The sequence below is a fragment of the Variovorax sp. GW821-FHT10B04 genome (assembly GCF_059415645.1).
On sequence record NZ_JBWKNQ010000002.1, the window covers coordinates 1 to 56,576 of the forward strand.

Sequence of the window (56,576 nt, forward strand, 5' to 3'; positions counted from 1 at the left end):
TTCCCTTCTGCGCCGCTGAGGAGCGCAGCTTCAGGCGGATCAGGGCCGCAGCTGTTTGAGTGGAACGCAGTGGAGCGAGTTCTGCGGACCCCGCCTGAAGCGAGCACCGCAAGGGAGCCCGAAGGGCCGGCGCAGCGGGTCGCCTGGCCCACACCGCGTACCGGGCGCGTCCCACCAACGTCAACGTCAACGTCAACGTCAACGTCAACGCCAACGCCAACGAACAACGTCAACCAACGCAAAGCCCCGTACCAGTCAAGCACCCACAGGAAAGTCAGTAGAAGCAGCCACGCTTTCCCATGCCGCAGTCTCCGCCGCCAACGAAGCCATCGAATCGCGGATCACCTGCAACGTATCCGTGCCCAACGGCAGGCGCATCGGCGGCTTCGGTGATTCGACCATTGCGATCACTGCCTGCGCCAGCTTCTCGGGGTCACCCGGCTGGTTGAGGCTGATCCGCTTCGCGGCGATGCGCACCTGACCCGACGTGCCCTCGTAGTCGTCGATGAGGCGCGGCGACACGGTGAGCGAGGTGTTCTCGAGGAAGTCGGTGCGGAAGTAGCCCGGCTCGACCGCCGTCACATGGATGCCCAGCGGCGCCAACTCGTTGTGCAAGGCCTGGTTCAAGCCTTCCACCGCGAACTTGGTCGAGCAGTACACGCCGAAGCCCGGTCCCGACTGGTGGCCGCCCAGCGACGACAGGTTCAGCACATGGCCGCTGCGCCGCGCACGCATCGACGGCAACACCGCACGCGTCACGTTCAGCAGGCCGAAGACATTGGTCTCGTACAGCTTGCGCACCTCGTCGGCCGTGGCTTCTTCCACCGCGCCGAGCAGGCCGAAGCCCGCGTTGTTGACCAGCACGTCGATGCGGCCGAAACGCGCGATCGCGGCTTCCACGGCCTGCGCCGCCTGGGCCTCGTCCGTCACGTCGAGCGACACCGCGAGCAGCGCCGGATGGTCGCCGAAGCGCGCCACCAGCGACGCCGCGTTGCGCGCCGTGGCGACCACCGCGTCGCCATGCGCCAGCACGGCCTCGGCCATGCGGGCGCCCAGCCCGCGCGATGCGCCGGTGATCAGCCAGACGCGCTTGAATTCAGTGTTTGCAGTCATGTCGGTTCCTTCGAAACAGGTGGATGAAAAGTGGCGATAGGGGGCAATGTAGGTTTTGCAACGAACATCGAATAGCCCACATTTGCTCGCTTCATTCACAAGGCAATCGTGATAATCCGCGCATGGCCTTCAACGAACTCCGCGCCATCTCCACCTTCATCCAGGCGGCCGAACTCGGCAGCCTGCGGCAGGCCGCCGCGGCCCAGGCGATCACACCGCAGGCTGCAAGCCTGGCGCTCGCGCAACTCGAGGCGCACCTGGGCGTCCGCCTGTTCCACCGCACCACGCGACGGCTCAGCCTGACCGAAGAAGGCAGCCAGTTCCTCGAAGCTGCGCAGCCCGGCCTGGCCACGCTGCACCGCGCGCTCCAGGGCGCGCGGCGCGGCCGCGAAGAGATCGCCGGCCCGCTGCGCATCGTGGCGCCACGCGCGACCATGCTGCAGGTGCTGTGGCCGGTGCTCGAAGCCTTCTGCCAGGCGCATCCGCTGATCGAGCCCGACGTGCAGCTCGACGACCGCATCGGCAACTGGGTGGAGGAACGGGTCGATCTCGGCTTTCGCGTCGGCCGCGCGCCGCAAGACGGGCTGATTGCGCGGCTGCTGATGCCGGTGCAGCTGGTGGTCTGCGCCGCGCCTTCCTACATCGCGCGATTCGGCGCGCCGGCGAGCATCGACGAACTCGCCCATCACCGCTGCAGCTGCTTCCGGCATCCAACGACCGGCAAGGTCATGCCCTGGGAATTCAAGGTCGGCCAGGAGATCGTGGCGCGGGACATCGCACCCGCCTTCTGCACCAACGACGTCGATCTCGAAGCCCGTGCCGTGGTGGCCGGGCAGGCCATCGGCCAACTGGTCGGTGCGACCGCCGCGCCGTTCGTGCGGTCCGGCCAGCTGGTGCCGCTGCTGACCGCGCACGTGACCGACCACCTCGGCCTGTACGTGTACTACGGCAGCCGCATCGCACAGCCCGCACGGGTGCGGGCCTTCATCGACCTGGCTGCGCAGATGCTGGCCGACGGTGGGTCGTTCGTGCTGCAGCCGGCTGAACTCACACCGCCGGCACGACGACGCACGCCCCAGGCCCGCAAGGCCCGCCGCTGAGCCCTGTCACGGGCAGCAGCGGGGCTTGAGGCGTGTGGATCAGGCGCGGCCGTCGGCCGGACGCAGCACCTTGCCGTCGACCGTGACGGCCTTGCCGATGGGCGGTGCGCTCGCCGTCTCGAAGGTGCGCAGCGAGCCGTCGTCCATGCGCACATGCACTTCATAGGCAGTCACCGTGCGGGTGCGCTTCTCGACCGTGTTGCCGAGGTAGCCGCCGCCGACGGCACCGAGCACCGTGGCCGCGGCGCGTCCGGTGCCACCGCCGACCTGGTTGCCCAGCACGCCGCCAAGGACGCCACCCGCCACGGCGCCGACGCCCGTGGGTGCCGCGGCGCGCTGCACCGTGTGAACGGACTCGACGCGACCGCAGGTCGCGCAGATCGGCCGCGGTGCCGGGCGCGGAGCAGGCGCCGCAGCCACAACGGGCGCGGGCGCTGGTGCACGGCCCGGTGCCGTCCATGCCGCCTGCGGCGCGACAGGCGCCGGTGCCGGAACGTTCACCGCGGCCTGTGGCGCAAGCGGCGCCGGCGCATCGCCGGCCTTGAAGTCATCGGGGCCTTGCAGGGGCAGGTTGCTCGATGCCGATGCCAGGGCCGGCGGCGGTGGCGAATCGCTGCGTTGATGCAGCAGCACGCCGCCAAGTGCCGCAACGGCCACCACGAGTCCGCCGATCACGGCCCAGAGGGCCTTCGGCGTGGAGGACGCGTTTGGCGATGTCGAACCCGGCGGCCGGAAATCGGGCCGGTCGGAAGAGGGAAGCGAACTGGAGTCCATGGCGTTGTCCTTTCTTGAGACTTGCGGGGCGGGTGCGGACACCCGAAAGGACAGCTTAGACACGCGGACACCGCTTGTGGCGCCCCCGGCCTGTAAGAGGCGTAAACGCGCCGCAGGCCTACAGGTTGGGCGCCAACAGGCGCTCAAGCTCGCTCTCGCTTGTCCTGCGCCGCGCCGCCTGATCGACCAGTTGGTCATGCCCGATCTTGCCGACGTTGAAGTACACGGCGTCCGGATGGCTCAGCTGGAAGCCGCTCACGCTGGCGGCCGGCGTCATCGCCAGGCTCTCGGTCAGCGTCATGCCGATGTCCGCGCACTGCATGACCTCGAACATCTCGCGCTTCACGCTGTGGTCCGGGCAGGCCGGATAACCGGGCGCGGGGCGGATGCCGCGGTACTTCTCGGCAATCATGTCCTCGTTGCTCAGCCCCTCGTCGGCCGCATAGCCCCAGAGGTCGGTGCGCACGCGGTGATGCAGCGACTCGGCGAAGGCCTCGGCCAGCCGGTCGGCCAGCGCCTTGAGCATGATGGCCGAGTAGTCGTCGAGGTCGTCGACGAAGGCCTTCTCCTTCTTCTCGACGCCCAGGCCGGCCGTGACGGCGAACATGCCCACGTAGTCCTTGATGCCGCTGTCGCGCGGTGCCACGAAGTCGGCCAGGCAGCGGCTCGGGCGCATCACGCCTTCGATCATCTGCTTCTCGGTCTGCTGGCGCATGCCGTACCAGGTCATCGCGACATGGCTGCGCGTCTCGTCGGTGTAGAGCTCGATGTCGTCGTCGTTCACGGTGTTCGCAGGCCAGAAGCCGACGATGCCGCTCGCGCTGAGCCAGCGGCCTTCGATCAGGCGCTTGAGCATGCGCTGGCCGTCCGCATACACGCGCACGGCCTCGGTGCCGACGATCTCGTCTTTCAGGATCGCGGGGAACGGCCCGGCCAGGTCCCAGGTCTGGAAGAACGGCCCCCAGTCGATGTACTTCGCGAGCTCGGTGAGATCGAAGTTCTTGAACACGCGGCGGCCGATGAACTTGGGCACCGGCGGCGTGTAGTTCGTCCAGTCGATCGGCGTCTTGTTGGCACGCGCCTTGGCCAGCGGCCACAGCGGCACCTGCTTCTTGTTCGCGTGCTGGTGGCGCACCTTGTCGTAGTCGGCGTTGAGCTCGTCGATGTACTTCGCGGCCTGGTCCGAAAGCAGCGACTGCGCCACGCTCACGCTGCGCGAGGCGTCCGGCACGTAGACCACCGGGCCTTCGTAGTTGGGCGCGATCTTCACGGCGGTGTGCACGCGGCTGGTGGTCGCGCCGCCGATCATCAGCGGGATCTTCTTGATGCGGAAATGGTCGTCGCGCTGCATCTCGCCGGCCACGTACTGCATCTCTTCCAGGCTCGGCGTGATCAGGCCGCTCAGGCCCACGATGTCGGCACCCTCGACCTTGGCGCGCGCCAGGATCTCGTGGCACGGCACCATCACGCCCATGTTCACGACCTCGAAGTTGTTGCACTGCAGGACCACCGTGACGATGTTCTTGCCGATGTCGTGCACGTCGCCCTTCACGGTCGCGATGATGATCTTGCCCTTGGTGCGCACGTCGCGGCCGGCGGCCTCGTCGCGCAGCTTCTCTTCCTCGATGTAGGGCAGCAGATGCGCCACCGCCTGCTTCATCACGCGGGCCGACTTCACCACCTGCGGCAGGAACATCTTGCCCGCGCCGAACAGGTCGCCGACCACGTTCATGCCGTCCATCAGCGGGCCTTCGATGACGTGCAGCGGCCGGCCGCCCTTGGCGAGGATCGCGCGGTAGGCCTCCTCGGTGTCCTCGACGATGAACTCGGTGATGCCGTGCACCAGCGCATGGCTGAGCCGGTCGCCGACGCTCACCGGTGCCTCGGGCGTGCCGCGCCAGTCGTTGCGCTTGCTCTCGTCCTTGGCGCCGCTCTTGGCCGTCTCGGCAACTTCGACCAGGCGCTCGCCGGCATCGGGCCGGCGGTTCAGGATCACGTCTTCCACGCGCTCGCGCAGCACCGGCTCCAGGTCGTCGTACACGCCGACCATGCCGGCGTTGACGATGCCCATGTCCATGCCGGCCTGGATCGCGTGGTACAGGAACACGGTGTGGATGGCTTCGCGCACCGGGTCGTTGCCGCGGAAGCTGAAGCTCACGTTCGACACGCCGCCCGACACCTTGGCGCCGGCCAGGTTCTGCTTGATCCAGCGCGTCGCCTCGATGAAGTCGACCGCGTAGTTGTTGTGTTCCTCGATGCCCGTCGCCACCGCGAAGATGTTCGGGTCGAAGATGATGTCCTCGGGCGGAAAGCCGACCTCGTCGACCAGGATGCGGTAGGCGCGCTCGCAGATCTCGGTCTTGCGCGCGAAGGTGTCGGCCTGGCCGACCTCGTCGAAGGCCATCACGACCGCCGCCGCGCCGTAGCGCCGCACCAGCCGCGCCTCGTGCTTGAACTTCTCGACGCCCTCCTTCATGGAGATCGAGTTGACGATGCCCTTGCCCTGGATGCAGCGCAGCCCGGCCTCGATCACATCCCACTTGGAACTGTCGACCATGATCGGCACGCGCGCGATGTCGGGCTCCGACGCGATCAGGTTCAGGAAGCGGACCATCGCGGCCTTGCTGTCGAGCATGGCCTCGTCCATGTTGATGTCGATCACCTGCGCGCCGTTCTCGACCTGCTGGCGCGCGACGGCCAGCGCCTCTTCGAACTGCCCGTTCAGGATCATCCGCGCGAAGGCCTTGGACCCGGTGACGTTGGTGCGCTCGCCGATGTTGACGAACAGCGTGCCTTCGCCGATCTGCACGGGCTCGAGGCCCGACAGCTTCATGGCCGGCACGGCAGTGCCAGCGGTGTCGACGGAATTGACGGAGGACGAAGCGGAAGAAGACATGGGCTCACCTGGATGCACGGGGGTTCAGGTGAGCGTCGTTGCGAAGAAGACCCGAGCCTGGCGGAGGCTGAAAGCCTGCCGCTGCAACGCTCCTCGGGAGCGCGGATTTTAGTTGGCTTTCACGGGCCGACGCAGGGGTCGGAATTGGAGCGGAACGAAGCGCGGGGGCATTGGGTGCGGCGCGGGGGAAACCGGGCAAGGCGTCAAACGAGCAACGCACCTCAGGAAACCGCCGACAACTCCCCCGCCCGCACCGTCGTCAGCGCGAACGGCGGCAACCCCTGCAACAGCCGCTGCCCGTAGGATGTTCGCACCAGCCGCCGGTCGTAGCAATGCACGCTCGCCCGGTCGTCCTCGGTGCGGATCGCGCGCCCCACCCACTGCGCGAGCCGGATCGCCGTCGCCGGCACGACCAGCTCGACGAACGGGTCGCGCCCCACGCTGCGCAGCCACTCGGCGCGCGCCTCGCCCACCGGATCGTCCGGCGGCGCGAAGGGCAGCTTGGTGATGAAGACGGATTCGCAGAGCCGGCCCGGCAGGTCCAGTCCTTCGCCGAAGGATTGCATGCCGAAGATGATCGACGGCACGCCATCGGCAACGCGCGCGCGGTGCGTCGCCATCAGTTGCTGGCGCGGCAATGCGGTCTGCACCAGCACGCGCGGGCGCAGCGCATCGGGCAGCGCGAGCACCGCCAGCCGCAATTGCTCGCGCGACGTGAACAGCACCAGCGCGCCATGCCGCACACCGGCCAGGTCGCGCACCAGCGCCTGCACCATCTCCGCCACGTAGGCCGCGGCATCGCGCGGATCGGCACGGGTCTCGTTGGCCAGCAGGCGACCCTGCGTGGCGTAGTCGAACGGGCTCGGCACCTCCAGCGTGGTGGCGGCGCCGGCCTCGTGCAGCGCCTGCAGGCCGGACTCGCGCAGGAAGAAATCGAAACGGCCGCAACTCGTCAGCGTGGCCGACGTCAGCACCGCGCCGCGCACCTTGTTCCAGAGGTTGTGCCGCAACGTCGCACCGGGCAACAGCGGGCTCGCATGGGCCTGCAGCGACGGCGTGTCGCCCTCCATGTCCAGCGTGAACCACTTGGCGGCGGGCACGGCTTCGGGGTCGGCGTCGGCGTCGCGCAGCATCAGCTGGGCGGTGTCGAGCATCTGCTCGAGCCGCGGCGCCAGCGCACCGAGCTGCGCGTACATCGACGACAGCCGGCGCGCCTGGCCCGGGTTGTCGCGCAGCTCCGCGCGCAGGGCCTTGGCGATGGTGCGCAGCGCCTCCAGAAAGCCGTTGGCATGGTGCGCGATCTGGCCGATCGGCCCGTCCAGCGCCTCCGGCAGCACGCCGCGCGGCAGCCGTGCCCGCGCCGGCCCGCGGCCCGGTGGGCCGCCGGAATCCGCACGCAGCGTGTCGCCATACAGGTCCATCACCAGGCGCTCGGTGTCCTGCAGCGCCTGGCGCATCCGCGCGGCATGCGTCGGGATGTCGGCCACCTCGGTGACTTCCAGCCGCACGCCGACGCGCACCGCGCGCTGCGCCAGCCGCTCGACCCAGCCATGCCGGCCCAGGTCCATGCGGCAGGCGAACTGCGCCAGCGACGTCGCCGGCAGGTGATGCGCCTCGTCGAGCACCAGCAGGCAGTTGTCCAGTTCGGGCAGGAGCCTGTTGCCGAGCGAGGACAGCAGCAGGTCGTGGTTGACCACGATGACCTGCGCGCCGACCAGCGTCTTGCGGCGTTCGTAATACGTGCATCCGTTGAACGACGGGCAATGCTTGCCGGTGCACGAGGCCGCATCGGCCGCCATCGACGACCAGACTTCCGGCGCCGGCGGGTTGTCCAGCGTGTCGCGATCGCCGTCCCAGGCACCGCGTGCCAGCGCCTGCGCGATGCCCGTGTAGAACTGGAGGCGCGCGGCCACCTCGTGCTGCGGCCGCGCGGCACGCGCCGCGGATTCCTCCTCGGCGAACAGATCGCCCTCGAAGTCCTCGTCGTCTTCCGCCTCGTCGGCCATGCCGGTCAACCGGCCGAGCTTCAGCTGGCAGACGTAGCGCCCGCGGCCCTTGGCCAGTGCGAAACGGAAGGGTTGCGGCATCAGCGCGGCGAGTGCGGGAAGGTCCTTGTCGACCAGTTGCTCCTGCAGCGCCACGGTGGCGGTGGAGATCACGACGCGCGTGTTGCGTGCCAGCGCCAGCGCGATGGCCGGCGCGCAATACGCCAGCGACTTGCCGACGCCGGTGCCGGCCTGGATCACCGCGATGGACCGTGCCGGCTCGTCGGCGTCGTCCTCGGTCTTGCCGAGCGTGGCGGCGGCGAGCGTGCCGGCCACCTGTTCGGCCATGCGGCGCTGCCCGTCGCGGCTGCGGAAACCCGCGCTGGCCTGGACCACCTCATCGAACGCCTGCAGGGCGGACGCGGCCCATTCCAAAGAAGACATTCCCGAGTGTTGCATGCGCGGCCGACGCCGCCGCGCCGCACGGGAATCAGGCTGGCTGCGGCGCCTGCGCCGCGGAGGCCGGCAGGCCGAAGATTGCGTCGAACGCCCAGTTGAAGACGAAGGTGTAGACCAGGAAGAACACCACCAGCCCGAGGTCCATCACCAGTGCGTGCCACAGGCTCATGTCGAACCACCAGGCGATGGTCGGCACCAGCAGCGCGACCAGGCCGCCCTCGAAACCGACCGCGTGCGCGATGCGGCGCAGCACGCTGCGGCCCCGCACGGCCTGGCGCGCCTCCCAGCGCTCGAAGACAGCGTTGAACGCCAGGTTCCAGACCACCGCGATCGCCGAAGTGATCATCGCGAGCACGCCCGAATGCGCGAGACCCTGGCCCGACATCGCCGACAGACCGGCACTCGCCCCGAAGATGGCGATGCCTTCGTAGAGCGTGATGTACACGACGCGGCGCTTGATCCCTTGCATGGCTTCTTCCTGAAAACGATGGAACAGGTTGGACTTTATGTGCCACCGGCTGATATAAGAAGTCAGCTTCTTTCAGATTTATTGATGGATCGGATCCGGGCGCCATGAGTTTTTCGAGCGACAACGTCCAAGTCTTCCTCGCCGTGCTCGACCACGGCTCCTTTTCAGCGGCTGCACGCTCGCTCGGCCGCGTGCCGTCGGCCGTCAGCATGGCGATCGCAGGGCTGGAGGCCGAACTCGACCTCGCGCTGTTCGAACGCGTGGGGCGCGAGCCGCGCCCGACCGCCGCGGCGCGGTCGCTGGAGCCGCAGGCGCGGCTGCTGGCGGCGCAGCTCAAGCAGCTGCAGGTGCAGGCGCTGTCGCTCACGCAGGGGCTGGAGAACCGGCTCACGCTGGCGATCGCACCCGAGCTGCTGGCTGCGCCCTGGAGCGGCGCCCTGGCGGCGCTGGCGCAGGAACACCCGCTGCTCGAAGTCGAGGTGCTGGCCGCACCGCAGGCCGACGCGCTGGCCCTGCTGCACAGCGGGCGCGCTCAGCTGGCGCTGGTGTTCGAGCGCCCGAGCCTGGAAACCCGCGAGGGGTTTCAGGAGGTCGCCAACGACACGATGGTGGCCGTGCTCGCGCCGGGCCATCCGGTGCTGGCGCAGGCCGGCGGCCGGCTGCGCGAGGAGCATCTGCACACGACGCGGCAGATCGTGGTCGCGGGCCGCGACCTGGCCAGCCGCGATCCGCGCTTCGTGTTCGCGCGGCACGTCTGGCGCACCGACAACGCGCTGGCGGCGCTGAGCCTGATCACCGCCGGCCTCGGCTGGGGCTGGCTGCCGCGCAACTTCGTGAAGCCGCACGTGGCGGCCGGAGAACTCATCGAGATTCCGTTCGAGAACCTCAGCAACGGCATCGACCTCTGGGTCGACGTGGTGTGGTCGCGCGAACGGCCACTCGGCCTCGGCGCGCAGCGCTTCGTGGCGCTGATCGCGCGCGACAAGGGCTGAGCGCCGCCGTCCATCCAAGAACACCGTCCCGCGCGCCGGCCGGATTCCGGCGCGTCAGGCCAGGCGGCGCGACGCTCAACGATCCGGGTTGCCCGGCGTTCCTGGCTGGTCTGGCAGGGCGCCGCGCGGACGGATGCCGTCCCCCCGCTCCTGCCGCTGCGGCCGCATGCCGCCTTCGCGGCCCGGACGCATGCCGGGATCGCGCTGCGGCCGCATCTCGTTGCCATTCGGGCGCTGAAAGTGCTGCCCCTGCTCGCGTCCTGGCGGCGCCTGGAATTCAGGCCTCGGACGAGGCCGCGAGTCGACCACCGGGCGCGGTCCCTGCCACGGATTGGGCCGCCACTGCGCCGCTGCGGGCGGCGGGCGTTGCCAGCCCTCGCGCGGCGGCGGCGGGCGGCCACCCCAGTAGCGGTTGTCGCCGTACCAGGGGCGGTCGCGGTAGTTGTTGCCCCAGTAGCTGCCGAGCGCGAAGGTCACGATCGGGATGCCGATGGCCGCGCCGTAGTTCGCCAGCGGCACGCGGCGGTCTTCATACGCATAGTCGATCGCGGCGGAATAGACCCAGCCGCGCAGGCCGTCCGGCATGACCACGTCGCACCAGCCGTAGCCCGACGTGCAGCCCGCCACGCTGAAAGGCTGGCCGTTGCCCAGGGACGCGACCACCGGATAGTCGGTGCCGGGCCCGGCCCGCAGATTGACGGCCATCCGCGCATAGGCCTGCTGCGCGGACGCAGCCACCGGCAGAACCAGCGCCAGCGACACGAAGGCGCCGGCACGGGCCCAGCGGGCAATGGAAGACGGCGTGCCGGCACGCGGCGCGGGCATCGGCGACCGGGATGACGGCGATGAGTCGGACTTGTTCATGATCGATCTCCAAGTGAGTCGACTCAGACTAGGCCGGCGGGCGGCGCCGTGTCAATCGGCGTTGCCCGTCTTCGACGAAGGACACCGCCGCGGATTCAAGCGGCTTTCAGGCGCTTTCAGGCCGCTTCGCGGTAGAACACGCTGCGCTGCGGCAAGGCCCGGCCGCCGACCGGCGCCACCGCACGGCCGATCGCCGCGATGTGGTCCGGCGTGGTGCCGCAGCAGCCGCCCACGATGTTCACCAGCCCGTCGGCCGCGAACTCGTGCAGCAGGCGCGACGTGACGTCGGGCGTCTCGTCGAAGCCGGTGTCGCTCATCGGGTTGGGCAGGCCGGCGTTCGGGTAGCAGCTGATGAAGGTGTCGCCGGCCACGCGTGCCAGCTCCTGGATGTAGGGGCGCATCAGCGCGGCGCCGAGCGCGCAATTCAGGCCGATGGCCAGCGGCTGCGAATGGCGCACGCTGTGCCAGAAGGCCGTCACGGTCTGGCCGCTCAGGATGCGGCCGGAGGCGTCGGTCACGGTACCGCTGATGATCAGCGGCAGGCGCTCGCCGGAGTTCTCGAAGTACTCGTCGATCGCGAACAGCGCGGCCTTGGCGTTCAGCGTGTCGAAGATGGTCTCGACCAGCAGCACGTCGCTGCCGCCTTCCACCAGCGCCTCGACCTGCTCGTAGTACGCAGCGCGCAGCGACTCGAAGTCGACGTTGCGTGCGCCCGGGTCGTTCACGTCGGGGCTGATGCTCGCGGTCTTGGGCGTCGGGCCCAGGGCGCCGGCCACGAAGCGCGGCTTGTCCGGCGTGCTGAATTTGTCGCAGGCGGCGCGCGCCAGCCTGGCGGACGCGAGGTTCATCTCGCGCGACAGGTCGGCCATCTTGTAGTCCTCCTGCGCGATGGTGGTCGCGCCGAAGGTGTTGGTCTCGATCAGGTCGGCGCCGGCGGCGAGGTAGCCCTCGTGGATGTCGCTGATCACTTCGGGGCGGGTCAGCGACAGCAGCTCGTTGTTGCCCTTCACGTCGCGCGGGAAGTCCTTGAAGCGTTCGCCGCGGTACTGCGCCTCGGTGAGCTTGAAGCGCTGGATCATCGTGCCCATGGCGCCGTCGAGGATGGCGATGCGTTGGGCGAGGATGCCAGGCAGGGCCTGGCCACGGGTGTAGACGAGGGGCTTCATGCCCCGGATTGTAGAAAGCGGGCCATGGCCCCTGCCCTGCTGCGGTCACTGGGTGACGCACAAAGCCGTCGTCAGTACTTGAAACCAGGGATCGGGACTGGATTGCAGTCTGGAGGGTTTAGAGGGGAGAGTTGAATGACGGCAGCGTGCGGCTTCGACTGTGTCGATGGCGGATAAGAATAGGAGTGCAAATGAATTGATAACCCCTCATACAAGCTGTGCAACGCTCGGGCCGTCACTTCAGCCCTTCGTCTTGCAAGACTCTTGTCATCTGGGGTTTCCGTACTGGCCGAACCTTCCACGTCGGCATCCTCGTAGTCATACCAGCTCTTGACTTTGGTCAGCCAATTGGCAAGACGAATGATCTGCCCACGATCAAGCTCTGAAGAATTCTCAGGGAACTCAAGCGTGATCTGAACCACGATCGAGCACGCCCTCGCGCCAAACGGCAATAACGCAAGCGCCAACAATAGTGCGGCAAACCTAATCGCCATAAACAACGTATCCCGTCAAGCTGTCCGCATTAGTCCGCGCCACGTTGGGCTGCGCGGCCAAGCCCAAGCTTTTCCTCATCTGATAGACGGTATCTCTGGAAGAAAAGGTGTCATTGAAATGGGTCACCTCGTGAATGAGCGTCCCCATTTTTGAGTCGATTCCGAAAGATTTGTCTGGGAGCGTACAAAAGTCGAGAGCGATGCCAATGGTCCGCGTTTTGGTGTCGGGGCCGCAAACCTCAGCCGCAAGCCCGTTCTTGTTTCCCGACGGCGTGCAGCCTACATTCCGCATCGCCTGTTCCGAGTAGCGCACGAAATTGTCGCCCGTCAGCCCCTGCAACACCTTGCGTGTCTGCTGGAAGCCAGTCTTCAAATACTGCCGCAACGTTTCGTCGCTCACACCGAACTACCTGGCTGCGCGCTGCTGTTCAGGTTTGCCCCATACGTCCAGATCCATCAGGCGTTTCTCGACCAGTCGGACGGCCAGATCTCGCAACTCAAGGACCAATTTGCAAAACTCCCGGAACGGGCGTAACGCCCACCACAAGTGCTTTTCGCAACATTCTTTTAATCTCCCAATTTGAGGAAGGAGATTTGTAAGTGGCTCGGCGTTGTCTTTTCCCTGTCGACGCGAGCAATTGCTGGCGAAACGGTAGTTCCTCACACTCACGTGAGTAAACGCTGCAACAGCAGCTTTCATGGGCCGGTCGCCTATCGACGGCCCTCCCTGGATTCGCTCTGAATTCTCAGAACACCTTGCCGGGGTTCATCAGCCCGAGCGGGTCGAGCGCCAGCTTGATCGCGCGCATCGCGTCGAGTTCGGCCGGCGTGCGGCTCACGCCAAGCCAGGGCTTCTTGTGCAAGCCGATGCCGTGCTCGGCCGACACGCTGCCGCTGAAGGCCGCGACCTGGCCGTAGACGATGCGCTCGACGTCTTCCTCGCCGCCATCGACCGTCGACATGTCGGTCGACACGTGCAGGTTGCTGTCGCCGACGTGGCCGAAGAACACCGTGTGGTGGCCGGGCCAGCGCGCGTCGAGCGCGGCGCGGCAGGCGTCGGCGAAGTGGCCGATGTCGGCCATCGGCAGGCTCACGTCGAAGTTGAGCGGCGGATGCATGTTGGCCGGCAGTTCGGCCGTGGCCTCGCGGATCTTCCAGAGCGCGCGCGCCTGGGCCTGCGACTGCGCGACGATGGCGTCGACCGCCTCGCCGGCCTCCATCGATTCGCCCAGCAGCACTTCGAGCGCATCGCGCAGCCCGGCCTCGTCGCTGCCCGTGACGTCGACCAGCGCAGCCAGCGGATGCACGGCGTCGAAGGGTTCGCGCAGGTGCTGCCACTGCAGCGACGCGGCGACGAAGTCGCGCCACATCAGCTCGAAGGCCGACACCGCCCCGGGAAAGCGCGACTGCAGCCGTGCCAGCAGCGCGAGCGCCACATCGAAGCCGGCCAGCGCGACCAGCACCGTGGCACGGGCGCGCGGCGCCGGATGCAGCCGCAGCACCGCGCGCGTGATCACGCCCAGCGTGCCTTCGGCGCCGATGAAGAACTGCTTGAGGTCGTAGCCGGTGTTGTTCTTGAGCATGGGCCGCAGCATCGGCAGCACGCGGCCATCGGCCAGCACCACTTCGAGGCCGAGCGTCTGCTCGCGCATCATTCCGAACTGCAGCACGCCGTTGCCGCCCGCGTTGGTCGCCAGGTTGCCGCCGATCTGGCACGAGCCGCGCGCCCCCAGGTCCACGCCGAACTGCAGCCCGACGGCCGCGGCCGCCTCCTGCACGGACTGCAGCGTGGCGCCGGCCTGCACGACGAGCGTGCCGGCCGATGTATCGACGGCGTCGATCGCGTTCATGCGTTCGAGCGACAGCACGATGCCGTCGGCGCAGGGCACGGCCGCGCCCGCCAGCCCGGTGCGCCCGCCTTGCGGGACGACGGGCACGCGGTGTTCGGTGCACAGGCGCAGCACGGCGGCGACCTCGTCGGTACTGCGCGGGCGCACCAGCGCCAGCGGCTGCACCGGCGCGACGCCGCTCCAGTCGGTGCGGTAAGCGGGCGGAATCGCGTCGCCGGTCAGCACGCCGTCGGCGCCGATGACGCTGGCGAGCGCGTAGAGAAAGGTCATGGGAGAAGTCGACATGCGGACGGGGCCGCAGTTTTCATGCCCGACAAAGGTCCGGACGTCGATTCGAGGTGCCGATGCGCATGGGCTCAGCCGCGGCGGCTGTCGGCGAAGGCCAGCATCGCCTCGATCATCCGGCGCACGTGCGGCTGCACGCCGGCCGCCACGGCGGGCAGGTAGTCGAAGGGCAGCGCTTCCTGCATGTAGCTGCTCTGCGTCATCTCCAGCTGCACGGCATGCACGTTGTCGGCCGGTCGGCCGTGGTGGCGCGTGATGTAGCCGCCGGTGAAGCGGCCATTGAGCACGCCGGTGTAGCCGGTGGCGCGCTCGGCGATGCCGAGCAGCGTCTGCGCCAGCGCGGGGTCGCAGCTGATGCCCTTGCCCGTGCCGAGGTTCAGGTCGGGCAGCTTGCCGTCGAAGAAGCGCGGCAGCACCGAGCGGATCGAATGCGCGTCCCACAGCATCGCGACGCCGTGTTCGGCGCGGATGCGCGCGAGTTCCTGCACGAGCTGCGCGTGGTACGGCCGCCAGATCGCATCGCGGCGCTCGGCGATCTCGGCCTCGCCGGGCACGTCGCCGGCCGCGTAGATCGGCGTGTCGTCGAAGGTGTCGACCGGACACAGGCCGGTGACGCTCTGGCCCGGATACAGGCTGGCACCGTCGGGCGAGCGGTTCAGGTCGATCACGTAGCGCGAATGCGTGGCGACCAGCACCGAGGCACCGAGTTCGTCGGCGAAGCCGTAGAGCCGCTCCAGGTGCCAGTCGGTGTCGGGCACATGGCGTGCCTCGTCGGTGAAGCGCGCGGCCAGCGCGGGCGGCACGAAGGTGCCGACGTGCGGCATCGAGATCAGCAGCGGCCGGTTACCCGCGCGAAAACGGAAGGGCGGTTCTGTGGTGGTGAAGGTCACGGTGGTCAATCTTCGGCAAGGAGTCGGTGGCGGGCGGCGACGAAGCCGGCCGCGGCGTCGCGGTGCAATGCGTGGCGTCCGGCGGTCACGCGCTCGCGGCCCGCGGCCCAGACGCCGTCGATGGCCGAGCTGCGGTGGCTCGCGAACACATGGGACGAGAGCATGTCGCGCGCCGAAAGCCCCTGCAGCGCGACATGCGCCGGGTCGAGCACGACGAAGTCGGCCTGCTGCCCGGGCGCGAGGCCGGCCACCGGCCGTGCGGACGCCTGCGCGCCGCCCTGCACCGCCGCCAGCGTGAGCGCGGCGGCGACGTCGTGTTGCGACGCGTCGGCGCCGACGTTGCGCTGGCGCGTGGCGAGGCGTTGTCCGTACTCGAGCAGCATCAGTTCCTCGGCCGCGTTGACGCAGGCGTGGCTGTCGGAGCCGACACCCCAGCGGCCGCCGTGCGAGCGCCACGCGGCGAAGTCGAACAGGCCGTCGCCGAGGTTGGCTTCGGTGCTCGGGCACAGGCCGGCCACCGCGCCGCTGCGCGCCGCGCGGCGGTATTCGTCGGCGTCCATGTGGGTCGCGTGGACCAGGCACCAGCGTGCGTCGACCGGCGCATGGTCGAGCAGCCAGGCCACCGGCCGCTGGCCGCTCCAGGCGAGGCAGGCGTCGACCTCCGCGGTCTGTTCGGCGATGTGGATGTGGACCGGCGCCGTGGGGTCGAGCGCGTCCAGCCCGGCGAGCGCATCGTGCAGGCCGTCGGGCGGCACGGCACGCAGCGAATGCGGCGCGAGCCCGAGCCGTGCGCCCTGCGCGTCGCACGCGGGCTTGAGCGCGGCGAGCAGCGCGAGCATCGAATCGGTCGAGCGGATGAAGCGGCGCTGCCCATCGGCCGGCGGCAGTCCACCGAAGCCGCTGGCCTGGTAGAGCACGGGCAGCAGCGTGAAGCCGATGCCGGCGGTGCGCGCCGCCCGCAGCAACGCGAGGCTCAGTTCCGCATCGTCGGCATAGGCGCGGCCATCGGGCTGATGGTGCACGTACTGGAATTCGCAGACGCTGGTGTAGCCAGCCTCGAGCATCTCGATGTAGAGCCAGGTGGCGATGGCTTCCATCTGCGCCGGGCCGAGGCGCGCGGCGAAGCGGTACATCAGCGTGCGCCAGCTCCAGAAGCTGTCCTGCGCCTCGGCGCGATGCTCGGTGAGGCCGGCGAAGGCGCGCTGGAACGCATGCGAATGGAGGTTCGGCAAGCCGGGGATGAGCGGGCCTCTGGCTTCGGTGGCGCCCTCGGGTCTCGGCATGCGGGCCTGGACGTGCGTGAGCTGGCCTGCATCGTTCCAGCGCAGGAGGACGTCGGTGGCCCAGCCGGTGGGGAGCAAGGCGTTGCGGGCGAAGAGTTGGTCAGTCATGCGCGTCCTTGCACTGCTTCGAATGTCCGCATGGCTTGCGGGTTGTTATGCGGTTGACGGTTGTGGAGAGGCGTCGGCGGGTGGGATGCCTTGCTTAGTGGCCGTCGCACGTCGCAACGTCGGCCAAGCCTCACGGTCGGTCCCAGACTTTCGTCGCGGTGCACACACCCTCCGAACACCCCCAAGCGCCCGGTATGCGGTGCAGTCCAGGCGATTCCCTTCTGTACCGCTGAGGAGCGGAGCCTTTCGCGGATCAGGGCTCGCCCTTGTTTGAGCGAAGCGAGTTTGGGCGGGACCCCGCGGAAGGCGAGCACCGCAAGGAAGCCCGAAGGGCCGGTACAGCGGGTCGCCTGGGCTGCACCGCATGCCGGGCGCGCCCTCCAACGTCCCGAGGCCTTGGCAACCAACAAGCCCATCACCTGACCACCCTTCCCTGCCGCACGACCCCCAGCACAAGCCGCTGCCCAAACCAATACGCCAACTCCGCAGGCTCCCGCAAATTCCACAGCACGAAGTTCGCCGGCACTCCCACCGCCAGCGCCCCGTGCGTCGCCTGCAGGCCCAGCGCGCGCGCCGCATGCACGGTCACGGCATCGATGGCTTCGGGCACGGTCAGGCGGAACAGCGTGCACGCCATGTTGACCATCAACAGCAGGCTCAGCGCTGGAGAGGTGCCGGGGTTGTGGTCGGTCGACACCGCCATCGGCACGCCAGCCGCGCGCAAGGCGGCGATCGGCGGCAGGTGCGTGTCGCGCAGCGTGTAGTACGCACCGGGCAGCAGCACGGCGACGGTGCCCGCGGCCCGCATCGCGTCGATGCCGGCCTGCGACAAGTGCTCGACGTGGTCGCACGACAGCGCACCGTAGCGTGCCGCCAGCGCCGCCCCACCCATGTCCGACAACTGCTCCGCGTGCAGCTTGACCGGCAGGCCGAGTGCGTTCGCCGCGCGGAAGACCTGCTCCGTCTCGGCCAGCGAAAACGCGATGCGCTCGCAGAACACGTCGACCGCATCGACCAGGCCTTCGGCGGCGAGCGCAGGCAGCATCTCGCGGCACACGAGATCGATGTAGTCGCCGCTCCGGCCGGCGTATTCCGGCGGCAGCGCGTGCGCACCCAGGAAGGTCGTGCGCACCGTCACGCCATGCGCTTCGCCGAGCCGGCGCGCCACGCGCAACTGCTTGCGCTCGTGTTCCAGCGACAGGCCGTAGCCGGACTTGATCTCGATCGCGCAGACGCCCTCGGCCAGCAGCGACTGGAGCCGCCCCGACGCGCTCGCGAACAGATCGTCCTCGCTCGCCTCGCGCGTCGCGCGCACGCTCGACACGATGCCGCCGCCCGCCCTGGCGACTTCTTCGTAGCTTGCGCCGGCCAGCCGCATGGCGAACTCGTTCGCGCGCTGGCCGCCATAGACCAGGTGCGTGTGGCAATCGACCAGCCCCGGCGTGACCAGCGCCCCGCCACCTTCGTGCCGTGGCAGCGCAGCGAATTCCGCAGGCAACCCTGCATGCGGTCCGACCCATGCGATGGCGCCCTGGGCAACCACGATCGCAGCGTCGACCTGCGGGTCGGACAGCAACCGCAGCCCGGTCCAGAGGCCGTCGGCGGAAGGCAGCGAGTCGAATGGTTTCATCGGAATGTCCATGGGCATGTCATGCGATCTTGCGGCAGGGTTGCCATGCATCAACCGCGGGAGAACCAGCGCACCGCCACCAGCCTGGCCGCGCCGTCGTCGTCGGCAGGTGCCAGCGCCCATGCGCGCGGTGCGTCGGCCCACCAGACACCTTCGCCGGCGGCCAGCGTTTCGCCATCGGCCCGCCATGTGCCTTGCAGGCTCATCAGCAGGCCGGCGGTCGCACCGGGCAACGCATGCGCCGCCTGCAGCACACGCACGTCCGCGCGGCAGCTCGCGCGGCGGCTCATCACGTTGAAGTCGGTCGATGCGCCACCGAGCATGTTGCAGTCGAGCGCCACGTCGCCGCCGAACGCGAAGGGTTCATGCGGCCGGTCGAGTCGATGGTCGATGCCACCGCCGGCGGCGCGCAGCCGCACGCCATCGCCGTCCAGCAGCATGATCGTGCGGTCCACGCCCGCGAAGACCGAGAACGGCCCGCTCGCGGCGATGGTCGCGATGCTCACGCGCCACTGGAAGGCATCGAGCCCGGCGCCGGGCGGCCAGCTCGCGATCTCGCGCGTGGTGCCGCCGCCGTTCTTCCAGGGCATCGCGGGCAAGGCATGCCGATCGAAACGATGGACGCCCGTCATCGGACCAGCCCACCCTGCCGCAGCTTCTGCTCGAAGTGCCGCAGCACCAGCGTGACGGTGCCCGTCAGCACGAAGTACACGAGCGCGATGGCGAGGTAGACCTCGAGCGACCGGTACGACACGCTGATGATCTTCTGGCCCTCATGCATCACGTCGTGGATGGTCAGCAGCGACACCAGCGCGGAATTCTTGATGAGCGCGATGAACTCGTTGCCCAGCGGCGGGATCATGCGCACCACCGCCTGCGGCAGCACGATCTGGCGCATCGCGACCGCGGGTGTCATGCCCAGCGACTGGGCTGCCAGCGTCTGGCCGCGGTCGATCGACTGGATCGCGCCGCGCACGATCTCCGACACGTACGCACCCGAATACACGCCCAGCCCCAGCACGCCGCACAGGAAGGCCGGCAGCAGGATGCCGAAGTGCGGCAGGCCAAAGAACAGGATGAAGAGCTGCACCAGCAACGGCGTGCCGCGGATGGCGGCGACGTAGGCCGTGCATGCGCCGTAGAGCCAGCGCCGCTTCGGGTCGAGCCGTCCGATGCCGACCAGCAGCCCGACCGCGCAGCCCAGCAGCAGCGCGCAGGCGGTGATCTCCACCGTGACCAGCGCACCGCGCAGCAGGTCGGGCCAGCCGGCCCAGACGGGCGAGAAGTCGAGGTCCATGGTGATGGGCGCCTACTCCCTCCCCCGCCGGCGGAGGGTTGGGGTGGAGGCAAGCGGCGGTGGCAAGCCCCCATCCCAACCTTCCCCCAAAAGGGGAAGGAGCAAAACTACTTCGTCGTATTGCTGAACCATTTCTTCACGATCGCCGCATAGGTGCCGTCCGCCTTCAGCTTCTCGATAGCGCCGTTCACCGCCACGGTCAGCTCGGGCGTGTCCTTGCGGATCGCCATGCCGTATTCCTCGGTCGTCAGCTGCTCGTCGAGCACCTTCAGGCCGGGGCGCGTGCGCACGTACTGGTAGGCCGCGGGCTTGCCGGTCACGGCCGCGTCGCTGCGGCCGATGTCGACCAGGTTGAACATCTCCTGGTTCTTCTCGACCTCCATCAGTTGCACCTGCGGGTACTTGTCCTTCACGTAGCTGACCGACTTGGTGCCGACCTGCACGCTGACCTTCTTGCCATTCAGGTCGGCCGGCGACTTGATGCTGGTGTTGTCGGCCTTGACCATCGCGACCAGGCCGCCCGCGTAATAGGGCGCGGTGAAGTCGACCACCTTCTTGCGCTCGTCCGTGATGTAGATCGCAGACACGGCCATGTCGAAGCGCTTGGAGATCAGGCCCGGGATCAGGCCCTTGAAGTCGATGTCGACCCATTCGACCTTGCGGCCCATCGCCTTGCCGACGGCCTCGACCAGCTCGATGTCGAAGCCGGTGCGCTTGCCGTTCTCGGTGAACTCCATCGGCGGGAAGGTGGCGTCGGTGCCGACGGTGAGCACGGCCTGTGCGTGGGCGAGGCTCGCGACACTGGAGAGCCCGGTCAAGGCGAGCAGGGCGGCGAGAAGATGGCGACGAAGGGACATGGTGGACTTTCTGCTGAAGGAAGGAAGCGACGGGAGGGCGTTACTTCACCATCGGCAGCTGAAGCGCGTGCTTCTTCGCCGTGGCGACCGCGATGTCGTAGCCCGCGTCCGCATGGCGCATCACGCCGCTGGCCGGGTCGTTCCACAACACACGCTCGATCCGCTTCGCAGCAGCATCCGTGCCATCGCAGACGATCACCATGCCGGCGTGCTGCGAATAGCCCATGCCGACGCCGCCGCCGTGGTGCAGGCTGACCCAGGTCGCGCCGCCCGCGGTGTTGAGCAGCGCGTTGAGCAGCGGCCAGTCGCTGACGGCATCGGTGCCGTCCTTCATCGATTCGGTCTCGCGGTTCGGGCTCGCGACCGAGCCGGTGTCGAGGTGGTCGCGGCCGATCACGATCGGCGCCTTCAGCTCGCCGGACTTCACCATCTCGTTGAACGCCAGGCCGGCCTTGTGGCGCTCGCCCAGGCCCAGCCAGCAGATGCGCGCGGGCAGGCCCTGGAAGGCGATGCGCTCGCGCGCCATGTCGAGCCAGCGGTGCGTGTGCTTGTTCTCCGGGAACAACTCCTTGATCTTGGCGTCGGTCTTGTAGATGTCTTCCGGGTCGCCCGAGAGCGCGACCCAGCGGAACGGCCCCTTGCCTTCGCAGAACAGCGGCCGGATGTACGCCGGCACGAAGCCGGGAAAGTCGAAGGCGTTCTTCAGGCCTTCGTCGAACGCGACCTGGCGGATGTTGTTGCCGTAGTCGACCGTCGGCACGCCCATCGCCTGGAAGTCGAGCATCGCCTGCACGTGCACCGCGCAGGACTTCGCGGCGGCGGCGGTCAGCTGCGCGTGCTGCGACGCGTCCTTCATCGCGGCCTGCCATTGCGGCACCGTCCAGCCCGCGGGCAGGTAGCCATGGACCAGGTCGTGCGCGGAGGTCTGGTCGGTCACGAGGTCGGGCTTGATCGCAGTGCCAGCCTTGGCGCGCCTGGCGAGCTCGGGCACGATCTCTGCCGCATTGCCGAGCAGAGCGATCGACACCGCCTCCTTGCGCGACGTGTGGTGCGCGATCAGCGCGAGCGCGTCGTCCAGGTCCTTCGCCTGCTTGTCGACGTAGCGCGTGCGCAGCCGGAAGTCGATGCTCGACTGCTGGCATTCGATGGCCAGCACGCAGGCGCCGGCCAGCACGCCCGCGAGCGGCTGCGCGCCGCCCATGCCGCCGAGGCCGGCCGTGAGGATCCACTTGCCGGCGAGGTCGTTGCCGTAGTGCTGGCGGCCGGCTTCGACGAAGGTCTCGAAGGTGCCCTGCACGATGCCCTGCGCGCCGATGTAGATCCAGCTGCCGGCCGTCATCTGGCCGAACATGAACAGGCCCGCGCGGTCGAGCTCGTTGAACTTCTCCCAGGTCGCCCACTTGGGCACCAGGTTCGAGTTGGCGATCAGCACGCGCGGCGCGTTCTCGTGCGTCTTGAAGACGCCGACCGGCTTGCCCGATTGAATGAGCAGCGACTCGTCGTCGTTCAGCGTCTTGAGCGACGCGAGGATCTGGTCGAAGCATTCCCAGTTGCGCGCGGCTCGGCCGATGCCGCCATAGACCACCAGGTCCTGCGGCCGCTCGGCGACCTCGGCGTCGAGGTTGTTCTGCAGCATGCGGAAAGGCGCTTCGGTCAGCCAGCTCTTGCAGCTCAGCACGCTGCCGCGCGGTGCGCGGATCACGCGGGTCGGGTCGTGGCGGGGATCGGGGGTCGTCATGGTGGAGGTCCTTGCGTCGGAAGGTACGGGAATGTGGGGGATCAATGCGCTTTCAGGCCGCGTCGGCGTGGCTCGGCAGCAGCGCCAGCAGCGGCGCGGGCCATGCGGTGACCAGCGCCCAGCGGCGCATCGTCTCGATGTCGGGTGCCAAGTAGCGGTCGCGTTCGAGGAACGCCACCTGCGTGCGGATGGCCGCGAACCCGGCTTCGACCAGCGGCGAACTCGCGAGCACCGGCGACTGGGCGGCGCGCTTGAGTTCGATGCCCTGCGCCGCCGCCATCGCCTCGATGCCAACCACCACCGCGGTGTTCTGCACCATGTCGGCGAGACGCCGCGCGGCGAAGGTCGCCATCGACACGTGGTCTTCCTGGTTGGCCGAGGTCGGCAGGCTGTCGACGCTGGCCGGATGCGCGAGCGACTTGTTCTCCGACGCCAAGGCCGCGGCCGTGACCTGCGCGATCATGAAGCCCGAGTTGACGCCGCCGTCGCGCACCAGGAAGGGCGGCAGGCCCGACAGGCCGGTGTCGAGCAGCAGCGCGATGCGGCGCTCGGCGATGGCGCCGATCTCGCTGATCGCCAGCGCCAGGATGTCGGCCGCGAACGCGACCGGCTCGGCGTGGAAGTTGCCGCCCGAGATGACCTCGCCCGTGTCGGTGAAGACCAGCGGGTTGTCCGATGCGGCATTCGCCTCGATCGCCAGCACGCGTGACGCGTGCACCAGGTTGTCGAGACAGGCGCCCATCACCTGCGGCACGCAGCGGATCGAATACGGGTCCTGCACGCGACCGCAGTCGGCGTGCGAGGGCACGATCTCGCTGCCGTCGAGCAGCGTGCGCAGCGCGGCCGCCACGGCGATCTGCCCCGGCTGGCCGCGCGCCGCATGGATGCGCGCATCGAAGGGCTTGACCGAGCCCTGGATCGCTTCGAGCGACAGCGCGCCCGACAGCAGGCCGGCGGCCAACACGTTCTCGGCGCCGAACAGGCCGGCCAGCGCGAGTGCGGTCGACACCTGCGTGCCGTTGAGCAAGGCCAGCCCTTCCTTCGGGCCCAGCACGAAGGGTTCGAGGCCGATGGCGCGCATCGCCTCGGCGCCGCCGACCACGCGTCCGCCCATCGATGCGGGCAGCGTCGCCTCGCCCTCGCCGATCAGCACGCAGGCCATGTGCGCGAGCGGCGCCAGGTCGCCCGACGCGCCGACCGAGCCCTTGGCCGGGATGCGCGGCAGCACGCCGGCATTGAACAGCGCGAGCAGCGCGTCGACCAGTTCCGGCCGCACGCCCGAATGGCCACGCGCCAGGCTCACGGCCTTGGTCGCGAGCACCAGGCGCACCACCGCGTCGGGCAGCGGCTCGCCGGTGCCGACGCTGTGCGACAGCACCAGGTTGCGCTGCAGCTCGGCCAGCCGTCCCGGCGGGATCACGGTCTGCGCGAGCTTGCCGAAACCGGTGTTGATGCCATAGACGACCTGCCCCGCGTCGACGATCTGCGCGACCGTCGCCTGCGCGGCGAGCAGCCCGGCGCGCGCGTCGCCGTCCAGCACGAGCCGCACGCCACCCGCGTGGACGCGGCGCAGCTCGGCGAGCGACACGGCACCGGGTACCAGCAGCAGAGCGTTCGAAGCATCGGAGGTGGTCGGCATCGTCATGGTCTGCTCCTGTCTATACAGCCTGGAATGTGCGTGAAGCGGTCGAAGCGCCGGATGCGCAATCAGCCGCGCGGCGCCGTGCCGTCGGGACGAAAGCGGCTGCCGAGCCGGTAGCGCGAGCCCGGATGCAGGCAGCGCACCAGCGTGACCGGCGTGCCCGCGGCCCAGGTGCGGCGCGTCAGCATCAGGCAGGGCTGGGTCGCCGGCATCTGCAGCAGCTCGGCCTGTTCGGCGGTCGGCAGGATCGCGTCGACCACATGTTCGATCTGGTCGAAGGGCACGTGCTTCACCAGGTACTCGGACGGCAGCAGCCGGGTGAAGTCCTGCCGGATGAAGTCGGGCGCCATGCGCGGATTGACGTAGCGGTCTTCCAGCTGCACCGGCACGTCGTCCTCGAAGTGCACGCAGCTCACGGCGAACACCGATTCGCCGGTGCGCAGGTCGAGCGCGGACGCCACGTCGAGCGGCGCCGCGACGCGCGCCAGCGACAGCAGCGCGCAGCGGTGGTTGTGGCCGCGCTGGCGGATCTCGTCGGCGATGTTGGCGATCTGCAGCAGCGTCGACTGCGGCTTCTGCTCGGCCACGAAGGAGCCGACGCCGGCCACGCGCACGATCTTTCCCTGGCCCGCCAGCTCGCGCAGCGCGCGGTTGACCGTCATGCGCGCGATGCCGAATTCGGTGACCAGTTCCTGCTCCGACGGCACGCGGTCGCCGGGCTTCCAGGAGCCGTCGGCGATCTTGCGGGCGACGAAGTCCTTCACCTGCTGGTAGAGCGCGGCCGGGGTGGCCGGGCGGGAAGTCGAGGCGACGGTCATGTGGGCGGTCGTGTCAGTGGGCGGCCGTGGCCATGGACTCGGCGCGGATCTCTTCGGTCAAGCGCGCCTTCAGGTCCATGAACTCCGGCGATGTCTTGATGGTGTAGTGGCGCGGATGCGGCAGGTCGACCGCCACGTCGGCCTTGATGCGGCCGGGACGCGCGGTGAACACGGCCACGCGGTTGGCCATGAAGATCGCCTCGTCGATGTCGTGCGTGACGAAGAGCACGGTCTTGCGCGCCGATTCCCAGATGCCCAGCAGCAGCTCCTGCATCAGCACGCGGGTCTGGTTGTCGAGCGCGCCGAAGGGCTCGTCGAGCAGCAGGATCTTCGGGTCGTTGGCCAGCGCACGGGCGATGGCCACGCGCTGCTGCATGCCGCCCGAAAGCTGCTTGGGAAAGTGGTCCTCGAAGCCGCGCAGGCCGACCTTGGCGATGTACTGCGCACTGATCTCCTTCTGCTGCGCGGCCGGCATGCCCTTCTCGCGCAGGCCGAAACAGATGTTCTGCCGGACAGTCAGCCAGGGGAACAGCGTGTAGCTCTGGAACACGACGCCGCGATCGGCGCCGGGGCCGTGCACCGGCTCGCCGTCGAGCAGGATCTGGCCGGTGCTCGGCGTCTCCAGGCCGGCCACCAGGCGCAGCAGCGTCGACTTGCCGCAGCCCGAGGGCCCGAGCACGGTGATGAAATCGTTGTCGGCCACCTCGAGGCTGACCGGCTGCAGGGCCTGCGTCGGCGCCTTGCCGCGGTTGCCCGGGAAGGTCTTGCCGACCTGGCGAATCGAAAGACTACTCACTTGAAACCTCCGTGCTTCGCACTGCGGTGCGCAGCTTGCTTGGGGCGGCCCTGCGCGGCGCTCATCGGAGAAGGCTCCATGGAAACAGGCGCTGGTTGGCCTTCTTGAACAGCAGGTCCGAGCACAGCCCGACCAGCCCGATCACGACGATGCCCGCGATGATGTTCTCGGTCGCCATCAGCGCCTGGCTGTCGGTGATCATGTGGCCGATGCCGGACGACGCGCCGATCAGCTCGGCCACGATGACGTAGGTCCAGCCCAGGCCGAGCACCTGGCGCAGCGCCTCGGCGATCTCTGGCGCGGCACCGGGCAGCAGCACGCGGCGGATCACGCCGCTGTCCTTCGAGCCCAGCGTGTAGGCCGCCTCGACCAGGTCGCGGCGGGTGCCGCTGACGATCATCGCGATCATCAGCGTGAGCTGGAAGAAGCAGCCCAGGAAGATGACCGACAGCTTCTGCGCCTCGCCGATGCCGACCCACAGGATCAGGAGCGGAATGAAGGCCGAGGCCGGCAGGTAGCGCGCGAAGGACACGAAGGGTTCGAAGAAGGCCTCGACCGGTTTGTACGCGCCCATCGCGATGCCCAGCGGCACCGCGATGACCGCGGCGATCACGAAGCCGCCGAGCACGCGCCAGACCGTCATGCCCACGTCACGGATGAAGCCCTGCGTGGCGAACAGGTCGTAGCCCGACTGCAGCGTGAGCAGCGGCGACGCCAGGAAGTGCTTGGGCACCCAGCCGCTGGCGGTGATCAGCGTCCAGAAGCCGATGAACACGGCGAAGAAGGCGACACCCAGCCACACGCGCTTGCGCGACGAGACGGGCACGAGGAGTTTCATGCGCGGCTTTCCGGCAGGCACCGCCACGGGCACGGCGGCCGGCGTGACGGAGGGCTCGGCAGTGGCATCGAGTGGCGCAACTTGCATCGCTGGCTTACTTCTTCAGGAAGCTGGTGTCGAACAGCGCGTCCATGTGGGTCGGCGCGGTCTTGATCACGCCGATCTCCTGCAGCAGCACCGCGGCTTCCTTGTTGAAGGCCTGGATGTCGCCGTTGAAGAACTTCATGTTGGCTTCGCGGTCGGCCCACTGGATCTTGGCCTGCGACTTCTCGAACTGCTCGGCCGTCTGCTTGACGTCGGCGCCCATGATCGTGAAGGCCTTGGTCTTGTCGGCCTTGATCATGTCGAGCGCCTCGAAGTAGCTCTCGGTCAGCGCCTTGGCGGCCTTCGGGTTCTCCTTGATGAACTTCGGCGTGCAGCCGAAGGTGTCGAACACGGCCGGGTACTGCAGCGAGTTGGCCAGCATCTTGCCGGCCTCGGGCTTGTCGTTGACCAGGCTCAGGTAGGGCTCGTAGGTGACGGCGGCGTCGAGGCCGGAATTGCCGGCGACGAAGGCGGTGGCGGCGGGCGACGGCTCGAGCGTGACGACGGTCACGTCCTTCAGCGTCAGGCCGTTCTTCTTGAGCACCCACGACAGGAAGAAGTGCGGGCTGGTGCCGGGCGCCGATGCGGCGACGGTCTTGCCCTTGAGGTCGCTGACCTGGGTGATGCTGTTCTTCGCGACGATGCCGTCCGAACCCATGCCCTGGTCCATCTTGAACAGCTGCGTGGTGGCGATGCCGTTGGTGTTCCAGACGATCCAGGTCTCGACCGTGGTGGCGGCGCACTGGATGTCGCCGGACGCGATCGCCAGGTGGCGGTCCTTCTGCGGGATCTTGCGGATCGTCACGTCCAGCCCGTTCTTCTTGAAGATGCCGGCTTCCTTGGCGAGCGTGAGCGGCGCGAAGCCGGTCCAGCCCGAGATGCCGATCGCCACGGCGGCTTCCTGGGCGGCAGCGGCGCCGGCGAGGCCCAGCGCGAAGGTGGCGGCGAGCAAGGCCGAGACGGCGGATTTCTTCAGTGAGGGCATCGTGACTCCGTAAAAAAGGAGGAAGGGTGGAAAGGAGGAAAGGACGGGCGAAGGGGAAACGAACTCAGCTGGCCGCGGCGGTACCGTCGGCGTGCACCAGCGGGAAGATCGGCGCGTCGAACGGATCGCCATGCTGCATGGTCAGTCCGGTGAACGGCGGCGAGCCCTTGCCCGCGCGCACCGCATAGGTCGCGTCGTCGCCGACCCAGCGCGCCGAGAACACGCGGCGCGACCGCGGCGATGCATTGCCCGGTGCGCCGTGCACCGTGCGGAAGTCGAAGGCGATCGCGTCGCCGGGCTGCATGTCCCAGCCGGCCAGGTCGAGCTCGCCGCGCATCGCCTCGATGTCGGGCATGACCTCGAAGTCGTCGTTCTCGTACAGGCGGGTGCCGTTGAAGCGCATCGGCCGGAAGTCCTTGCCCCAGCGGTGCGAGCCGCGCACGCATTCCATGACCACGTCGCGCGCCACCGGATCGAGCGGGATCCAGAAGCTCACGCTCTGGCGGCCATCGACGCAGTAGTACGGCTGGTCCTGGTGCCAGGGCGTGACGGTGCTGCCGCCGGGCTGCTTGACCAGCACGTGGTCGTGAAAGAAGCGCGCGGTCTTCGACGACATCAGCGCGGCGGCCAGCGGTGCGGCCGGCGAGCCGAAGACGAAATCGCGGAACTGCGGGATGCGCTGCCAGTTGCACAGGTCCTGGAAGAAAGGTGCCGTGCCGTCGGCCGGCACCACGGAGCGTTCGAGCGGGCTCGGGTCGGCCATCAGCGCCGCGATGCCGGCGCGCAGCGGCTCGACCCAGTCGTTGAAGACCTGGCGCAGCACGATGACGCCGTCGCGCTGGAACGCGGCGACGTCGGCATCGGCGACCGCAGGGCTGGCGGCAGCCGCGGACACGGCGGACGTGGCGAGCTGCGGACTCACGCGGTCGGGGGTCTCGGTGCGCATGCGGATGCCTTTCCTATCTGGTCTATACAGGTGCATTGCAAAAACGATGCCAGTCGCGCCACAGCCTGCCCGGCGCCGCCGCGGCGGCAACGCGCCGTGCCGACTCCCCAAATCAGCGCATCGCCCTCGATTTCGGCGGGTGGCGCCCCGGATTGGCGCGGCCGGGCCTGGCCGGCATCGGGCATCCGTGGCAGCCCGGGCCGCGGTGGCGCCGTGAATACTGCGCCAGGCGCCCGAACCTGTCTATACAGAGTCACCAGCATCGCTGCCGGGGAAAACACCGAGCGGCGACAATCGGCGGCTGCCGGCCATGCCGCCGCCAGACCACTCACGCAACGACTCCCCTTGTCCGCCTCGCCCCCCACCCTTTCTTCGCCCGATCCGCGCGGCATCCTCCACGAGGTCTTCGGCTACGAGCAGTTCCGCGGCGCGCAGGCCGACATCGTCGACCACGTGGTGGCGGGCGGCGACGCGCTGGTGCTGATGCCTACCGGCGGCGGCAAGTCGCTGTGCTACCAGATCCCCGCCATCGCACGGCAGCGCGCCGGGCACGGCGTGTCGATCGTGGTGTCGCCGCTGATCGCGCTGATGCACGACCAGGTCGGCGCGCTGCACGAAGCCGGCGTGAGCGCCGCCTTCCTCAATTCCACGCTCGACTGGGAGCAGACGCAGGACGTCGAACGCCGCATGCTGCGCGGCGAGATCACGCTGCTCTACGCCGCGCCCGAGCGCGTGAACACGCCGCGCTTCCTGTCGCAGCTCGACTCGCTGCACGAGCGCGGCAAGCTCAGCCTGTTCGCGATCGACGAGGCGCATTGCGTGAGCCAGTGGGGCCACGACTTCCGGCCCGAGTACCGCTCGCTGACCGTGCTGCACGAACGCTATGCGGGCGTGCCGCGCATTGCGCTCACGGCCACCGCCGACGACCTGACGCGCGCCGACATCGTCGAGCGGCTGCAGCTGGAAGAAGCGCGGCAGTTCGTCAGCAGCTTCGACCGGCCGAACATCCGCTACACCATCGTCGAGAAGAAGGACGCGACCACGCAATTGCTGCGCTTCATCGAGCGCGAGCACGAAGGCGATGCCGGCGTCGTCTATTGCCAGTCGCGCAAGCGGGTCGAGGACGTGGCCGTGATGCTGAAGGACGCCGGCATCAACGCCCTGCCTTATCACGCGGGGCTGGACGCCGCGGTGCGCCAGAAGCATCAGGACCGCTTCCTGCGCGAGGAAGGCATCGTGATGGTGGCGACCATCGCCTTCGGCATGGGCATCGACAAGCCGGACGTGCGCTTCGTCGGCCACCTCGACATGCCCAAGAACATCGAGGGCTACTACCAGGAAACCGGCCGCGCCGGCCGCGACGGCCTGCCCGCCGACGCCTGGATGACCTACGGCCTGCAGGACGTGGTCAACCAGCGCCGCATGATCGACGAGAGCCCGGCCGGCGAGGAGTTCAAGCAGGTGATGCGCGGCAAGCTCGACGCACTGCTGTCGCTGGCCGAGGCGAGCGACTGCCGGCGCGTGCGGCTGCTGGGCTATTTCGGGGAAGCGTCGACGCCCTGCGGCAACTGCGACAACTGTCTGAACCCGCCGCAGGTGTGGGATGGCACAGACGCCGCACGCAAGCTGCTCAGCACGATCTACCGCGTGAACCAGCACAGCGGCATCAGCTTCGGCGCGGGCCACATCATGGACATCCTGCGCGGCAAGGCGACCGAGAAGGTGAAGCAGTTCGGCCACGAGAGCATCAGCACCTTCGGCATCGGCGCGGAGTTCAGCGAAGTGCAATTGCGCGGCGTGCTGCGCCAGCTGATCGCGACCGGTGCACTGGCCGTCAATTCGGAGGCCTTCAACACGCTGCAGCTCACCGACGGCTCGCGCGCCGTGCTCAAGGGCGAGCAGCCGGTGAGCCTGCGCGAATCGGTGTCGTCACCCGCCACGCGCAGCGGCAAGCCGCGCCGCGAAAAGGCCGCGCGCGGTGCGCCATCGGCCGCCGCGGCGGCGCTGGACGAGACCGGCCAGAAGCGCTTCGCCGCACTCAAGGCCTGGCGCGCCGAAGTGGCACGCGAACACAACCTGCCGGCCTATGTGATCTTCCACGACGCCACGCTGGCGGCCATCGCGGAGCGCGCACCCGCGACACTGGAAGACCTGCAGGGCGTGAGCGGGCTGGGGACGAAGAAGCTCGAGGCGTACGGGGCGGATGTGCTGCGGGTTTGCGGGAGCTTTTGAGCGACGCTGCCGTCACCCCTCCGGCGCACCAGCCTCCGCAAGCGCACGCAGCGCCGCATCCGCCGCATGCACCACACGCCCGCCGACCAGCGTCAGCAACGCATGCAGGCCCGGCAGCGCGTCGTCGGCGACGCGCAGCGGGTCGCCGCTGAGCACGGCCAGGTCGGCGACGCATCCGGGCGCGAGCATGCCCTTCTCGTGCTCCTCGAAGCTGAGCCAGGCGCCATGGCGCGTCATGGCCGCCAGCGCCTGCATCCGGTCGAGTGATTGCGCCGGACCGATCACGCGGCCGCTGGTGCGCTCGCGCCGCACCACCGACGCCCACATCGCATGGAACATGCTCGGCGGCACGTTGTCGCTGCCCACGGCCAGCGGCAGGCCGGCCTCGATCAGCAGGCGCTGCGGCACGTGGCCATTGCCTTCGTCCGGCGCGTCCAGCCGCACCTTGCCGTTCTTCCAGAGCGAATAGAACGGAATGGTCGACACCATCACGCCGAGCCGCTTCAGGCGCGGGATGTCGGCGGCGTCCATGGCGCCGATGTGCTCCAGCACCCAGCGCCGGCCGGCCAGCGGAAAGCGGCGGTCGATGCGCTCGAACACGTCGAGCACCTCGCCCAGCCGGTCGCCGATGACGCTGTGCACGCGCAGGTCGTGCTCGGCCGCGGCGGTGGCGTAGTCCTCGAAGTCCTCGATGCGGTTGGCCCACTCGACGAAGCCCATCCAGCCGGTGTTGGGCAGTGCGCGCCGCACCTTGGCGGCCGACACGGCGCTGCCGCCGAGGCCGATGTAGACGCCGCTCACACGCAGGAAGTCGTCGCCCAGCCCACGGCCGCGCGCGTGCGCGAGCCAGTCGCGCATCGCGAGCTTCGCCTCTGCGAGGTTCGACCACACCGGGCTCACGCACAGGCGCGTGCGCATCGTGAGCTCGCCCTGCTCCCACAGCCGCCGGTAGACCGAGATCGTCTCCGGCGCGGAGCCGTGACCTTCATAGAGGCTGGTGGTGCCGGTGGCGTGATAGATCGGCAGCGATCGGCGCAGGCCTTCGAGCCGGTCGTCGAAGCCGAAGGCGGGCACATCGCGCAGCAGGTCGAACTCGACCATCGGCCGCTTGTTGTTCTCGACGATCAGGCCGGTGGGCTGGCCGTCGACGCCGAACTCGATTTCCAGCCCGGCGCATTCGGGGCAGCTGCCGGGCACGATGCCGTTGCGTTCGAGGCCGAGCGAGTTGAGTGCGTTGTAGCCCGGCGGCACGCCCCAGTTGCCGAACAGGCCGGGGATCAGCACCGGATGCCGCGGCGCCACGCCGTCGATTTCGGCACGCGTCGGCATGCGGCCTTCGGCCAGTTGCGCCAGGCCGTCGAAGTAGTACGGCGGGCGGCCGACCGGCATGGTGACGATCCACGCGCCCTCGGGCGTGCGCGCGGCCTCGCGCGCGATCACGGCCAGCACGTCGGCCACGCTGCGGGCCTCGGCCAGGCTCGGGCGCAGCGTCTTGAGGCCCTCGCGTTCGGCATGGGCGTGCGCGTCGATCAGGCCCGGCACGACGGTGCGGCCGGCCAGCGGCAGCAGCGCGGTGCGGGGGCCCGCATGTGCCATGGCGTCGGCATCGCTGCCGACCGCGAGCACACGGCCGCGGCGCAAGGCCACGGCCTGTGCCGCGGCCGCGCCGGGGACCATCGTCAGCACCTGGCCGCCGGTCAGCACCAGGTCGGCGTCGCCCATCGGCAGCGCGCCGCTCATCGCCGCGACTCCCCGCCGTACCACGGGAACAGCCGCGTCAGCAGGATCGCGAACAGGTGGTCCGCCGCGAAGCCGATGGCGCCGAGGAAGATCAGCCCGACGAACATGACGTCGACGCGAAACACCAGGTGCGCGAAGGAGATCAGGTAGCCCAGGCCCTGCTCCGCGCCCACCAGCTCGGCGGCCACGAGCACCACGAAGGCGACCGCCGTGGCCTGCCGCAGGCCGGCGAAGACGAAGGGCAAGGCCGCGGGCAGCGCGACCAGGAAGACCTGCTGCATGCGGCCCGCGCCCAGGCTCGCGGCCGAGCGCAGGTAGATCGGCGGCAGGTCGCGCACGCCGATGAAGGTGTTGACCCAGACCGGGAAGAAGGTGCCCCAGGCGATCAGCATCACCTTCGACAGATCGCCCAGGCCGAACCACACGATGGCGAGCGGCACGATGGCGATCGACGGGATTGCGCGAAAGCCGTGCAGCAGCGGATCGCTCAACTGGCGCAGCACCGTGCTGCGGCCGGTCAGCACGCCGCTCACCACGCCCAGGCTGGCGCCCAGCACGAAGCCCAGCACCGCGCGCTGCAGGCTGGCTGCGACATGCGGCCAGATCTCGCCGGTCTTGAAGGTCATCGCATAGAGCTCGCGCACGGTGTCGGAAGGCGGCGGGAACATCTTCGGGTTGATGCCGGGCACCACGCGCGGCGCCAGCTCCCAGAGGCACAGGAAGATCAGCACGCCGATCAGGCCGAGCCCGACCTGGCGCCAGCCCGCGCGGCGCTGGCTGCTTGCGCGGCTCGCGAGGAAGCCCTGTTCGATGGCCTGGCGTTCCTGCGGCGTCATGGCTGCGTCTCCACGGTGGGGGTTTCGAGTTCGGCGAAGGTCCTGGCGATGCGTGCGTAAGCCGCGGCGAACTCGGGCGAGCCGCGGTCGCGCGGATACGGCAGGTCGACCTCGACCACCTGTTCGATGCGGCCCGGATGCGGGCTCATCACCACCACGCGCTGCGCGAGGTACACGGCTTCCTCGATGTTGTGGGTGATGAAGAAGATGCTCGGTGCCAGCTCGCGCCAGATGCCCAGCAGTTCGCGCTGCAGGCTGGCGCGGGTAAGTGCGTCGATGGCGGCGAAGGGCTCGTCCATCAGCAGCACGCGCGGCTGCGTCGCCAGCGCACGCGCCACCGCCACGCGCTGGCGCATGCCGCCGGAAAGCTCGAACGGATAGCGGCCGGCGGCGCGCGCCAGGCCGGTCATCGCCAGCAGCCGCGCCGCGCGCTCGCGCCGCTCGGCCGCGGGCACGCCCTGCATCTTCAGCCCGAACTCGACGTTGCGCTGCGCCGTCATCCACGGGAACAGCGCGTACTCCTGGAACACGACGCTGCGCGACGGCGACGGGCCCGTGACCGGCGCGCCCTCGAACTCGACCGTGCCGCCGGTGGCGGTGATGAAGCCCGCGATCAGGTTCAGCAGCGTGGTCTTGCCACAGCCGCTCGGGCCGATCGCGCAGACGAATTCGCCGGGCGCGATGTCCAGGTCGACGTCCATCAGCGCCCAGCTCGGCTGGCCGTCGGACGTCGCATAGAGCTTGGACACGTGCCGGATGCTGACGGCCGGGCGGGTGCTCATGCCAGCTTGACCCGCTCGGGCGCCACCGCGCGCATCGCGTCGGTGCTGATCAGGCCGCGGTAGAGCGTGCGCAGGTCCTGATCGGGCTGGCGTGCGAGGCCGGCCTCGACGGCCCACTTGCCGTTGAGCACGAGGTCGTCGAGCAGCGAGCCGTCGAGCCCCACGCCGACGCTCATCGAAGTCATCGACTTGCGCACCACGTCCTCGGGCGCCTTGAGGCGCGCCGCGACGTCGGTGACGGCGCCGGCGTAGTCGGCCTTGTAGAAGTTCTCGGCATCGATCAGCGCCCGCACCGCGGCCTGCACCAGCTGCGGCTGGTTCTTCACCACGTCTTCCGTGGCGGCCAGGATGTAGTGGCTGGCGAACACCTTCTCGATGTTGTCGTTGGACAGCAGCTTGACCTTGTCGGGCGCCTGCGCGATCGCGTTCTCGCCGGCTTCCTGGCCCCAGGCGAAGGCGTCGATGTCGCCGCGCACGAGCGCCGTCACGGCGTCGGGCGCACGCAGGTTGATCACCTGCACGTCCTTCAGCGTGAGGCCGTAGAGCGACAGGTAGCGGCTCAGGTAATAGTGGCCGCTGGTGCCCAGCGTGGTGGCCACGCGCTTGCCCTTGAGGTCGTTCGACCGCTCGATGCCACGGTCGCTGCGCGCCGCGACGACCATGCCCTGCGACACGCGCGAGAACTCCGCCACGATGATCGAGCGCAGGCCGTTGGCGCCCAGCAGTGCCATCGGGCTGTCGGTGGTGGTGCCGAACTGCGCCTTGCCCGCCAGCACCGCATCGAGCGCGAGCCGGCCCGAGGTGAAGCCGAGCGTGCTCGCGTCGACGTCGTATTTCTTCCAGAAATTGCGCGACGAGAGCAGGTAGGGCAGCGCCCAGTTGTAGCCCTGGCTCTCGGCCACCACGATCTTCTGGGGCGCGGCATGCGCCCACGGCACGGCACCGGCGAACGGCGCGGCCCCCATGCCCAACAACAACTTGCGACGCAGCGCGGACGACCTGTTCATGACCGGAATCCTTTGGAAGTGAAAGACAGAAGCGGAAAGACGATCGGGGCGGCGCGGCAGGCGCTCAACCGTACGAATAGGGGAACGGCGGCTGGCCGGTCAGCAGCCATCGGCCGACCTCCTTGAGCCGGTAGTCGATCGGGTCGTGCAGCGTGTGCGTGCGCACGTTGCGCCAGAAGCGGTCCAGGCCGTTGCGGCTGGCGGTGGCGCGGGCGCCGACCATCTCGAAGATCTGGCTGGTGACGTGCAGCGCCACGCGCGCCGCCATCGCGCGGGCGGCCGCCACGTCGATGCTGAGCGCGCCGCGCTGCTCGGGCGTGAGTTCGAGGCCGCGTTCCCAGGCCTGCTGGAAGTGCCGGTTGGCCAGTTCGGACAGCGAGACCGCGGCGCGCAGCTGCATCCAGAGCTCGCCGGTGCGCAGCAGCAGGTAGGGGTCTTCGACCGCCTCGGCCTGGCCGGACATGGCCCAGGCCTTCACGTGCTCCCTGGTGTAGTCGGCCGCATGGCGCAGCGCGCCGAGCGCGTTGCCGAGGTAGTTCTCGGTCAGCATCATCTGGCCGAGCATGTTGCGCAGCGTGGCACGCGGGCTCGAGGCCGGGCCGGGGTCTCGCAGCACCTCGTCGGGATGGATCGGCACCTGCGCGAAGCGCACGCTGCCGCTGTCGGTCTGGCGCTGGCCGATCGCGTCCCAGTCGTCGAGCGCGGTCACGCCGGCGCGCGTGGTCGGGATGACGGCGAAGAGGCGGTCGGTCGGCGCCGTGCCGGTCGCGACCGACACGGTCATCATGTCCGAGCCGCGCGTGCCCGAGCAGAAGCTCTTGACGCCGTCGAGCACGTAATCGTCGCCGTGCAGCGTCACGTTCAGGCGCGTGTCGCGCGCGTTCACGGCGTTGCCCCAGAGCCAGCGATGGGCCACGGTGCCGGCCAGGAAGCGCTGCTGCTGCGCGGCGTCGCCGAACAGGCGCACGGTCGCCACCTGCAGATGCTGGAAGGCCAGCAGATGGGCGATCGAACTGTCCACCTGCGCCACGCGGCGCACGATGCGCAGGATCAGCGGCCAGGGCGCTTCCTCGCCACCCTGCGCACGTGGTACCGCCAGCGTGGCCAGGCCGCTCGCGCGCAGCATGCCGTGCTGCTCCCAGCCGCTGCCGCCGGTCTTGTCGCGTTCGATCACGGTCGGCGCGAGCTGCGCGCAAAGGGCCAGCACCTGTTCGCCATGGGCGCCGAGGTCGAGCGTCTGGCCGCACACGTCGATCGATGCCTCCGGCGTGGCGGGCGGTGCGTTGAAGGCGAACTCGGAATTCATCGGGCAGGGTCCTCGGGGTCGTTGCGGACAGTCAATCAATGGCGATGCGGGCTCAGAGGCCGGCAAGCAGTCGGCGCTCGCGGATGACCGCCCGGCCGCCGATCACCGAATGGACGATGTCGGACGGGCCGCAGCGGTGCACGATCGACGACATCGGATCGGGGCTGGCCCACAGCGCATCGCCATGGACGTCGAGCGCCAGGAAGCTGGCCTCCTTGCCGACATCGATCGCGCCGAGGCGATGCGACAGGCCCAGCGCCACCGCCCCGCCGTGCGTGGCGGCCGACAGCACGCTACGCGCCTCGGCGGCCCGCGCATCCAGCGTCATGCCGCGTGCGAGGCGGCTGGCCATGTCCATCTCGCGGAACATGTCCGGGCTGGAGAACATCATGTTGTCGGTACCGAGCGACCACGCCATGCCCGGCGCGCCGAGCGCCTGCAGCGGCGGCAGGCCGTCGGCCAGCAGCAGGTTGGTGCGCGGGCAGCAGACGACCCGCTGGCCGCGCGCATGGAGCAGCGCCAGGTCCTGCGGCGTGGCATGCGTGAGATGCACCATCAGGTCGGGCTCGAAGGCCAGCGCGCGCGCCACCTCGGTCAGTCCGTGCTGCGCCAGCGAGCGCCGGGCGTCGCGCGGCGATTCGGCCACGTGCACGGCCATCAGCCGATCGGGATGGGCGCTGCGCATGTGCCGCAGCGTGCCGAGGTCGAAGGCATCGACGCTCGGGATGCCGAATCCGTCGGCCGCCTCGGCCAGCGCCGCGATCTGCCGCGCACGCGCGGCCTCGTCGTCGCCCGGCTGGAACAGCGGGCGGCCGAGCACGACCGGCTCGATCGGCAGGCCTTGGCTCGTGCGGCGCAGCGCGTGCACGCCCGCGAGGCCGCCCTCGCGAAAATCGCCGAAGGCGGCAATGCCGCCACGCAGCATCTCCCGGAGCCCCTGGCGCAGGGACGCATCGAGCTGCTCGGGCGTCCACGCGTTGAACAACCGGTGCTTGAGCCCATCCGGCGGATAGACCGCGTCCTCGACGCACAGGCCGACACCCAGCTCCTTCGCGGCGGTGTCGCCGATGTGCGTGTGCGCGTTGACGAAGGCCGGGATGACGAGATGGCCGCCGAGGTCGATGCCCTCGCTGCGGCGCTGCCGCTCGATCGCGGCGATGCGGCCGTGCTCCACCACCAGCGTGGCCTCTGGAATCAGCACCAGCGCCTGGCCTGCCAGCACGCTGCAATGTGTGTAGATGTCCGTCATCGAGGCGCGGCCGGCCGTGGATGCGGTGGGCTCAGGCCGCCTTGGCGCGCAGCGCCGCCTCCATCTCGGCAGCCTTCTTGCTGGTCTTGATGATCGAGCCGCGCGCGGCGATGCCGCCGTCGATCGTCACCACCGTGCCGGTGATGTAGGCCGCATGCGGCGACGCCAGGAACAGCATCAGTTCGGCGACTTCATCGGCCTCGGCCGGACGGCCGCCGGGGTACTGCACGAAGAGCTCCTTCCAGCGGCTCTCGTCGCCGTGCATGTCGAGCGAGCGGCGCTTCATGAGCTTGACCATGCGGTCGGTCGACACCGGGCCCGGGTTGACGCCGACCACGCGGATGCCGTCGTCCAGGCTCACGCCGCCGAGCGCCTTGGTGAAGGCCATCACGGCCGCATTGCCGGTCGAGCCGGCGATGTAGTTGGCGTCCCAGTTCTCGCCGGAGTTGCCGATGTCGTTCACGATCACGCCATGGCCGATGCGCTTCATGCGCGCGTAGACCAGCTGCGTGAGTTCCATGTAGCCCAGCACCTTGAGCGCAAAGCCTCGGCGCACCACGTCGAAGTCGAGCGACTCGATCGGGCCGGAAGGGATGTCGCCCGCGTTGTTGATGAGGATGTCGATGTCGCCGACCGCCTCGTCCAGCGCACGCATGGCGCCGGGCGCCGCCAGGTCCATCGGATGGACCGTGACGTCGACGCCATGCGCAGCGGTGATCTCGGCGCGCGCGGCCTCGAGCGCCGCGGCGTCGCGCGCGGCCAGATGCAGGTGGCAGCCGGCCTCGGCGAAGATGCGTGCCGCCGCGAGGCCGATGCCCTTGGAAGCACCGGTGATCAGGACGGTCTGTCCCTTCAGGTCGAGAGTGATCATGGTTCAGTGGAACGTGGAGAGAAGAAGGCGCAGCCTCAGACGGCGCCGGGAATGTTGGCCGTGATGGCGGCGATGAGATCGACCATGTCGTCCTGCAGCAGCGTGACGTGATCCGCGGCCGCGGCGAAGGCCGCCTCCGCATCGTTGCGCTCGATGGCTTCGATGATGGCCAGGTGCTCGCCGATGGTCGCCGCCATACGGCCGGGCTGGAAGGTCACGTGCCGGCGGTACACGCCCACGCGCTTGCGCAGCGTGCGGGTCTGTTCGGCCAGGTAGTGGGTGTTCGACGCCTCGTACAGCGCGTCGTGGAACTCGCGGTTCACCTCGTAGAAGCTCTCGTGGTCGGCAACGACGAGCAGTTCGCTCAGCCGGGTGTGGATGCGCTTCATCTCGGCACGCTGGGCGACCGTGGCGCGGCGCGCCGCGTAGCGGGCACAGAGGCCTTCCATCACCGACATCATCTGGAACATCTCGATGAGAACGGGCAGCGAGATGCTGGCCACGCAGGCGCCCTGGTGGCCGCGCATCTCGACCAGGCCGTTGCCGGCGAGCGCCTTGAGTGCTTCGCGCAGGGGCGTGCGCGACACCTGGAAGCGCGCGACGAGCTCGGCCTCGTCGAGCCGGGTGCCGGGCTTGAGGGCACCGCTGACGATCAGGCCTTCGAGCGTCTCCTGGAGCTCGTCGGCCAGCGTCACGGATTTCTCGCGCGCACGGTCGCGCGGCGTGCGTGTCGGCGGCGTGGGGGTGTCGTTGGATGCAGTCATATGCCTCTGGATCGTTGTGGGAACAAATGGAGTTTCGCGTGCGGGCTCAGGCCTGGAAGCGTGTCAGGAACTGCTTCAGGCGGTCGGCCTGGGGATCGAGGAACAGGGTCTCGGGCTCCGCGCTCTCGACCACGACACCGCCGTCCATGAACACCACGCGCGACGACACGTCGCGTGCAAAACGCATCTCGTGCGTCACGATCAGCATCGTGAGGCCGGTGCTCGCCAGGTCCTGTATGACGCTCAGCACCTCGCCCACGAGTTCTGGGTCGAGTGCCGACGTGATCTCGTCGAGCAGCAGCACGGTGGGCGACATCGCCAGCGCACGGGCGATCGCCACGCGCTGCTGCTGGCCACCGGAAAGCTCGCCGGGATAGCTGCCGGCCTTGGCGCGCAGGCCGACCTTGTCGAGCTGCGCCAGTGCGATCTCGGCGGCGCGGTCCTTCGCGATGCCCTGCACCTGGATCAGACCGAGCGTGATGTTGCGCAGCACGGTCATGTGCGGGAACAGGTTGTACTGCTGGAACACGAAGCCCACCTTGCGGCGCAGCGCATTGAGGCGCTCTTCGCCGGCCAGCATGCGACCGCCGAGCTTGAACTCGTAGCCCACGAGCTGGCCGTCGACCAGCACGTCGCCTTCGTCGTACGGCTCGATGAAGTTGATGCAGGACAGCAGCGTGCTCTTGCCCGACCCCGAGGGGCCGATGATCGAGATGACCTCGCCCTTGCGGACGTTCAGGTCGATGCCGCGCAGCACGGCGTTGTCGCCGTAGCGCTTGTGCAGGCCTCGGATCTCGACGGCGAGCTTGGGCTCAACTTCCACGTCGGATGCTCCTTACTGTCCGCTGAACCACTTTTCCTCGAGCTTCTTCATGAAGCCGTCGGCCTTCATCGACGCCAGCGTCTTGTTCAGCGCAGCGGCCATCTCGGTGTCTTCCTTGCGGACCGCGATGCCGGCCATGCGCTTCTCCCAAGCCGAGGTCACGGTGAGGTTCTTCATGTCCTTGCTCTGGTGCTGCAGCGCCGGCAGGTTGTTGACGACGAGCTTGACGCGGCCCGCGTCGAGGTCCTTGATGGCCAGCATCAGCGTGTCGTAGACCTTGATGTTGCTGCCCGACGGGAAGTTGTCCTTGGCCCAGGCGGCGCCTGCGGAACCGATCTCGACACCGATGGTGTCCTTCGCATCGACCTTGTTGGGCGTCAGGCCGGCATCGGCCTTGTTGACGGCGGCGCCGATGTCGGCGTCGAGGTAGCCGTCGGTGAAGAGCACCTGCTCGGCACGTGCCGGCGTGACGGTCATCGACGAGATCAGGATGTCGGTGCGCTTGGACTTGAGCGTGCCGATGATGCCCTTGTATTCGACCACGACCCAGTCGGTCTTCAGGCCCAGGCGGCGGGCCATCTCGTTGCCCATGTCGATGTCGAAGCCCACCAGCTTGCCGTTCTCCATGAACTCCATCGGCGGGTAGTGGCCCGAGTTGGCGATGCTGAGGACGCCCGGCTTGGCGGTGGCGGGCGCTTGCGCATGGGCCGCGCCGAGGGTCGCGAACGCACCGATCAGCGATGCACAGGCCACGGCGAGCAATTGCGACCGGCGGGTGAGGGAACTGAACATTCTGGACTCCAGGGATTGAGGAAGGAAAGCGATGGATGCGCGGCCGTCAGGTCACGCGGATGCGGGTTTCGAGGAATTTGTTGAGCCCGATGAGCGGCAGCGCCAGGATGAAGTAGCCGAGCGCGACGCCCATCAGCGGGCTGAAGGTGTTGGCGCGCCATGACATGGTCTCGACACCGACGCGCAGCAGGTCGGCGATGGCGATGGTCGATACGAGCGAGGTCTGCTTCAGCGTGGAGAGCACCTCGTTCGACAGCGGCGCCAGCACGCGGCGCATGGCCTGCGGCAGGATCACCCAGCGCATCGCCTGGAAGTGCGACAGCCCGATGGCGCGCGCCGCCCGGATCTGCGCCGGCGCCACCGACTCGATGCCCGCGCGGATGATCTCGGTGGCGTACGCGCCGAAGGTGATCGACAGCCCGACGATGGCCACCGGCAGCGCGTCGATGTTGATGCCCAGCGACGGCAGGCCGTAGTACAGCAGCGTCAGCGTGAGCAGCAGCGGCATCGTGCGGAAGAAGAACACGTAGACCGCAGCGACGCGGCGCGGCAGCGCGGCCCGCGCCACACGGCCCTGCGCCATGAAGAAGCCGATCACGATGCCGAGCGCGCTCGACACCACGGTCAGCATGATCGTGATGCCCGCGCCCTTCACCAGCAGGGGCAGCGTTTCGAGAAATATCTTGAGATCGAAGTCCATGTCGCTCAGCTCACTCCACGGGCCACTTGGGCATGACTTTGGCGCCGAGTCCCGACTCGCGCGCGATGCGCCTGCCGCGCGTCTGCGACTCGAGCAAGGCGCGTTCCTCGTCGATGCTCAGCACCACGCCGTTCTCCATCAGCACCTCGCCGTTGCACACCACGGTGTCCGCGCCGCCGCGGGCCGCGAACACCAGATTGGCGATGGGGTTGAGCACCGGCTGCCACTCGGGCTTGCGGGTGTCGAAGATCGCGATGTCGGCGCGCTTGCCGGGCTCCAGCGAGCCGATCTCGTCGCTCCACAGCGCGCAGCGCGCGCCGTGCAGCGTGGCCATTTCGATGGCCGTCTCGGGCGGCAGCACGCTGGGATCGAGCCGCTGCGACTTGGCACCGCCCGCGGCCAGGTTCATCTGCCGAACGACGTCGACGAAGTTGCTCGACATGGCGCTGTCCGAACCCAGCGACACGCTCACGCCGAGTTCGAGCATCTCGGGGAAGCGACCGAACTCCATGCTGCCCATGCCGAGGCGATAGCCCGCGGACGGAGAGCATGAAACCTTGATGTCGTGCTTGACGCACAGCGCGATCTCGCGCGGGCTGGCCCAGCCCATGTGGATCACCAGCAGGTTCGGGCCGAGCGCACCGAGCACGTCCATGCGCTCGAGGTCATGCATGCCGAACTTCACGCGGGCGGCGACCACCTCGTCGCGCGACTCCGACGCATGCAGCGCCAGGCCCACGCCGAGATCGTCGGCCCGGGCCTTGGCGCGCCGGATCAGGTCGTCGGAACACACGGCCAGCACGCGCAGGCCGAACCAGGTGCGCACGCGTCCGTCATGCAGGCCGTTGAGGCGGCGCACCGCGGCCTCGGCATGGCCCAGCGCTTCATCGGCCGTCTCGCGCTTCAGATGTGACGACAGCTCGCCCATCGGCGTGCTGTGCACGTCGAAGGCGATGCGGGCGATCACGCCGCGCATGCCGCTCTCGCCGATGGCGCGCGCCATCTGATCGGGGAAATAGTTGCCCGGGTCGACGAAGCAGGTCGTGCCGGCGCGGATCATCTCCAGCTGGCAGTTGATCGCCGCCCAGTAGGCGTCTTCTTCGGTCAGTTGCTGCTCGTAGCCATAGAGGCGTTCGAACAGATGCACGGGCAGGTCGCAGCCATCGCACAGGCCGCGGCCCAGTTGCTGCGAGTTGTGGACATGGGTGTCGACGAGTCCGGGCATCACGAGCTTGCCGGCCGCATCGATGACCTTGTCGGCCTGGAAGAAGGCCTCGATCTCCTCGGTCTTGCCGACGGCGACGATCCGGCTGCCTTCGATGGCGACGGCGCCATCGCTGACGATGCGACGGGTCGGGTCCATGGTGACCAGCCAATCGGCATGTCGGATCAGGAGGCGCCGATTCGGATGCGCAGATTCAGAAGCAGTGGGCATATACGAAGTCCACCAAGCAGTATTTATGCCATCCGCTGTCGTATGCATGTGCCATGCACCCGCCTCTCTTTCGACAGAAGGCCGCCCCGCAACGACGACATGCAGGGGATGCGACGGTGATGAGTCGAGTCATCAGCGATGAAATGACCGAAGCCCAAGCCCATCGCCATCAAAAATACAAAAATCGCATTCTTGAATGCACCAAAGACCGCATCTCGGCACCGATTGCGATCACCACGCATGCAATTGGCACACCCGACCATACGAATCCATCGAAATTGGATGGCATAGCTTCTGCTTAAAGCAGGGCGATGACACCCAACCCACCCCTTCGCGCGTTCGAGCAACGCAACGCCTACTTCGACAGGCTGTGCAACACGCCCGGCCTGATGTGGCTCGGCCAGAACACCAACCACTTCGAGCCGCACCCGTCGGTGATCGACGCCGTCGTCGCGGCCCTGAAGGACGGCAGCTACCACGCCTATGCGCCACCGGCCGGCTTCGAGGAACTGCGCCGGCTGATCGTCGAGGACGCCGGCGTGCCCGGTGCGTCGGCCTTCGTGACCGACGGCGCGGTCGAGGCGCTCTACAACGTGTGCAGCAACATCTGCGAGCCCGGCACCGACTTCGTCACCACCGACCCGAGCTGGGCCTGGCCCATGCACTTCGCGCGCAAGGCCGGTGCGAACGTGGTGGAGCTGCCGATCTACAACGCGGCACAGGGCTACAAGCTCACGCCCGAACAACTGCAGGCGGCCGTCGGCCCGAAGACGCGGGTGATCTATCTGGTCGACCCGAACAACCCGCTGGGCACCTGCCACACGGCCGACGAGATCCGCGCCTTCACCGACATCGCGCGCTCGGTCGACGCCTACCTGATCCACGACGCGACCTATTCGCAGTTCGCGGAAGGCTTTGCGCCGGCCTTCAACTTCTATCCGGAGAAGGCCATCGTCACCTACAGCTTCTCGAAGTGGCTGGGCCTGGCCGGCATGCGGCTGGGCGCGGTGCTGGCGCACCCCGACATCATCGAGCGCATCGCGACCGCGCCGCCGAACAACCTGGGCAGCAACGTGCTGTCGCAGCGCGCCGCCATCGCCGGGCTGAAGAGCAAGGCCGAGTGGTTCCCGGAGATCGTGCGCCGGCTGCGCGCCAACCAGGCGGCGGTGAAGGAAGCGGTCGACCGCATTCCCGGCCTGCACATCCCGGTGTACCCCTCGCATGCCAACCTGCTGGTGATCGAGACGGTCGATGCCGGCATCCGCCCCGAGGCGCTGGTCGAGGCCTACCAGGCCGAGGGAATCATGATCCGCCAGGGCACGTACCACACCAAGCGCTTCGGCGAACGCTTCGTCAAGGTGAGCCTCACCGTGCCGGAAGCCTGGGCCCAGCGCTTCTGCGAACTGCTGCCCGCCATGGTCGAGCGCGCCCGCACCCTTCCCCCTTCCGACGCACTGTTCTGAAACGCCACACCATGCCCTACCTCAACGCCCGAGACGGCACACGCCTCTATTACGAAGAAGCCGGCAGCGGCACGCCGATCGTGTTCGTGCACGAGTTCGGCGGTGACGGCCGCAGCTGGGAACCGCAGATGCGCTACTTCACGCGGCGCTACCGCTGCATCAGCTTCTGCGCGCGCGGCTATCCGCCGTCGGACGTGCCGGAGGACATCGAGCGCTATTCGCAGGCCATCGCCACCGACGACATCGCCGACGTGATGGACGGCCTGGGCATCGACAAGGCGCACGTCGTCGGCCTGTCGATGGGCGGCTTCGCCACGCTGCACTTCGGGCTGCGCTATGCGTCGCGCGCGCTGTCGCTGGTGGTCGCCGGTGCGGGTTACGGGGCGGAGAAAGCGCTGGAGGAATACTTCCGCAACGTCTCGCTCGAAGTGGCACGCAAGTTCGAGGAGATCGGCTCGGTCGAGTTCGCCAAGATCTACTCGACCGCCGCGTCGCGCATCGTGTTCCAGCTGAAGGACCCGCGCGGCTGGCAGGAATTCGCGACGCAGCTCAGCGAGCATTCCGCGATCGGCTCGGCCCGCACGATGCAGGGCGTGCAGGCGCGTCGCCCGTCGATCTACGACCTGGAAGACGAACTCAAGGCGATGCAGGTGCCGACGCTGGTGATCGTCGGCGACGAGGACGACCACTGCCTGCAGCCCGGCATCTTCCTGAAGAAGACGATTCCCGCGAGCGGCCTGCTGGTGCTGCCGAAGACCGGCCACACGCTCAACATCGACGAGCCCGCGCTGTTCAACCAGTTCGTGTCCGACTTCCTCGCGACCGTCGAACAGGGCAAGTACCTGCCGCGCGATCCGCGCTCGATGCCCGCAGAGATCATGAAGACGTCGTGACCGTGCCGACGCCCACGTCCGGCATGCCCGACATGCCTTCCGCCTTCGTGAGCGAGGCGCGCCTCTGGCAGCGCCATGTCGACATGGCGCGCTTCGGCGCCACCGCGGCGGGCGGCGTGAACCGGCAGGCGCTGTCGGCCGAGGACGCGCAGGCGCAGGCCGAGCTTGTGCGCTGGGGCGCGTCGCTCGGCCTCACGGCCAGCCGCGACGCGGTGGGCAACCTGTTCCTGCGGATGGAAGGCAGCGACCCGGCGGCGGCACCGGTGCTGAGCGGATCGCACCTCGACAGCCAGCCCACCGGCGGACGCTTCGACGGCGTGTACGGCGTGCTGGCCGCGTTCGAAGCGGTCGAGGCGATTCGCCAGAGCGGCGTCGTGCCGATCCGGCCGATCGAGGTGGTCGCCTGGATGAACGAGGAAGGCTCGCGCTTCGCGCCCGGCATGATGGGTTCGGCCGTGTTCGCGGGCGACCGCACGCTGGCCGAGACCGAGGCCGCCACCGACGCCGCGGGCATCAGCGTCGGCATGGCGCTGCAGGAGGTGGCACGGCAGCTCGCGCACATTCCGCTGCGGCCGATCGGCGGACCGGTGCACGCATACGTCGAAGCGCACATCGAACAGGGCCCGGTGCTGGAGCGCGAAGGCCTGCCGGTCGGCGTGGTCACCGGCATCCAGGGCAAGCACACCTTCCGCGTCGAGGTCGACGGCGAGGCCGCGCATGCGGGCACGTCGCAACGCCACGAGCGCAAGGACGCGCTGCTCGCGGCCACGGCGATGGTGCAGGCGCTGGCCGCCGCGCTGCACGACGCCGAGGACGTCACCAAGTTCACGGTCGGGCGCTTCGAGGTGCTGCCCAATGCGCCTTCGGTGGTGGCGAGCCGTGTCGTGTTCTCGATCGACCTGCGCCATCCGGACTCGGACACGCTGAAGTCGCTGAGCGCGCAGGTCGAGCCGATCTGCATCGCGCTGCAGGGGCCGTGCCGCGTCAAGGTGCTGCGCCTGTCGGCCGCCGATTCGCTGCACTTCCCAGAGACGCTGCGCGCGCGGATGCGTGCCGTGGCGGACCGGCTCGGCATCGCGCACCGCGACCTGCCTTCGGCCGCCGGCCACGACGCGCGCTACCTGCACGCCGTCACGCCCTCGGCCATGCTCTTCGTGCCCTGCCACCTCGGCATCACGCACAACGAGGCCGAGTCGGCCGAAGCGAGCGACCTGGCCGCCGGCACCCGCGTGCTGGCCGACCTGCTGATCGACCTGGCGCGCTGAGCGCCGCAACGGAGAAACGCATGAAAGCACCCCACATCGACGACAGCGAATGGGAGGCACGCGTCGCGCTGGCCGCCTGCTACCGGTTGATCGCCCAGCTCGGCCTGGACGACATGATCTACAACCACATCTCGATGCGCGTGCCGGGCCGCCCGGGCGAGTTCCTGCTCAATCCCTACGGCCTGCTGTTCGAGGAGATCACGGCGTCGAGCCTGGTGCGCATCGACGTGCACGGCCGCAAGCTCGAGGACACGCCCTACGAGGTGAATGCCGCGGGCTTCGTGATCCACGGCGCGATCCACGAGAGCCGGCACGACGCGGTCTGCGTGGTCCACACCCATTCGGATGCGAGCGTCGCGGTGTCGGCGCAGGCCGAGGGCCTGCTGCCGCTGTCGCAGTTCGCGATGCGCTTCTACCGGCGCCAGGCCTTCCACGATTACGAAGGCGTGGCGATCGATCTCGACGAGCAGTCGCGCCTGGTGCGCGACTTCGGCACGCACCCGGTGATGCTGATGCGCAACCACGGCGTGCTGACCGTCGGGCGCACCGCGGCCGAGGCCTTCATGCTGCTCTATTACTTCGAGCGCGCCGCACGCATCCAGCTGCAGATGCAGGCCGCCGCGCCCAGCGCCGGGCCGATCGTGGTGCCGCCGCATGAGGTCTGCGAGCACGCCGCACGCCAGTTCTGGGAGCAGCACGGCGACATCCTGATCGCGGGCGAACGCGAATGGCCCGCACTGCTGCGCCGGCTCGCGCGCAGCACGCCGCCTTCGGTGCCCGCGTACGACGACTGAAACCCCGCGCCACTGCCTGCCTGCCTTCCTTCCGTTTCCGCACTTTCGCAACGTCCGTTTTGAAGAGGTCGATCATGAAGAAGCGTCATTTCCTGAGCACCGTGGCCATCACGGCCGCGCTCGCCACACTCGGCGCCGCGCCGCTTGCGCAGGCCCAGACCAAGGAGCCGGTCAAGGCCAGCCTGCGGCTGAAGTGGCTGCCGCAGTCCGGCTATGCCGGCTTCTACGTGGCCCAGGCCAAGGGCTACTACAAGGACGAAGGCATCGATCTGACCATCAACCCCGGCGGCCCGAACCTGCTGACCGAGAACCTGGTGGCGACCGGCGCCGACACCTTCGGCCTGTCCGGTGGCGTCGAGAGCGTGCTGGCCGCGCGCGACAAGAAGCTGCCGGTGGTTGCCTTCGGCATGACGCACCAGACGACGCCCTTCGTCTTCGTCGCCCGCAAGGACGGACCCGTGAAGACGCTGGAGGACTTCCGCGGCAAGAAGGCAACCGCCTGGTTCACCGGCTCGCAGCTCGTGCTGCTCGGCATGCTGGCGAACAAGAACATCTCGCCGTCCGAACTGAGCATCCAGCCGCAGCAGGTCAGCATGACGCCGTTCGTCAACGGCGAGACCGACATCGCCGCGGCCACCTGGTACAACGAACTGCTGACCGTGCAGGCGCGCATGGGCGCCGAGAACCTGCGCATCTTCGTGCCCGAGGACTACGGCATCAGCTTCCCGCGCGACTCGCTGATCGTGTCCGAGAAGACCGCCAGGGAGAACCCGGAAATGGTCAAGGCCTTCCTGCGCGCCACCATCCGCGGCTGGCACGAGGTCGCGAAGGACCCGGCGGGCGCGGTCGACACCGTCATGAAGATCGCACCGACCCTGGAGCGCCCGCACCAGGAGCGCGCACTGAAGGAGGCGATGCGCCTCATGGCATCGGGCAATGCCAAGACGCAGGGCCTGTTCCTGCTGGACATGCCGGTGATCCAGAAGGAACACGACATCCTGCTGAAGGCCAAGGTGATGGAGAACCCCGTCAATCTGGCGCAGGCCTTCGACAGCAGCTTCCTCGACTCGATCCCGCTGGCCCAGCGCCTGCCCTGACCTTCTCGACCCAGGAGACCGCATGACGATGATGACCAGGGTCCCGCTGATCGACGTGGGGCCGTTCTTCTCGGGCGACGAAACGCAGCGCCGGCAGGTCGCCGCCGATATCCGCCACGCCTGCGAGGAGATCGGCTTCTTCACGATCACCGGCCACGGCGTGCCCGGCGCGGTGTACGACGCGCTGCGCCGCGAGGCGCTCGCGTTCTTCGAGCTGCCCGAAGCGCAACGCGCGCTGGTGGCGCAGCCGCGCTCCAAGATCAGTCGCGGCTATTCGGCGCACGCCACGCGCGCGCTGGCCTACTCGCTCGGCGACGCCACGCCGCCGGACCTGCAGCAGAGCCTCGCGATGGGCCCGGTGGATGCGGCGCCCGCCGCGGCGGTCGGCACGCCGGCCGAGAACGCCTTCTTCCATCCGAACTACTGGCCCGCGGATCCGCCCGGACTGAAGGACGCCTTCGAGACCTATTACCGCCACATGAGCACGCTGGCCACCGAGGTGCTGCGGATGTTCGCGATGGCCCTGGGCCTGGACGCGCATGCGTTCGACGATCGGGTGGACCGGCATACCAGCACGATGCGCGCGATCCTGTATCCGGCGCAGACGACGCCGCCCGAGCCCGGCCAGCTGCGCGCCGGCGCGCACACCGACTACGGCACGCTGACCATCGTGCGCGGCGACGACGTGCCCGGTGGGCTGCAGGTGCGCATCCGCAGCGGCGAGTGGGTCGACATCCATCCGGCACCGGACGCCTTCATCTGCAACATCGGCGACCTGATGATGCGCTGGACCAACGACCGCTGGCTGTCCAACCTGCACCGGGTCGCGAACCCGCCACCGGCCCATGCGGGCACGCAGCGCCTGTCGGTGGCCTTCTTCCACAACCCGAACTTCGATGCCGAGATCCGCTGCATCGACCCGGACGGTGCCGCCAAGTACCCGCCGGTCGTCTTCGGCGAGTACTACCTGGGCAAGCACCTGAAGGCCCAGAACATGACGACGGCGACGGCAGCCGCCACCTGAGCACGAGGGGCCGGCGGCAAGCGATGCCGGCCCGCCCGTGCGGGCGTGCCCGGAGGCCGCTCACAGGCTCACAGGTTCTGGAAGCCCATCGTTCGCGCCTGGTAGTACAGGCCGCCGTCCTGCACGATCAGGAACAGCGCGCGCCGGCCACCGGCGTTGTGGTGCGAATGCGCGGCACCCGGCGGCGTGACCATCGTGTTCCAGCGTTGCCACGGCATCGCGCGGCCGTCGACCATCGAATGGCAGTCGTCGCCGTCCACGACCAGCGTGATGGCCGCCGAGTTGTGCCGGTGCGCGGCCTGGCTCTCGCCGGGCGGCAGCGTGTTCAGCGACAACGTCATGACGGGATGGATGTTGTGGCTCGCCTCGCCCACGTCGCTCGAGAAGATGAGCGCGCGGCCCGAGGTCGTGGCCTCTGCTTCCGCGTGATGGATGAGCGCGAGCTGGCGCGCGATCTCCGCTGCGGGGTAATGCACCACGCCGAGCACGGCGCCAGCAGCGCCCGGCGCGGCGGGGCGCAACGCGTCGAAGGCCAGCAAGGGCTCGTCGGTCACGATCCACAGCACCGCGTCTTCGGTGCCGGCGCTGTGCACGACGTCGGCACCGCCCGGAAAGAAGAGCACGTCGCCCGACGCCCAGGCGAGCGTTTCGAGCGGACCTGCGCCATGCGTGCACGCGCTGGTTCCGCTGCCGGCGATCACGTAGCAGATGGCGCCGCTGGCCACGAAACGGGCCGGCAACGCGTCACCGGCGGCGATGCGCGCATAGCGCGCCAGCATCAGCGGCGTGGTCGCGGCCTGGGCGCCTTCGAGCGCGGCGGACTGGTCGCAGGCCAGGTAGCCGGTGGGTGCGCCCGGCTGCAGCGCCGACTGCGCCAGGTCGGCGAAGCCGCGCGGCGGCACCGCGGACAGACGGATGTTGAAGGCGTTCGCGGAATTGAAGAAACGCGCGCGCGCCTGCGCCGCACCGACCGGCGCCGACGGGTGCTGCACACCCATTTCCGCCATGCGCTGCGGTGCCACGGCCTGCAGGCTCAAGGCCGGCGCTCCGCCACGGCAATCGACTGCAGGAAGCTCGGGTCGAAGGCCACCGACATGTCGATCGGCTTGGTCAGCACCTTGTTGGCGAGCAGGAAATCGTGCGCGCTCTTGATGGCGGGCGGGTCGATGAAGAACAGGCCTTCGGTCTTCGCCTTGCCCGCGGTCATCAGCTTGTAGGCCTCGGTCAGCATCGACTCCTGCTGCGCACGGTTGAGCGTGGGCGCCACCTTCATCACGATGTCGACGGCTTCCTGGGGATGGGCCGCCGCTTCGCGCCAGCCCTTGATCGAGGCGCGCAGGAAGGCCTTCACCAGTTCCGGCTTGTCCTTGGCGGTGTCCTTCGAGACGATCAGCGTGTCGCGCGGGAAGGTGATGCCGCTCTCTTCCGCGGTGAAGAAGCGCAGGTTGTCCGAGCCCATGCGGTCACGCACGGTCCACAGCTCGTTGTAGAGCGTGGCGGTCGCGACGTCGGTGTCGCCGTTGATGAAGGGCGTCATGCTGACCTGCTGCGGCTGGATGTCGACCTTGCTCTTGTCGATGCCGGCCTGCGCGAGCATGCCGAACAGCACGTAGTTGGCGCCGGTGAACCAGGTCGTGACCTTCTTGCCTTCGAAGTCCTTCAGGCTCTTGATCGGGCCGTCCTTGCGCGTCACGAAGACGAAGGGCGTGATCTGGTGCGCCACACCGATCGAGACGATGGGCAGGCCCTTGTCGACGCCGGCCAGCACGCTGTCGGTGCCACCGGACAGGCCGAAGGTGTCGGCGCCGGTCGCCACCAGGTTCTCGGTCAGCAGGTTCGGGCCGCCGGGGTTGATGGTCAGGTCGATGCCTTCGTCCTTGTAGTAGCCCTTGGCCTGGGCGTAGTAGAAGCCGGCGAACTGGGTCTGCGCCAGCCACTTGAGGCGCAGGCTGGCCTTGACGGGCTCCGCCGCGTGCGCGAACAGGGCCGCTTGCAGGAATGCGCCTGCGACGAGGCAGGACCGAAGGGTGCGTGAAAGCATGGATGCTCCAGAGGTGACGAATGAAAGGTCTGTCGATCGGTGGCCGTGCGCGACGCGATCGACTCAGGCGGGCATGCGTGGCGGACGCTCGAGCCCGATGAGATCGCGCAGCGTGTTGCCTTCGTAGGCCCGCCGGAACAGCCCGCGCTCCTGCAGGATCGGGACCACCAGATCCACGAAGTCGTCGAAGCCTTCGTGGAAGTACGGCGGCATCACGTTGAAGCCGTCGGCGGCGCCTTCCTCGAACCATTGCTGCAGCGTGTCGGCAATGGTCTCGGGCGCGCCGCACAGCACCCAGTGGCCACGTGCGGCCGCGGTGAGGCTGTAGAGGTCGCGCAGGCTCATCTGCTCGCGCCGTGCCTTCGCCAGCAACACGCGCGTGAAGCTGTGGTACGTGTCGGCCACGGGCAGTTCGGGGATCGGGCCGTCCAGGTCATAGGTCGAGAAGTCGACGCCGAAGCGCTCCGACAACACACCCAGCGCATTGCCGCCGCCGATGAAGGCCTGCAGCGCATTGAGCTTGTCGCGCGCCTCGCGGTCGGTGCGGCCGACCACCGGCATCACGCCCGGCAGCACCGTGACCTGGCTGGCCGTGCGGCCGAACAGCGGCAGGCGGTTCTTCAGCGAGGCGTAGGCGGCCTTGGCTTCGTCGAGGTCCTGCACCACCGAGAACACCACGTCGGCGGTGCGCGCCGCGAGGTTCATGCCGGGCTCCGAACCACCGGCCTGCAGCACGACCGGGTGGCCCTGCGGCGCACGGCCGATGTTCACCGGCCCCTTGACCTTGAAGAAGGTGCCGTCGTGGTCGAGCGCGCGCACCCTGGCCGGGTCGATGTACAGGCCGCTGGCCTTGTCGGCCACGATGGCGTCGTCGTCCCAGCAGTCCCACAGGCCCTTGACCACGTCGAGGAACTCGCCGGCCATCTCGTAGCGGCGTGCATGGTCGGGGTGCACGGTGCCGAAGTTCGCGCCGACCACCGGGTTCGACGTGGTGACCGCGTTCCATGCCGCGCGGCCGCCGCTGATGTGGTCGAGCGACGCGAACATCCGCGCCACGCTGAACGGGTCGCTGTAGGTGGTCGACACGGTGGCGCCAAGCCCGATGTGCTTCGTCGATGTCGACAGAGCGGCCAGCATCGTCAGCGGCTCGAGGCGCAGCGTGTACGACGGGTGCGCCGTCAGGTCGGCATTGAGGTTGTCGCCCATGAAGATCAGGTCGAAGCAGCCGCGCTCGGCGGTTGCACCGATCTTCTGGATGGCGGCGAAGTCCTGGAAGCTGTCGACCGCGCCGGGGTAGCGCCAGCCGGCCGTGTGGCTGCCGGTTCCGAGCAGGAACAGGCCGAGATGCATCTGTCGTTTCATGAAGTTCCTATTTCCAGAAGACCAGCCGGCGCTCGGCCAGGCTGACCAGTCCGAAGAAGACGAGGCTCGCGGCCGAGGCCACGAACACCGCGCCCCAGACCTGCACGAAGTCGACCTGCACGACGGCCTGGTAGATCAGCAGGCCGAGCCCGGCGGTCGCACCCAGCATCTCGGTGATGACCGCCACCAGCACGCTGCGGGCGGTGGCGACGCGCAGGCCGGCGAACATCAGCGGCAGCGCCGTCGGCAGGCGCAGGCGCCAGAGGATCGCGAGCCGGCCGGCACCGAAGCTGCGCATCAGGTCGACGGTGCGGCGGTCGACCCGGTCGAGGCCCGACAGCGCACTCAGGAACAGCGTGAAGCTGATGGCCAGCGCCACCATCACGATCTTCGAGCTCATGCCCATGCCGAACCACAGCAGCACCAGCGGCGACCAGGCGATCACCGGGATGGAGTTGAAGGCGGTGGCCGCGGGCACCACCACGCGGCGCACGCGCGGCAGCATGGTCACGGCGACCGCACCGCCGATGCCGATCAGCGCGCCCAGCAGGTAGCCGAGCAGCGCTTCCGCCAGCGTCGTGCCGGCCGCCACCGTGAGCACGCCGCGCTGCGTCCAGATGCTCGCGAAGATCTTGCTGATCGCCGGCAGCGTGTAGACCGGCAGGTCGAAGCCGCGCGCGATGCCCTCCCAGGCGGCGATCAGCAGCACCGCGCCCAGCACGCCGCGCTGGGCCGACAGCGGCATCTTCGGCAGGAACGACCCGCGTGCGACGCCGGCCGATGCGGGAGAAGACACCACGCTCATTGCTCCGCGCTCCAGAACACCAGGCGGCGCTCGACCCAGGCCACCACGCCATAGAACAGCGTGCCCATCAGGCCGCAGAGCAGCAGCGCGGCCCAGAGCCCGGCCGCGTTCTCGTTGTACATGGCCTGCAGCAGCAGCACGCCCAGGCCGACGGTGTCGCCGAACCATTCGCCGACGATTGCGCCGACCAGGCTCAGCGACGCGCCCAGCCGCAGCGCAACGAAGATCTGCGGCAACGCGGTCGGGAACTGCAGCTTGCGCATCAGCTGGGCGGACGTGCCGCCGAAGCTGCGCATCAGCGCCTCCTGCCGCGGATCGACCGAGCGCAGGCCGAGCAGCGTGTTGACCGTGACCGGGAAGAAGGTGACGTAGAACGCGATGATCGCCTTGGCCAGCAGCGTGTTGCCGAACCACAGCACGACCAACGCACCGAACGCGATCACCGGAATGGTCTGCGACACGACGAAGATCGGGAACACCATGTCGCGCAACGCGGGCGCACGGAAGAACACGATGCCGACGCCCATGCCGAACAGCCCGCCGGCCGCGAAGCCGACCAGCGCTTCGGCCATCGTGCGCAGGAAGCCGTCGACATAGGCCTGCGGCGTGGCGGCGATGGCCTGCAGCACGACGCTCAGGCGCGGCAGGTAATAAGGCTTGATCGACAGCAGGACGACCAGCGCCTCCCACGCCACGCCGACCGCCACCACGGCGATCAGCACGCGCAGCACGGCGCCCAGCGCGGGTGCGGGAACGGGCCGTGCCGCCACCACGGGAACGGGTACGGCGCTCATCAAGCGGCCGGCCGCACGTCGGCGGCCTGGAACGACTTCATGCTCTCTTCCTCGATCGCTTCGAGCAGCACGCGCTTGAGGCGGATGAACTCGGGATCGGTCAGCAGCTCCGGGCGGCGCGGGCGCGGCAGGTCGACCGGCTGCACCAGCTTCACGGCACCGGGGCGCGCGGTCATCACCAGCACGCGGTCGCCGAGGAACAGCGCCTCGTCCACGTCGTGCGTGATGAACAGGATGGTGCGGCGGTGCTTCTGCCAGACGTCGAGCAGCCAGCGCTGCATCAGGGTGCGGGTCAGTGCGTCGAGCGCACCGAAGGGCTCGTCGAGCAGCATCAGGTCGCGCTTGAACAGGAAGGTGCGCATCAGCGCCACGCGCTGGCGCATGCCGCCGGAGAGCTGGTGCGGGTACTGGTTCTCGAAGCCGGCCAGGCCGAACTCCGGCAGCATGCGCAGCGCCTGCGCACGTGCCTCGGCGCGGGGCGTGCCTTCGATCTCGATCGCCAGGATGGCGTTGTCGATCACGGTGCGCCAGGGCAGCAGCAGGTCGCGCTGCGGCATGAAGGACACGCGCCCCAGCAGTTCCGAGGCGTGGCAGGACCGGTCCTCGAAGCGCAGGATGCCGCCCGGGTCGGGCTCGTCCAGGCCGGCCACGATGTTGAACAGCGTGCTCTTGCCGCAGCCGCTGGGGCCGACGACCGTGACGAGTTCGCCGGCCTGTATCGAAACCTCCAGGCCTCGCAGCGCCGCCACCGAACCGAAGGTCTTGTGGATGCCGGCCATGTGCAGCAAAGGAGGCGCGCCCCCCGTCGTTTCACTCAAGGCGTTCATTTCCGAGCCCCCTTGTATGACAAAGGCCCGAATCCGCATGCAATTGGTTGCTCCATGCGATCGCTATGCAACACCCATGCCACCAACCTCGTTTTTGTGCGCACGAATTCGCACACGGTATGCAAATTGCTTGAATTTGAATATCTGAAAGCCAGGAACTGCCAATGAGTGCTCCGCTTGCGCCGTGCGACGTCGATCCCGCGGCCGCCCTAGATCCAACGCGGTTCCGCGATGCCATGGCGCGACTGGGCAGCGCGGTGAACATCGTCACGACGGACGGCCCGCACGGGTGGGCCGGCTTTGCGGCCTCGGCCGTCTGCAGCGTGACGGACATGCCGCCGACGCTGCTGGTCTGCGTGCAGCGCACGTCGTCGGCCTACGCGGCGCTGCACGGCAACCGTGTCCTGTGCGTGAACACCCTGGCTTCCAGTCACGAAGCGCTGTCGCAGCTCTTCGGCGGCAAGACACCCATGTCGCAACGTCTCGCGGCGGCCGAATGGACGACGCTGGCGACCGGCGCGCCCGTGCTGCGGGACGCGCGCGTCGCCTTCGACTGCCGTATCGACCGCGTGGCCGAGGTCGGCACGCACGACGTGCTGTTCTGCCGGGTGGCCGCGATCGCGTCGGGCGTCGGCGCGGACGAAGGCCTGTATTACGTGGAGCGGCGCTACCGGCGACTCGCCGAAGCGCGGGCCTGAAGCCGGGCCCGAACGGTCGCCGATGGCGCGCCCGGCGCCATGTCGGGGCACGGCGCACCGATCGGCGCACCAAGGCGCCGCATCGATGCCGGCCTGGCGCTCAAGGCGCCGGGTCGATCGCCTCGAGCACCCTGTTCGAGCGCGTGACGGGCAGGTCCAGGTAGGCGCTCTCGGGTGCCGGCGCCGCCACCGCGATGGCCGTGCGCGCGCTGCGGGCCGACACGGCCACCGGGCAGCTTCCGGTGCTGCGGTAGGTCAGCGCGGCGGCCAGGCGGGCCTCGGCCGGATCGCCGAGGGCATGGTCGAAATCGTCGGCGATGGTGCAGGTCGGCGTGAAGCCATCGCCGTAATCGCCGAAGCCCTTGTTGTTCACGCCCTGCACCTGGATGGTGAAGTAGGTCGTGCCGCAGTTGTCGGCCGGATAGAAGCCATACGGCTTGCCGCAGGTGGTGCCGCCGATCAGGTTGACCTCGATGTCGACGCCGCGCAGGCTGTTGACGACCGACTCGCTGGCCGAGCAGGTGTCGGGGCCGGCAAGCACCGTCAGCCGGGACAGGCCCAGTTGCGGCAGCGGCTGGCCCGAGGTCGTCGAGTAGCCCCGCGTGCGCGTGTAGAAC

Annotated in this window: 53 protein-coding genes and 1 riboswitch (1 of these 54 running past the window's edge); of the genes, 11 read left to right on the forward strand and 42 right to left on the reverse strand. The window is 68.8% G+C overall.

Translation table 11 applies throughout. The features are described from left to right. Positions 1-255 precede the first annotated feature (255 nt). The gene (locus tag AC07PZ_RS05080) at positions 256-1,113 is read right to left on the reverse strand and encodes an oxidoreductase (RefSeq protein WP_495293954.1); all 858 of its coding nucleotides are present in this window, start codon (positions 1,111-1,113) and stop codon (positions 256-258) included. A 122-nt stretch (positions 1,114-1,235) separates the two neighbouring features. On the opposite strand from AC07PZ_RS05080, the gene AC07PZ_RS05085 reads away from it, so the two are divergent. Further along, a complete protein-coding gene (locus AC07PZ_RS05085; RefSeq protein WP_495293955.1) occupies positions 1,236-2,213 on the forward strand; it encodes a LysR family transcriptional regulator in 978 nt (325 codons plus the stop codon). 39 nt (positions 2,214-2,252) lie between these two features. On the opposite strand, the gene AC07PZ_RS05090 is transcribed toward AC07PZ_RS05085, so the two are convergent. From AC07PZ_RS05090 to AC07PZ_RS05105, 4 genes are all read right to left on the reverse strand, one after another. Beyond that, entirely contained in the window at positions 2,253-2,987 is a 735-nt protein-coding gene (locus AC07PZ_RS05090; protein ID WP_495293956.1) for an outer membrane lipoprotein, read from the reverse strand. 118 nt (positions 2,988-3,105) lie between these two features. Next, positions 3,106-5,820 (reverse strand): methionine synthase, encoded by a 2,715-nt coding sequence (gene metH / locus AC07PZ_RS05095; protein ID WP_495294544.1) that lies wholly within the window; start codon positions 5,818-5,820, stop codon positions 3,106-3,108. A gap of 86 nt (positions 5,821-5,906) precedes the next feature. Then, positions 5,907-5,984, reverse strand: a riboswitch (S-adenosyl-L-homocysteine riboswitch). A gap of 120 nt (positions 5,985-6,104) precedes the next feature. After that, complete coding sequence (gene dinG / locus AC07PZ_RS05100) at positions 6,105-8,312, reverse strand: ATP-dependent DNA helicase DinG (protein WP_495293957.1); 2,208 nt, start codon at positions 8,310-8,312, stop codon at positions 6,105-6,107. Between the two features lie 46 nt (positions 8,313-8,358). After that, entirely contained in the window at positions 8,359-8,796 is a 438-nt protein-coding gene (locus AC07PZ_RS05105; protein ID WP_495293958.1) for a PACE efflux transporter, read from the reverse strand. A gap of 104 nt (positions 8,797-8,900) precedes the next feature. Between AC07PZ_RS05105 and AC07PZ_RS05110 the strand changes: the two genes are divergently transcribed. Then, complete coding sequence (locus AC07PZ_RS05110) at positions 8,901-9,788, forward strand: LysR family transcriptional regulator (RefSeq protein WP_495293959.1); 888 nt, start codon at positions 8,901-8,903, stop codon at positions 9,786-9,788. 75 nt (positions 9,789-9,863) lie between these two features. Here AC07PZ_RS05110 and AC07PZ_RS05115 read toward each other — a convergent pair whose 3' ends face one another. The 18 genes from AC07PZ_RS05115 to AC07PZ_RS05200 form a co-directional block, all read right to left on the reverse strand. Next, entirely contained in the window at positions 9,864-10,652 is a 789-nt protein-coding gene (locus AC07PZ_RS05115; RefSeq protein ID WP_495293960.1) for an SH3 domain-containing protein, read from the reverse strand. A gap of 116 nt (positions 10,653-10,768) precedes the next feature. Next, positions 10,769-11,818 carry a homocysteine S-methyltransferase family protein gene (locus tag AC07PZ_RS05120; protein ID WP_495293961.1) on the reverse strand — a complete coding sequence of 350 codons (1,050 nt, stop codon included), beginning with the start codon at positions 11,816-11,818 and terminating at the stop codon, positions 10,769-10,771. Between the two features lie 483 nt (positions 11,819-12,301). Next, positions 12,302-12,712 carry a M35 family metalloendopeptidase gene (locus tag AC07PZ_RS05125; RefSeq protein ID WP_495293962.1) on the reverse strand — a complete coding sequence of 137 codons (411 nt, stop codon included), beginning with the start codon at positions 12,710-12,712 and terminating at the stop codon, positions 12,302-12,304. A 6-nt stretch (positions 12,713-12,718) separates the two neighbouring features. Next, positions 12,719-13,012 (reverse strand): hypothetical protein, encoded by a 294-nt coding sequence (locus tag AC07PZ_RS05130; protein ID WP_495293963.1) that lies wholly within the window; start codon positions 13,010-13,012, stop codon positions 12,719-12,721. A 46-nt stretch (positions 13,013-13,058) separates the two neighbouring features. Further along, positions 13,059-14,447, reverse strand: coding sequence for an FAD-binding oxidoreductase (locus AC07PZ_RS05135; protein ID WP_495293964.1), 1,389 nt, complete (start codon positions 14,445-14,447; stop codon positions 13,059-13,061). Between the two features lie 71 nt (positions 14,448-14,518). Continuing rightward, a complete protein-coding gene (gene hutG / locus AC07PZ_RS05140) occupies positions 14,519-15,337 on the reverse strand; it encodes an N-formylglutamate deformylase (protein ID WP_495293965.1) in 819 nt (272 codons plus the stop codon). Positions 15,338-15,342: 5 nt separating this feature from the next. Further along, positions 15,343-16,728, reverse strand: a complete 1,386-nt coding sequence (locus AC07PZ_RS05145) for a formimidoylglutamate deiminase (RefSeq protein ID WP_495293966.1) — start codon at positions 16,726-16,728, stop codon at positions 15,343-15,345. Positions 16,729-17,143: 415 nt separating this feature from the next. Continuing rightward, positions 17,144-18,358: an imidazolonepropionase gene (hutI, locus tag AC07PZ_RS05150; protein ID WP_495293967.1), complete on the reverse strand. Its 1,215-nt coding sequence runs from the start codon at positions 18,356-18,358 to the stop codon at positions 17,144-17,146. A gap of 50 nt (positions 18,359-18,408) precedes the next feature. Continuing rightward, entirely contained in the window at positions 18,409-18,990 is a 582-nt protein-coding gene (locus AC07PZ_RS05155; RefSeq protein WP_495293968.1) for a HutD/Ves family protein, read from the reverse strand. Next, positions 18,987-19,655 (reverse strand): amino acid ABC transporter permease, encoded by a 669-nt coding sequence (locus tag AC07PZ_RS05160; protein WP_495293969.1) that lies wholly within the window; start codon positions 19,653-19,655, stop codon positions 18,987-18,989. Before AC07PZ_RS05160 ends, AC07PZ_RS05155 begins: the two co-directional genes overlap by 4 nt. A gap of 107 nt (positions 19,656-19,762) precedes the next feature. Continuing rightward, entirely contained in the window at positions 19,763-20,512 is a 750-nt protein-coding gene (locus AC07PZ_RS05165; protein ID WP_495293970.1) for a transporter substrate-binding domain-containing protein, read from the reverse strand. A gap of 40 nt (positions 20,513-20,552) precedes the next feature. Beyond that, positions 20,553-22,250 (reverse strand): urocanate hydratase, encoded by a 1,698-nt coding sequence (hutU, locus tag AC07PZ_RS05170; RefSeq protein ID WP_495293971.1) that lies wholly within the window; start codon positions 22,248-22,250, stop codon positions 20,553-20,555. Between the two features lie 52 nt (positions 22,251-22,302). Further along, positions 22,303-23,889, reverse strand: coding sequence for a histidine ammonia-lyase (gene hutH / locus AC07PZ_RS05175; protein WP_495294545.1), 1,587 nt, complete (start codon positions 23,887-23,889; stop codon positions 22,303-22,305). 68 nt (positions 23,890-23,957) lie between these two features. Continuing rightward, positions 23,958-24,710, reverse strand: coding sequence for a histidine utilization transcriptional repressor HutC (hutC, locus tag AC07PZ_RS05180; RefSeq protein ID WP_495293972.1), 753 nt, complete (start codon positions 24,708-24,710; stop codon positions 23,958-23,960). Positions 24,711-24,723: 13 nt separating this feature from the next. Then, positions 24,724-25,506 (reverse strand): ABC transporter ATP-binding protein, encoded by a 783-nt coding sequence (locus tag AC07PZ_RS05185; RefSeq protein ID WP_495293973.1) that lies wholly within the window; start codon positions 25,504-25,506, stop codon positions 24,724-24,726. A 61-nt stretch (positions 25,507-25,567) separates the two neighbouring features. Further along, positions 25,568-26,431 carry an ABC transporter permease gene (locus tag AC07PZ_RS05190; protein ID WP_495293974.1) on the reverse strand — a complete coding sequence of 288 codons (864 nt, stop codon included), beginning with the start codon at positions 26,429-26,431 and terminating at the stop codon, positions 25,568-25,570. A 7-nt stretch (positions 26,432-26,438) separates the two neighbouring features. Beyond that, positions 26,439-27,413 (reverse strand): ABC transporter substrate-binding protein, encoded by a 975-nt coding sequence (locus AC07PZ_RS05195; protein ID WP_495293975.1) that lies wholly within the window; start codon positions 27,411-27,413, stop codon positions 26,439-26,441. Between the two features lie 64 nt (positions 27,414-27,477). Further along, entirely contained in the window at positions 27,478-28,359 is an 882-nt protein-coding gene (locus AC07PZ_RS05200) for a phytanoyl-CoA dioxygenase family protein (RefSeq protein ID WP_495293976.1), read from the reverse strand. A gap of 345 nt (positions 28,360-28,704) precedes the next feature. On the opposite strand from AC07PZ_RS05200, the gene recQ reads away from it, so the two are divergent. Continuing rightward, positions 28,705-30,591 (forward strand): DNA helicase RecQ, encoded by a 1,887-nt coding sequence (gene recQ, locus AC07PZ_RS05205; RefSeq protein WP_495293977.1) that lies wholly within the window; start codon positions 28,705-28,707, stop codon positions 30,589-30,591. 12 nt (positions 30,592-30,603) lie between these two features. Here recQ and AC07PZ_RS05210 read toward each other — a convergent pair whose 3' ends face one another. From AC07PZ_RS05210 to AC07PZ_RS05265, 12 genes are all read right to left on the reverse strand, one after another. Then, positions 30,604-32,331: an amidohydrolase gene (locus AC07PZ_RS05210; protein WP_495293978.1), complete on the reverse strand. Its 1,728-nt coding sequence runs from the start codon at positions 32,329-32,331 to the stop codon at positions 30,604-30,606. Then, the gene (locus tag AC07PZ_RS05215) at positions 32,328-33,167 is read right to left on the reverse strand and encodes an ABC transporter permease (protein ID WP_495293979.1); all 840 of its coding nucleotides are present in this window, start codon (positions 33,165-33,167) and stop codon (positions 32,328-32,330) included. Before AC07PZ_RS05215 ends, AC07PZ_RS05210 begins: the two co-directional genes overlap by 4 nt. Then, entirely contained in the window at positions 33,164-33,949 is a 786-nt protein-coding gene (locus tag AC07PZ_RS05220; RefSeq protein WP_495293980.1) for an ABC transporter ATP-binding protein, read from the reverse strand. The genes AC07PZ_RS05215 and AC07PZ_RS05220 overlap by 4 nt, the downstream gene beginning before the upstream one ends. Beyond that, positions 33,946-34,956 (reverse strand): ABC transporter substrate-binding protein, encoded by a 1,011-nt coding sequence (locus tag AC07PZ_RS05225; RefSeq protein ID WP_495293981.1) that lies wholly within the window; start codon positions 34,954-34,956, stop codon positions 33,946-33,948. The genes AC07PZ_RS05220 and AC07PZ_RS05225 overlap by 4 nt, the downstream gene beginning before the upstream one ends. Positions 34,957-35,020: 64 nt before the next feature. Next, positions 35,021-36,262: an acyl-CoA dehydrogenase family protein gene (locus AC07PZ_RS05230; protein ID WP_495293982.1), complete on the reverse strand. Its 1,242-nt coding sequence runs from the start codon at positions 36,260-36,262 to the stop codon at positions 35,021-35,023. 52 nt (positions 36,263-36,314) lie between these two features. Further along, the gene (locus tag AC07PZ_RS05235) at positions 36,315-37,511 is read right to left on the reverse strand and encodes an amidohydrolase family protein (RefSeq protein ID WP_495293983.1); all 1,197 of its coding nucleotides are present in this window, start codon (positions 37,509-37,511) and stop codon (positions 36,315-36,317) included. Between the two features lie 31 nt (positions 37,512-37,542). Further along, positions 37,543-38,379, reverse strand: coding sequence for an SDR family oxidoreductase (locus AC07PZ_RS05240; RefSeq protein ID WP_495294546.1), 837 nt, complete (start codon positions 38,377-38,379; stop codon positions 37,543-37,545). A gap of 38 nt (positions 38,380-38,417) precedes the next feature. Then, positions 38,418-39,146, reverse strand: a complete 729-nt coding sequence (locus AC07PZ_RS05245; RefSeq protein ID WP_495293984.1) for a GntR family transcriptional regulator — start codon at positions 39,144-39,146, stop codon at positions 38,418-38,420. A 46-nt stretch (positions 39,147-39,192) separates the two neighbouring features. After that, positions 39,193-39,969, reverse strand: a complete 777-nt coding sequence (locus AC07PZ_RS05250) for an amino acid ABC transporter ATP-binding protein (protein ID WP_495293985.1) — start codon at positions 39,967-39,969, stop codon at positions 39,193-39,195. A gap of 12 nt (positions 39,970-39,981) precedes the next feature. Further along, entirely contained in the window at positions 39,982-40,761 is a 780-nt protein-coding gene (locus tag AC07PZ_RS05255) for an ABC transporter substrate-binding protein (protein ID WP_495293986.1), read from the reverse strand. A gap of 46 nt (positions 40,762-40,807) precedes the next feature. Then, the gene (locus tag AC07PZ_RS05260) at positions 40,808-41,461 is read right to left on the reverse strand and encodes an amino acid ABC transporter permease (RefSeq protein ID WP_495293987.1); all 654 of its coding nucleotides are present in this window, start codon (positions 41,459-41,461) and stop codon (positions 40,808-40,810) included. Between the two features lie 10 nt (positions 41,462-41,471). Beyond that, positions 41,472-42,824, reverse strand: a complete 1,353-nt coding sequence (locus AC07PZ_RS05265; RefSeq protein WP_495293988.1) for an amidohydrolase family protein — start codon at positions 42,822-42,824, stop codon at positions 41,472-41,474. Positions 42,825-43,015: 191 nt separating this feature from the next. Here AC07PZ_RS05265 and AC07PZ_RS05270 point away from each other — a divergent pair, with 191 nt between their 5' ends. From AC07PZ_RS05270 to AC07PZ_RS05300, 7 genes are all read left to right on the forward strand, one after another. Further along, positions 43,016-43,198 (forward strand): hypothetical protein, encoded by a 183-nt coding sequence (locus tag AC07PZ_RS05270; protein ID WP_495293989.1) that lies wholly within the window; start codon positions 43,016-43,018, stop codon positions 43,196-43,198. 9 nt (positions 43,199-43,207) lie between these two features. After that, entirely contained in the window at positions 43,208-44,359 is a 1,152-nt protein-coding gene (locus tag AC07PZ_RS05275) for a pyridoxal phosphate-dependent aminotransferase (RefSeq protein ID WP_495293990.1), read from the forward strand. An 11-nt stretch (positions 44,360-44,370) separates the two neighbouring features. Next, positions 44,371-45,252, forward strand: a complete 882-nt coding sequence (locus AC07PZ_RS05280) for an alpha/beta fold hydrolase (protein WP_495293991.1) — start codon at positions 44,371-44,373, stop codon at positions 45,250-45,252. A gap of 2 nt (positions 45,253-45,254) precedes the next feature. Then, positions 45,255-46,517, forward strand: coding sequence for a M20 family metallo-hydrolase (locus tag AC07PZ_RS05285; RefSeq protein ID WP_495293992.1), 1,263 nt, complete (start codon positions 45,255-45,257; stop codon positions 46,515-46,517). A 20-nt stretch (positions 46,518-46,537) separates the two neighbouring features. Then, positions 46,538-47,311: a class II aldolase/adducin family protein gene (locus AC07PZ_RS05290; RefSeq protein WP_495293993.1), complete on the forward strand. Its 774-nt coding sequence runs from the start codon at positions 46,538-46,540 to the stop codon at positions 47,309-47,311. A 74-nt stretch (positions 47,312-47,385) separates the two neighbouring features. Continuing rightward, entirely contained in the window at positions 47,386-48,408 is a 1,023-nt protein-coding gene (locus AC07PZ_RS05295; RefSeq protein ID WP_495293994.1) for an ABC transporter substrate-binding protein, read from the forward strand. A 22-nt stretch (positions 48,409-48,430) separates the two neighbouring features. Next, positions 48,431-49,432, forward strand: a complete 1,002-nt coding sequence (locus AC07PZ_RS05300) for an isopenicillin N synthase family dioxygenase (RefSeq protein ID WP_495293995.1) — start codon at positions 48,431-48,433, stop codon at positions 49,430-49,432. A gap of 68 nt (positions 49,433-49,500) precedes the next feature. Here the strand turns inward: AC07PZ_RS05300 and AC07PZ_RS05305 are convergent, their stop codons facing one another. From AC07PZ_RS05305 to AC07PZ_RS05330, 6 genes are all read right to left on the reverse strand, one after another. Beyond that, entirely contained in the window at positions 49,501-50,469 is a 969-nt protein-coding gene (locus AC07PZ_RS05305) for a cupin domain-containing protein (RefSeq protein WP_495293996.1), read from the reverse strand. Beyond that, positions 50,466-51,473, reverse strand: coding sequence for an ABC transporter substrate-binding protein (locus tag AC07PZ_RS05310; RefSeq protein WP_495293997.1), 1,008 nt, complete (start codon positions 51,471-51,473; stop codon positions 50,466-50,468). Before AC07PZ_RS05310 ends, AC07PZ_RS05305 begins: the two co-directional genes overlap by 4 nt. A 63-nt stretch (positions 51,474-51,536) precedes the next feature. After that, positions 51,537-52,835 (reverse strand): LLM class flavin-dependent oxidoreductase, encoded by a 1,299-nt coding sequence (locus tag AC07PZ_RS05315; protein ID WP_495293998.1) that lies wholly within the window; start codon positions 52,833-52,835, stop codon positions 51,537-51,539. 7 nt (positions 52,836-52,842) lie between these two features. Beyond that, a complete protein-coding gene (locus AC07PZ_RS05320; RefSeq protein WP_495293999.1) occupies positions 52,843-53,640 on the reverse strand; it encodes an ABC transporter permease in 798 nt (265 codons plus the stop codon). After that, positions 53,637-54,434, reverse strand: coding sequence for an ABC transporter permease (locus AC07PZ_RS05325; protein ID WP_495294000.1), 798 nt, complete (start codon positions 54,432-54,434; stop codon positions 53,637-53,639). The genes AC07PZ_RS05320 and AC07PZ_RS05325 overlap by 4 nt, the downstream gene beginning before the upstream one ends. Further along, a complete protein-coding gene (locus AC07PZ_RS05330; RefSeq protein ID WP_495294001.1) occupies positions 54,434-55,252 on the reverse strand; it encodes an ABC transporter ATP-binding protein in 819 nt (272 codons plus the stop codon). The genes AC07PZ_RS05325 and AC07PZ_RS05330 overlap by 1 nt, the downstream gene beginning before the upstream one ends. A gap of 173 nt (positions 55,253-55,425) precedes the next feature. Here AC07PZ_RS05330 and AC07PZ_RS05335 point away from each other — a divergent pair, with 173 nt between their 5' ends. After that, positions 55,426-55,959: a flavin reductase gene (locus AC07PZ_RS05335; protein WP_495294002.1), complete on the forward strand. Its 534-nt coding sequence runs from the start codon at positions 55,426-55,428 to the stop codon at positions 55,957-55,959. A gap of 100 nt (positions 55,960-56,059) precedes the next feature. On the opposite strand, the gene AC07PZ_RS05340 is transcribed toward AC07PZ_RS05335, so the two are convergent. Next, positions 56,060-56,576 carry the final stretch of a S41 family peptidase gene (locus AC07PZ_RS05340; RefSeq protein WP_495294003.1) on the reverse strand. It continues 1,079 nt past the right edge of the window, so 517 of the gene's 1,596 nt are visible here — the last part of the coding sequence; its start codon lies off the right edge, out of view; the stop codon is at positions 56,060-56,062.

Bases quoted from the DNA above. Each gene is read 5' to 3' on its own strand.
- metH (WP_495294544.1), bottom strand. From the start codon at position 5,820: ATGAAGCTGTCGGGCCTCGAGCCCGTGCAGATCGGCGAAGGCACGCTG.
- AC07PZ_RS05235 (WP_495293983.1), bottom strand. From the start codon at position 37,511: ATGACGGACATCTACACACATTGCAGCGTGCTGGCAGGCCAGGCGCTG.
- AC07PZ_RS05110 (WP_495293959.1), top strand. From the start codon at position 8,901: ATGAGTTTTTCGAGCGACAACGTCCAAGTCTTCCTCGCCGTGCTCGAC.
- AC07PZ_RS05295 (WP_495293994.1), top strand. From the start codon at position 47,386: ATGAAGAAGCGTCATTTCCTGAGCACCGTGGCCATCACGGCCGCGCTC.
- AC07PZ_RS05080 (WP_495293954.1), bottom strand. From the start codon at position 1,113: ATGACTGCAAACACTGAATTCAAGCGCGTCTGGCTGATCACCGGCGCA.
- AC07PZ_RS05120 (WP_495293961.1), bottom strand. From the start codon at position 11,818: ATGAAGCCCCTCGTCTACACCCGTGGCCAGGCCCTGCCTGGCATCCTC.
- AC07PZ_RS05255 (WP_495293986.1), bottom strand. From the start codon at position 40,761: ATGTTCAGTTCCCTCACCCGCCGGTCGCAATTGCTCGCCGTGGCCTGT.
- AC07PZ_RS05210 (WP_495293978.1), bottom strand. From the start codon at position 32,331: ATGAGCGGCGCGCTGCCGATGGGCGACGCCGACCTGGTGCTGACCGGC.
- AC07PZ_RS05325 (WP_495294000.1), bottom strand. From the start codon at position 54,434: ATGAGCGCCGTACCCGTTCCCGTGGTGGCGGCACGGCCCGTTCCCGCA.
- AC07PZ_RS05265 (WP_495293988.1), bottom strand. From the start codon at position 42,824: ATGGACCCGACCCGTCGCATCGTCAGCGATGGCGCCGTCGCCATCGAA.
- hutH (WP_495294545.1), bottom strand. From the start codon at position 23,889: ATGCCGACCACCTCCGATGCTTCGAACGCTCTGCTGCTGGTACCCGGT.
- AC07PZ_RS05190 (WP_495293974.1), bottom strand. From the start codon at position 26,431: ATGCAAGTTGCGCCACTCGATGCCACTGCCGAGCCCTCCGTCACGCCG.
- AC07PZ_RS05300 (WP_495293995.1), top strand. From the start codon at position 48,431: ATGACGATGATGACCAGGGTCCCGCTGATCGACGTGGGGCCGTTCTTC.
- AC07PZ_RS05165 (WP_495293970.1), bottom strand. From the start codon at position 20,512: ATGTCCCTTCGTCGCCATCTTCTCGCCGCCCTGCTCGCCTTGACCGGG.
- AC07PZ_RS05200 (WP_495293976.1), bottom strand. From the start codon at position 28,359: ATGCGCACCGAGACCCCCGACCGCGTGAGTCCGCAGCTCGCCACGTCC.
- AC07PZ_RS05135 (WP_495293964.1), bottom strand. From the start codon at position 14,447: ATGTCGACTTCTCCCATGACCTTTCTCTACGCGCTCGCCAGCGTCATC.
- AC07PZ_RS05270 (WP_495293989.1), top strand. From the start codon at position 43,016: ATGAGTCGAGTCATCAGCGATGAAATGACCGAAGCCCAAGCCCATCGC.
- AC07PZ_RS05130 (WP_495293963.1), bottom strand. From the start codon at position 13,012: ATGAAAGCTGCTGTTGCAGCGTTTACTCACGTGAGTGTGAGGAACTAC.
- AC07PZ_RS05160 (WP_495293969.1), bottom strand. From the start codon at position 19,655: ATGGACCTCGACTTCTCGCCCGTCTGGGCCGGCTGGCCCGACCTGCTG.
- AC07PZ_RS05260 (WP_495293987.1), bottom strand. From the start codon at position 41,461: ATGGACTTCGATCTCAAGATATTTCTCGAAACGCTGCCCCTGCTGGTG.
- hutU (WP_495293971.1), bottom strand. From the start codon at position 22,250: ATGACGACCCCCGATCCCCGCCACGACCCGACCCGCGTGATCCGCGCA.
- AC07PZ_RS05225 (WP_495293981.1), bottom strand. From the start codon at position 34,956: ATGAACAGGTCGTCCGCGCTGCGTCGCAAGTTGTTGTTGGGCATGGGG.
- AC07PZ_RS05280 (WP_495293991.1), top strand. From the start codon at position 44,371: ATGCCCTACCTCAACGCCCGAGACGGCACACGCCTCTATTACGAAGAA.
- AC07PZ_RS05245 (WP_495293984.1), bottom strand. From the start codon at position 39,146: ATGACTGCATCCAACGACACCCCCACGCCGCCGACACGCACGCCGCGC.
- hutI (WP_495293967.1), bottom strand. From the start codon at position 18,358: ATGAAACCATTCGACTCGCTGCCTTCCGCCGACGGCCTCTGGACCGGG.
- AC07PZ_RS05320 (WP_495293999.1), bottom strand. From the start codon at position 53,640: ATGAGCGTGGTGTCTTCTCCCGCATCGGCCGGCGTCGCACGCGGGTCG.
- AC07PZ_RS05215 (WP_495293979.1), bottom strand. From the start codon at position 33,167: ATGACGCCGCAGGAACGCCAGGCCATCGAACAGGGCTTCCTCGCGAGC.
- AC07PZ_RS05195 (WP_495293975.1), bottom strand. From the start codon at position 27,413: ATGCCCTCACTGAAGAAATCCGCCGTCTCGGCCTTGCTCGCCGCCACC.
- AC07PZ_RS05230 (WP_495293982.1), bottom strand. From the start codon at position 36,262: ATGAATTCCGAGTTCGCCTTCAACGCACCGCCCGCCACGCCGGAGGCA.
- AC07PZ_RS05145 (WP_495293966.1), bottom strand. From the start codon at position 16,728: ATGACTGACCAACTCTTCGCCCGCAACGCCTTGCTCCCCACCGGCTGG.
- AC07PZ_RS05290 (WP_495293993.1), top strand. From the start codon at position 46,538: ATGAAAGCACCCCACATCGACGACAGCGAATGGGAGGCACGCGTCGCG.
- dinG (WP_495293957.1), bottom strand. From the start codon at position 8,312: ATGTCTTCTTTGGAATGGGCCGCGTCCGCCCTGCAGGCGTTCGATGAG.
- AC07PZ_RS05155 (WP_495293968.1), bottom strand. From the start codon at position 18,990: ATGACGGGCGTCCATCGTTTCGATCGGCATGCCTTGCCCGCGATGCCC.
- AC07PZ_RS05310 (WP_495293997.1), bottom strand. From the start codon at position 51,473: ATGCTTTCACGCACCCTTCGGTCCTGCCTCGTCGCAGGCGCATTCCTG.
- AC07PZ_RS05090 (WP_495293956.1), bottom strand. From the start codon at position 2,987: ATGGACTCCAGTTCGCTTCCCTCTTCCGACCGGCCCGATTTCCGGCCG.
- AC07PZ_RS05275 (WP_495293990.1), top strand. From the start codon at position 43,208: ATGACACCCAACCCACCCCTTCGCGCGTTCGAGCAACGCAACGCCTAC.
- AC07PZ_RS05315 (WP_495293998.1), bottom strand. From the start codon at position 52,835: ATGAAACGACAGATGCATCTCGGCCTGTTCCTGCTCGGAACCGGCAGC.
- AC07PZ_RS05105 (WP_495293958.1), bottom strand. From the start codon at position 8,796: ATGCAAGGGATCAAGCGCCGCGTCGTGTACATCACGCTCTACGAAGGC.
- AC07PZ_RS05220 (WP_495293980.1), bottom strand. From the start codon at position 33,949: ATGAGCACCCGCCCGGCCGTCAGCATCCGGCACGTGTCCAAGCTCTAT.
- AC07PZ_RS05335 (WP_495294002.1), top strand. From the start codon at position 55,426: ATGAGTGCTCCGCTTGCGCCGTGCGACGTCGATCCCGCGGCCGCCCTA.
- AC07PZ_RS05085 (WP_495293955.1), top strand. From the start codon at position 1,236: ATGGCCTTCAACGAACTCCGCGCCATCTCCACCTTCATCCAGGCGGCC.
- hutC (WP_495293972.1), bottom strand. From the start codon at position 24,710: ATGACCGTCGCCTCGACTTCCCGCCCGGCCACCCCGGCCGCGCTCTAC.
- AC07PZ_RS05115 (WP_495293960.1), bottom strand. From the start codon at position 10,652: ATGAACAAGTCCGACTCATCGCCGTCATCCCGGTCGCCGATGCCCGCG.